The sequence below is a fragment of the Paenibacillus sp. FSL H8-0259 genome (genome assembly GCF_037963255.1).
GTDB classification, from domain to species: Bacteria; Bacillota; Bacilli; order Paenibacillales; family Paenibacillaceae; genus Paenibacillus_AQ; species Paenibacillus_AQ phytohabitans.
This window is the reverse complement of sequence record NZ_CP150147.1, coordinates 1,326,445-1,384,115: the sequence shown is the minus strand read 5'-3', so window position 1 is coordinate 1,384,115 and position 57,671 is coordinate 1,326,445. Positions and strand designations below refer to the sequence as shown.

The following is a 57,671-nucleotide window of genomic DNA, read 5'->3' as shown; positions in this document are numbered from 1 at the left end:
CCGCCGCAGCGCCTCCGTCAGCAGCTGCCCCTGATCATTGCGCACTCCGGCAAGATCACCCCGGCTGAGCTTGCCCGCTACCGCCCGGCTGCCAAACGTGGAGAGTCCGAACGGATTAGGTTCTTCCGCGCTGAAGGAGACCAGCTCCAGCGGATGCCGGGTGCTGATCTTGTTCTCTTCCATTACATTCATGACCTCCAGAGCCAGCAGAACCCCAAGCGCACCGTCATATTTCCCGCCGTTTGGAACCGTATCGATGTGGGAGCCAAATGCGATCACCGGAAGGCTCTCCCGTGCTCTGCCGGAAGCACAGGAACCGCCGGCAGCTGCGGAATTTCCTGACGGATCTGAAATCCTCTGCCCATCGGGAACTCCTGAAACCTCTAAGTCTTCCGGAGCCTCTGGACACTCCATAACATCCGAATCTCCGGATATAGTCCCCTGTCCCGTTCCCCTCCGGGTGGCCCAGATATTCGCCGCTTCATCTACCCTGACCCTAAGCTGCAGATCCAGCAGCTTACTCTTGAGCCACTGCCGTGCTGCCAGTTCGGCCTCAGTGAAGGTCGTCCGGTCCAGGCCTCCGGTCTGCACATTCAGGCCGAACTTGGCCAGCTCCCGGATGTTATTTTGCAGACGTTCCGCATTAATCCGCAAGGATCTCATCACCATACCCTCCGTCCGTTCTGAATGACTGCCTCACCCTTCTTGAACACGGTATCCACCAGATTCACTGCGTAATGGTACTGGAGGTAGAGAACATTCGGCGCATCGAACATTACCAGATCTGCCTGTTTGCCAACCTCAATGCTGCCGATCACATCCGCACGGCAGATCGCATGTGCCGCGTTGATTGTACAGGCCGTCAGCACCTCCGCCGGAGTCATGCCCATCGTCAGGCAGGCCAGATTCATAATAAACGGCTGCGATTCCGTCGGGGAGGAGCCGGGATTGCGGTCGGTCGACAGCGCAACAGGCACACCGGCATTAATCATCGCCCGCGCATCCGCAGGCTTCGCCATCAGGAAAAAGGCTGTACCCGGAAGCAATACGGCGATTACTCCGCTCTCCGCCATCGCCTGTATGCCAGCTTCGGAAGCATGCAGCAGATGATCCGCTGTCACTGCCCCCAGCTCGGCGGCCAGCTCCGCCCCTCCGCAGGAGACAATCTCATCGGCATGGAGCTTGGGCTTCAGCCCCCAGCTCCGGCCCGCCTCCAGAATGTCCCTGGACTGCTCCACCGTGAATACTCCCTCTTCGCAGAACACATCACAGAACTCCGCCAGCCCCTCCCGGGCCACAGCCGGAATCATCTCTTCAATGACACTGCGGACATATCCATCCGCATCGCCGCGATATTCCACCGGCACGGCATGGGCGCCCATGAATGTGGACACCACATCCACCGGATGGGAAGCACCCAGTCTGCGGGCTGCGCGCAGCTGCTTCAGCTCATCCTCCAGCCGCAATCCGTATCCGCTCTTGGCTTCGATGGTCGTTACTCCATGCGCCAGGAAACGGTCCAGCCGCTTCACGGTTTCGGCGATCAGCTGCTCCTCCGTAGCTTCCCGGGTCCGTTCGGTGGAATACAGAATTCCACCTCCGGCATTTAGAATGTCCATATATTTAGCGCCCTGCAGCCGCAGATTCAGCTCAAACTCCCGGGAGCCGGCAAAAACGGCATGGGTATGGGGATCGACCAGCCCCGGCGTGACGGTCTTCCCTTCAGCTGAGAACACCGTCACCTGCTTATCTCCGGCATGCTGCTCCACATAGCTGCGCGCATCCTCATCACTGCCGACGAAGGTGAAGATACCGTCTTCAATCACGATCCCCCCGTGCCCGATTAGCCCAAGCTCCTCCATGTCCTTGCCCGTCTTCGGCTTACTACTGGCACCGCCAAGCGTCGCGATTTGCGCAGCGTTCTGAATATAGATCATCACTTGACTCCTTTCGGGTCAATCAGCATGGGCATCACAATGCCTTGAGCCTTGGCTGTCTCCACAGCCAGGGGATACCCCGCATCCGCATGGCGGACTACGCCCATCCCCGGATCTGAGGTCAGCACCCGTTCAAGCCGTGCTTCCGCTTCCTTCGTTCCATCCGCCACCACGACCATTCCGGCATGCTGCGAATAGCCCATGCCGACGCCTCCGCCGTGGTGCAGCGATACCCAGCTGGCACCGGCAGCGGTATTGACCAGCGCATTCAGCAGCGGCCAATCCGATACCGCATCACTGCCGTCACGCATCGCTTCCGTCTCCCGGTTGGGGGAAGCGACAGAGCCTGCGTCGAGATGATCCCTGCCGATAACAATCGGCGCAGACAGCTCTCCGGCTGCCACCATATCATTGATAATCCGCCCGAACTTCGCCCGTTCACCGTAGCCGAGCCAGCAAATCCGTGCAGGCAGCCCCTGAAAGGAGATCTTCTCCTGCGCCAGAGTAATCCAGCGCTGCAGCCCTTCGTTATCCGGGAATGCCTTCAGAATAGCCGCATCCGTCTTATAGATATCTTCAGGATCGCCCGACAGGGCGACCCAGCGGAACGGTCCTTTGCCTTCGCAGAATTGCGGGCGGATGTAGGCCGGGACGAAGCCCGGGAAGTCAAAAGCCTGCTTCACGCCTTCATCATAGGCGACCTGGCGGATATTATTGCCGTAGTCGAAGGTAACCGCCCCCCTCCGCTTAAGCTCCAGCATCGCTTCGACGTGGCGGGCGATACTCTTTCGCGCCAATTGTATATATCCCTGCGGGTCCTCAATTCTTAGCTGCTTAGCCGTATCCACCGTGAAGCCTTCCGGCACATAGCCGTTCAGCGGATCATGGGCCGAGGTCTGGTCGGTCAGAATATCCGGGACATAGCCCCGGGATATCATCACCGGCAGTACTTCTGCCGCATTGCCGAGCAGGCCCACCGAAAGCGCCCGCCCGGTGTCCCGGGCTGCTTCAGCCAGCGACAGCGCCTCATCCAGCGTTTCGGCCAGCACATCGCAGTAGCGGGACTGGATTCTTTTCTCAATCCGCATCCGGTCTACATCGATGCCGATGAATACCCCGCCGTTCATGGTGACGGCCAGCGGCTGCGCGCCTCCCATGCCGCCGAGTCCCGCGCTAAGCGTGATCGTCCCCCGAAGTGAACCGCCGAAATGCTGCCTCGCACACTCCGCGAACGTCTCATATGTCCCCTGCACAATCCCCTGTGTGCCGATATAAATCCAGCTGCCCGCCGTCATCTGCCCGTACATCATCAGCCCTTTCTGGTCCAGCTCATGGAAGGTACTCCAGTTGGCCCAGGCCGGCACCAGATTGGAATTGGCCAGCAGCACACGCGGGGCATCACGATGGGTGCGGAAGACAGTAACCGGCTTGCCGGACTGTATCAGCAGAGTTTCGTTGTCCTCGAGCATCTTAAGGGAGCGCACAATAGCATCATAGCTCTCCCAGTTGCGCGCGGCCTTGCCGATCCCACCATAGACAACCAATTGCTCCGGGTGCTCTGCCACCTCGGGATCGAGATTATTCATCAGCATACGCAGAGCCGCTTCCTGCACCCAGCCCTTGGTGTTCAGCACGCTGCCTCTTGGCGCGCGGCAGACTCTTGGTTCGTCCATACTCATATTCTTAACTCCCCTTCCTCCATTGAACATGCTGATCATGCCGGGAATCCTGTGACTGCTTAAGCTGCAGATAACTCCCCTTCCAGCGGGAAACTTTCATACGTGGTTGAATGCAGCGTTATCCCGCAAGGTAGCGAATTACATTTTCGATTAAAAATCCTGCACAAAATACAATATTCCCTTCATCAAATCGGCCGTAACCGGAAATTGTTGTAGAAAATACAGCATTCCGCCTCCTCCAGCCGGCTTAGCGGAAGAATTGTTGTATCCCATACAACAATCCCCCTGAACACCCGGGTATCCAGGTATCAAAATTGCAAAATTTACAACAATTATGCCAATAGCGGCTGAACTAAAGTTCTCAGCCGGCTTCCAGACATGAACTCCGAGCAAACTGTTACATTACCGCCCCATTGCCTCGTTTAAAACTCGCCAAAAGGCTTGATCGGCCGAACCCCGTCCTCCAGTAACTAACCGGTTAGCGGAATCGAATGTTTCTGCTTGCCCTTGATCAGGAATGAAACGGAACCAGTGCGAACAGCTCCTCCAGCACATCCGCTTCCTTCATCCACTCGGCGATGGTGGCGAAATCACCGGACAGGACCCGGTCCCCGTCTACGAACGGGACCAGCTCCCGGCAGCGGTCATACAGCCATTTCGTGCCCGCCCCGAGCAGCTGAGGCCCCCGAAAATCGGCAGCCTGCGCCCCGCAGAGCAGCTCGATCGCCAGCACCGCATAGGCATTGTCGACGATCTGCTTCGCCTTCCGGGCGGCGATCGTGCCCATGCTTACATGATCCTCCTGATTGCCGGAGGAGGGGATCGAATCCACACTGGCCGGATGAGCCAGTGATTTATTCTCGGACACCACAGACGCCGCCGCATACTGGGCGATCATGAACCCGGACTGCAGCCCCCCGTTCTTCGTCAGGAACGGGGGCAGCCCCTCGTTCAGCTGCGGATTAACCATCCGCTCGATCCGCCGCTCGGCAATATCCGCCAGCTCCGCCGCGCTGATGGACAGATGATCCATCGGCAGCGCAACCGGCTGCCCGTGGAAGTTCCCGCCCGAGATTACCTTGTCTTCATCCGCGAAGATCAGCGGATTGTCTGTGGCCGAGTTGATCTCAATCTCCAGCTTCTCTGCGATGTAAGCCAGCGCATCACGGCTTGCACCGTGAACCTGCGGCGCGCAGCGCAGCGAATAGGCATCCTGCACCCGCACTTCCCCCTGATTAGTCATCAGCTTACTGCCTGCTGTCAGATTGCGGATATTATCGGCCGCCTGGCGCTGGCCTTGATGCGGACGAACCGCATGCGTCGCCGGGTCGAACGCATCCCGGACCGCCCGCAGCGCCTCACAGCTGAGCGCGGCCGTGCAGTCGGCCCAGTTGGCCAGATTCAGCGCATCCCGGCAGGCCAGCGTGCCGACAGCGGTCATCACCTGTGTTCCGTTGATCAGGGCCAGCCCCTCCTTGGCCGCAAGGACAATTGGCGCTAGCCCCGCCTTGGACAGCGCCTGAGCACCAGGCATCCGTATACTCTGATAATAGGCTTCGCCTTCGCCGATCAGAACCAGTACCATATGCGACAAGGGAGCAAGGTCACCGCTTGCGCCCAGGGAGCCTTTCTCCGGAATCACCGGAACTACGCCCCGGTTAAGCATCTCCACCATCAGCCGGATCACCTCCAGACGGATGCCGGAATAACCAAGGGATAAGGCGTTTATCCGCAGCAGCAATATTGCGCGCACAACCTCCTCCGGGAACGGCTCGCCAATTCCGCAGCAGTGGCTGCGGATCAGATTAAGCTGCAGCTGCTTCGTATCCTCCGGCGAGATGTACGTATCACTGAATTTGCCGAAGCCGGTCGTGAGGCCGTACACCACTTTTTTCTCCAGCAGGAGCTTCTCTACATATTGGCGGGTACGGTCCACCTTGCGGCAGCTCTCCTCGCTCAGGTCCACCATCCGATAATACCGGGCCACCTTAACAACTTCCTCAATGGTTAATGTATTGCCGCGGATCATGACGGTTTGATTGTCTATCTCGGGCATATGCCTCACCTGCTTCCCGGGTAATAGAAAAAGAAAAAGCCCATACCCTAATAGAGGTACCGGCTTCTATATCACTAATCGCTAAATTACGGCTTATAATTCCTAGATATGATTGAATCCAAATCCTACCGCTTCATGCTCCACGCTGCCGGACATCTTCCCCCATACTGAAGCCGATGCTTCTCCCATGCCGGAGATCTCCTCTTTTCTTGACGTTATATAATATGCCTTACACTCGCTAATCATGAATAATCCCCATTAAAAACAAGTTAGGGCAGTCCCCCAGATCCGGAAGCCTGCCCTAATACATATGATATTCCGTCCTGAAGTCAGCCTTCATCCGGAGTTAACCTCGGCTCTCCCGCTCAAACTGCTCTAAATACCGCCCAAGCCCTTTCTCCGCAAGCTCATTCTTCGGAATAAAACGCAGTGCGGCGGAATTCACCCGGTAATGCAGCTTCGCCGGCTCCGGGCCATCGTAGGATAAATCCCCCAGATAAGCCCCGCTCAGCCTGCTGCGCAGCACCGTCCGTACTTCACCGCTGCCGTAGTCCGCTTCTCGGCGGATCAGCCCCTCTTCCACCGGCTTGGTGAATCCGGGCCAGCCGGTGCCGGCATCGAATTTGTCCGTGGAGCTGAATAGCGGATCACCGCTGATCATATCGGCGTAGATCCCTTCCCCGAAGTGGTTCCAATACTCGTTCTGATACGGCGGCTCCATAGCCTTCTTCTGGGTGACCTCATATTGCAGCTCTGTCAGCTGCTTCAGCAGCTGCTTCTTGTCTTCGCGGCTGTTCCAGTGCAGCTCCGTGAAATCATCACGGCCTGAACCCTTCTGGTACAGCTTGTAGTCCAGCGGATGGGTTCTATAATAATGCTGATGCTCCGCTTCCGCCGGATAGAAGGCTGCTGCCGGCAGAATTTCCGTCACAATCGGTGCTTTGAACCGCTTGCTGGCCTGAAGCGCCGCCTTCGACAGCTCCGCCTTCTGCCGCTGCTCTTCACTGTGTACAAAAATCGCCGCCTCGTAAGCACGCCCCCGGTCCATAAATTGCCCGCCGCCGTCTGTCGGATCAATCAGCTGCCAATAAATGTCCAGCAGACGTTCATAAGAAAAACGTTCCGGGTCAAAGGTGATCTGCACCGCCTCCCTATGCCCTGTAGCTTCTCTTCCTAATGCCTCGTAGGTAGGATTCTCCGTATGTCCTCCCGTGTAACCGGATACCACCGAGACTATACCCGGCAGCTCGTCGAACGGCTTGACCATACACCAAAAGCAGCCGCCGGCGAAGGTGGCCACCTGGAGTGTATTGTTAGTAGTCAACCAGACCGCCTCCTTGTACTCTTTTCCCCTATTATATATGAATATCCTTTTTCACGAGAGCGGAATACGCTGTGAATGCTCCATACTTCCCCGGGAGATCCCTTCCGTTGGCCAGCTCGTCCAGCACAAGAATAGCTATGATGTGAATCAGCGTCTCTCTGGGCTTATTTAGGCCTATTTGAGTCTGTTTGATTGGTTTGAACGGGCCCGGTTCTTTTCTTCACGCCGGTTGGAATCCCATAGCTCCTTATGCATCCAGCCTGCGAATACGAGCATTACGAGGGTCAGAATCAGGACATACTCCCTCATGATGCCCGATAGGCTGCCGTCCGTATTATATCCGAGAATGATGTTCAGCCGCCCCCACAACAGATTGAGGCATAGCAGTGCTACAGCCCCGTAGGTAACCCATACACTCCGGAGATACAAATTATACGTCCGCAAGGGGCCTCGTCCCATAAAATACCTGCGGTAACGGATAACATAAGCAGTAAAAGCAATAAAGGCTATCGTTTCCAGTGTGATCAGTGTCAAGTCAACAATTTCCATGCAGATCATCTCCCCTTCTACCTAAGCCGGTACGGTGCAGATCAATGAGTCTCTCCAGATCATTGGATTCATACGCTTCCTGAATTTCGCCCAAGGTATCTATTTCATGCTTGACCCGGCTGGGCTTCATCTCGTGTTTTCTGAATATATCGAGGAGCTTCACTTGTTGACGACCTCCTCATCTTTAGGTTTCTTCTCCGCAGTGCCTCTCTCGATTAGCAGCTTGACGAGCGTACGGTTATATTCATTCAGCTGCTTTTCGTTCTCTTCATCACGTTTCTGGTAATTCTGAATCACTTTCTCTTTGTTCGCAATTTGCTTAATACTCCAGATTAATGCAGTAGATAACAGGACATTTAACACGACCGAACCATTGTTATTCACAAAAAGGCCAGTCAATGCACTGAAATCCATGGGTAGTCCCCCCGTTCCTATAATGTAATCTAGATTCTGTCATCAGAAATGAATGCGCCCTTACCCCCTGTCCACTTTTTCGCCGCCAGCCATTACTACCGCTCCAATCACAACACCCTCATAGTAATCTACTCTTTCAAAAGCATATCTGATTGGGTGCAGCAGTATATTGTTAGAGCGGGGGCGGGTGGGTGTGCGGATAGATGTCCGAACAATGAAATTGTCTCTTCAGTGAGTATCCATAACAAAAAAAACCTTGCCCGACCTGGCAAGGTTTTGAAAAAGCGAATAATTAACATAAATACAACACTTATTCGTTTGTAATTCTGGATGAAGTTCACTTTCACCCAATTTATAACTTCAGCATTGAAAAGTAAGGAGCTTTGCCTAACGTAAGATTAATCAATTTTCAAATCTAAGATATATTCTACTCATGATTTAGCGGCATTCTGCTATGTGCATTGAACTCTTTCTTTATTCCTGATATTTGCACGTCAGCAGTAGTCATATTACCTTGTTTCTGTAAAACGATTTCGGCAATTCGCCACCTGTAGATAACAAGGACTTTTCCAAGGGACCCACCAACAACGATACTACTCCCAAACTGTTCAGCCAATGCTCTGCGGACCAGCTTTCTTCGGGGTGGAATGCCCCCTTCCCCTTCCCCTTCCCCATTTCTACTGTCCCGAGCGTCAACCAATCCGCAAACTTCTCCGGTGAATCCAACATATGATCCGCCCGCTCTTTCGCTTACCTGTATATCCCTGCGGAAGATCGCCTGCTATGCCTAACGTTATCCAGTTGACAAAGTCATAAGGGGAATCTGTGGCTTTATCCGCACGGATTCTTAACGTATCCATGAAACCCGTCCCAATCTCTTTGAAACTGTCCAGCGATTTTAAGAAAGCATTTTTCGACTTCTCTGGCGCTTCCGCTTGTTCATCCGGCGCTTTGCTTTTAAACAGGTTATAGCTTTCTAATTGCGCAAATGAGGAAGTTAACCGGGCGACGTCTCCCCAAGCTTCTGCACCTTGGTTCGTCATCATATGTACGCCTAAATTGACCCCTGTAGCTATCATTTGCTTCATTGTAGCATGAATGCCTTCCAGCTACCCCTTCGCCCAATTGCCCTGAACTCCATCTTCCATCCCCATCCGCAGCAGCAGTAGATACGCTTCATTCTGTACCAGAGGTACGTTACCAGACGTAATGGACGGATCATACATACATGCCTTGACTGCAGGCTGCTTGAAGTAGACACTCAGATCCTTCCCCGCCTGGTACTGGACCTCATCCACTCCAAACGATTTCAGCTTCGCCCGTGCCTCTTCCGCTAACTGGTGCACCCTATCCATCTGCGCCTGGTTTCCAAATGCCTGGTACACGCCAAAAGCCGTCTGCGCCTTGGATTTTTCACTGTTGCTGCGTGTTTTTCTCTAGGGTCTACATCATTCGCTTCCAGCACTACTTCTTCAGTTCCCGATTCCTCACTTACCAAAAACCAAGTCGCTACTTCCGGAAAATATTACCAGTCTATTATTAATCTTAAAGTCGGAGATGGTATGTGGGTATCAGGATCCAACTTTTACTATGTCCATACAGATGGAAGTATTGAAGTTAGGCAAGACGGAATGATTACAGCACTATCACCAGGGGCAAGTACTGTAGCAGCAGATTTTGGAAATGGAAATACTATGTATTATATAATTCTTGTTAAATAACAACTAAAACAAAGCCTCTCTTTTATCAAAGGGAGGCTTTGTTTGATTCCGGCGTGTATCCCTCCACTATTCCTCCATAATCCATGAGGTGACCTATAGGATCTGGATCTTCCCGGTACCAGACGGATACTTTGGATTGCGCCAGGGCTGCCGTGAAGAAGTCTTTGTCTCTCTCCAAAAATTTGTATGCAGTATTCATATTTTCACTTCACCTGCTGCTCAGCTAAGATTCGCTTCTCAGCTTTGTAGTCCTTTTTGATTACTTTATCCCCATTCATGTAGTTATCCCAGGAATCAAAAATCATATGTGCATCTGCTTCTATGATATCCTTCACCTTCTCAATCTGTCCCGCTTTAAATAAATCCATAATTGCAATAAGATCATTTCTATTATGTAGTTTTACACCGTTATACCCAGCAAGTTCTTCGCATGCAACAGTATATTGATTTGATGCGATCACCATAGACTTCTTGGCTCGGTAATACCTCATTGAGCTATAGATCTCTTGTACAGCACCTAATCCCACGGGATATGAATAACGTTTTGCTTGAACTACATTCCGATACCCGTCCCGATCCGTAAAAACTAAATCAGTTCCGAAATCTCTACTTCTTGGAGTCTTATAAGCATCTTTATATCCCAAGGCTAAAAATAGTCGATATAGGTATTCCTCAAACTCCGATCCGTCTTCCATACGGTCTACATCCTGAATTGAAATTTTGAGTGGATCAATAACTTCATGATGAGAGTACCGCGGTTTCTTCTTAGACAAAACAAAAAACACAATACCGGCAACAATGATTACGATAAGTATTGCTGCATTAAAAATTCCAAGCAATTTTAATCCCCCTATACAACAATTTAACGACTGAAATCTCCTTCCAATATAAATCTTTTGGAACATTATGTATATGTGGGGGGAATTTTCCTGAACGCATAAAAACACCCCACCATTGCTGGCAGGGTGAACTAAGAGAAGATACTATTCTGCAGAATATTCATCCACGCTGAAGGTTAAGATTTTATCGAAAATCACGTAATCCTTCCGGTTGGTGAATGGCCCTTTATTGTTATCATGCTTATCAATGGCGTATGAGACTGTGCCTGAACCGGACTGCTTATTTTCGTACCAAGCAATGAAAGCATTCACTTCAGTCATACTCAGGTCAAATTCTTTTTCAAGTCCGGTGTTCATAGTTACCACCAGGATAGCCCGGTCGCCTGCCGGCTGTTCTGGCGTAGGAGTTGTTGTTGGTACAGGAGTAGCCGTCGGCTCCGGTGAAAGTGTTGGTGTAGCAGTGGGTGTCGGAGTTGCAATAGTTATAGATTCCACTGAGCCGATACTCTTGTTTGCAGTAGTGCTTGCGCTTCCCCCAATGACAAATATTTGATCTTTGTACACAATGGCACTAGTCCCGCTTCTAGCCTCATTTAAATTACTATGGGACTCCCATTTGTTAAGCAAAGGATTATAGAATTCTGTTGTGTTAGTTTCCTGAGTGGGGCTTACCCCTCCCATAACATAAATTTGATCATTAACCACGCCAACAGCCGGACCTCCACGAGTATAACTCATGCTGGCCTTATTGCTCCAAGTGTCATTCACTGGATTATACTCACGCATTGTTTCATAAGTATAAATTTGTCCGCCACTAAATGCTCTTCCACCTACCAAGTAAATATTGTTGTTATACGTTACTGCAGTAGCCACATGCACATTTCTATCCATTTGTTTTTTTGGCGTCCAGGAGTCACTAACAGGATCATATTCGTATACATAGTTATAGGAAATATATCTGTCTGTGAATGACAATCCACCAAAAAGATATATCTTTCCATTGTAACTTGCAGCTGTTTGGCCCGTGAGAGATACCGGCATAGTAGACTTCTTTGTCCAAGTATCTGATGCTGGATCGTAAACTTCTACAGCATTGCTAAAGATCCCTTTACTAACAGTATAATAATTTCCTGTATATCCACCAAAAACATATATCTTTCCATCAACCACTGAAAATGCAGAACCTGCTCTTGGAGTAGGCATGTTTGCTTTTGTTTCCCAAGTTTTAGTTTCAATATTGTATTTTTGAACGTAATTAAAGGACATATCCCCGCTAGACCCACCAATGACATAGATGCTTCCATTCACTTGGGCCGTAGCTGCACCAGCTACAGGATGAGGTAGATTGGCAACAATCGACCAGTTTCCGCTACTTTCGGCTGCAGTTGCTTTTGGGAATGAGATAGATAGCACTACCAATATAGCGCATAATAACAGCATTCCCATTTTTAAAACTCTTTTCATATTATACTCTCCCTCTATTTTTGCGTTTCTTCGTAAGCCTACACTAAATAGAGGCGAACAAACAGTCTGTTTATCGACAGGAATTTACAATACACTTAAGGGTTATTGAGGAAATATGTGGATTTAAGTTACTGTACAAAAAAACCCGCCGAACAGTTAAGATTGATGGGCTTTTTTCTCCGTGTTTTTCAGTGCGTTTATACCGGAGGTATATGCCGTGTCCATTCCTTCTACTCCCAAATAGGTTAGAGAGTAGGACAAATAATTAGGAGGAATGACATATGGCAGACGAAGGATGTAATCAAAATGCTTCTGGGCCTTGCTCAGATGCGGAAGGGAACTCAACCACAGCGAGTGGGTTTGCTGCACATGCAGAAGGTTATGAAACTACGGCCAGCGCTTCGGCATCTCATGCAGAAGGACACCAAAGCTTTGCTAGTATGGACATGGCTCATGCCGAAGGAAATTACACCAGTGCATCGGGCGCAGCCTCACATGCAGAGGGCTTCATGACGTTGGCGACAATAGATGCTGCTCACGCCGAGGGAGCATATACAACAGCCTCAGGATTGGAATCGCACGCTGAAGGCTATTTCACACTTGCATCTGGTGAGGCTTCACATGCCGAAGGATCCAGAACCAACGCCTCAGGCTACGGATCGCATACAGAAGGCGCGGCTACGAATGCCAGCGGAATTGCATCACATGCTGAGGGTGTAGGCGCTGCAGCGATTGGAGAAGCATCCCATGCGGAAGGAACGAATACTAGCGCGGTAGCAAGAAATTCGCATGCGGAGGGACAATTCACTGTGGCTAGTGGTGAAAATTCGCATGCAGAAGGGCTAAGTAATACTGCATCTGGAAATGATTCACATGTCGAGGGTCTATGGACTCTGGCTTCCGGCATTTCTTCTCATGCGGAAGGAGCGTACACTGTAGCTAGCGGAAGCTCTGCACATGCCCAAGGACAGAACACTATAGCTAGCGGGGTAGCTTCGCATGCAGAAGGAGTTGCCACGGAAAGCTTCGGATACTGTTCACATGCAGCTGGACGTCGTACTGTTGCTATGCATCAACAATCGTATATCATGGGTTTCAACGGAGTGACTCGATACGTTAATTCATGGCATTTAGCCAATGGGGACAGTTTTACTCCTTCGTTATCTGCTATAATCGAAGGCCTTACCGGCAATATTTATATTAATGGCACCGTAATGTCTCCTGCAGCCGACTACGCCGAATTATTTGAAACCGTCGATGGGCTGCCAATAGAACCAGGATATTTCGTGACTACGAAAGGTGAAAAAGTCAGAAAAGCAACGCCAGAAGATAATTACATTCTTGGGGTCATAAGCGCAAGACCTTCAATTATAGGGGATGCAAATCATTTGAACTGGAAAGGGAAATATATGTTAGATGAGTGGGAACGGATAAAGTATGAGGTTATAGAAATTCCTGCTTCGAAAGACGAAGAGGGAAATATTATTACACCATCGCACTCTATGAAATCGGGAATAATAAGTTCTGAATATGATCCCACCCAGGAGTATATCTCCCGGATTGACCGTCCCGAATGGGTGGCTGTAGGAACAATGGGAAAACTTCTTGTTCGGGATGATGGAACATGCCGAGAAGACGAATTTTGCCTTCCTAATTCGGACGGGGTAGCAACGGCAGCTTCCGAGGGCTACCGCGTCTTGGCTAGAACAGGACCAAATCAAATTAGAATTTTTGTCAAATAACTACAGCATCTAAAAAAGCCCATCGACCCGTTAAGGTTGACGGGCTTTTTTTGAATGCTTTCGGACTGCACGCTCGGTGCTTCCGATCCGAGAAAATGAAATTTTGATACCGAAATATCTCGAAAAGGAAGAGCTTCACCTGTTTCTGGAAACAGCAAGAGTACACGGTCTAGATCGAGATTACGAAATATTCCATACTCTTGCATACACCGGTATACGAGTAGGCGAGTTGTGTGCCTTGATGGATAGCGCAGCAAACGCAAAAGAGTCCACCATAAAGATTAACAAAACATTATACAATCCAAATAACAATTCCACTCAATACGTACTTAACACACCTAAGACAAAAAGTTCAATTCGAGAAATAATTGTTGACGAAGAAGTGATCAATAATATAACCAATCTACAAAAATATAATGAGATGGAAAAGGCGATAAAGAAAGAGGCTTATCATGATCACGGATTTATTTTCTGTAAGAGAGGGCAATTCGCGGGGTATCCAGAAGTAATAAAAATGATTCAACTAAGAATGGCAAGATTACTGAGAATTGCCGGATTGAGTTTAGAGTTAACACCCCACTCCTTAAGACATACACATACATCTTTATGTGCCGAGGCCGGCGTATCTTTGGAGCAAATTATGGAACGCCTTGGACATAAGGACGACAAAATAACGAAAACCATTTACTTACACATCACCAAACCTAAAAAGAAAGAGGCCTCACAAAAGTTCACAGAACTAATGAGAGGCCTAAAAAATGACTCCAATGTTAACAAATCGTTAACAACAGAATGATATTTAAAGAAAAACCCTTGTTACAGCAAGGGTTTTTCCGTTTCTTACATCATGCCGCCCATACCGCCCATACCGCCCATATCAGGCATTCCGCCCTTTTCAGGTTCTGGCTTGTCAGCGATAACAGCTTCAGTAGTCAGGAACATTGCAGCTACGGAAGCCGCGTTCTGCAGAGCATAACGGGTTACTTTCGCAGGGTCAACGATACCCGCTTCGAACATGTTTACCCACTCATCGGTAGCAGCGTTATAGCCGATACCTACAGCTTCTTTTTTCAGACGGTCCACGATAACGGAACCTTCCTGGCCTGCGTTAGCAGCGATGGTGCGAACAGGTTCTTCCAGTGCGCGCAGCACGAGGTTAACGCCGGTTCTTTCGTCGCCTTCAGCTACTACAGCAGCAACAGCAGCATATACGTTCACAAGAGCAGTACCCCCACCGGATACGATACCTTCTTCAACCGCAGCGCGGGTTGCGTTCAGGGCATCTTCGATGCGGAGCTTGCGCTCTTTAAGTTCAGTTTCAGTAGCAGCACCGACTTTGACAACGGCTACGCCGCCAGCCAATTTAGCCAGACGCTCCTGCAGTTTTTCTTTGTCGAACTCGGAAGTCGTTTCTTCCAGCTGGGAGCGGATTTGGCTTACACGTGCATTGATATCCGCCTTGTCGCCGCTTCCGTCTACGATTGTAGTGTTTTCTTTGGTTACGCGCACTTGGCGTGCGTTACCCAGTTGCTCGATGGAAGTGCTTTTCAGATCAAGTCCAAGCTTCTCAGTGATCACTTGGCCGCCTGTCAGAGCAGCGATATCCTGCAGCATAGCTTCGCGGCGGTCGCCGAATCCAGGAGCTTTAACAGCTACTGCATTGAACGTTCCGCGCAGTTTGTTCACGATCAGCATTGCCTGAGCTTCGCCTTCGATATCTTCAGCGATGATAACCAGCGGACGCGCCTGTTGAACGATCTTCTCAAGCAAAGGAAGAATTTCCTGAGTGCTGCTGATTTTTTTGTCAGTGATCAGGATGTACGGGTTCTCCAGAACAGCTTCCATTTTGTCCGTATCAGTAATCATGTACGGGGAAATGTAACCACGGTCGAACTGCATACCTTCTACCACTTCAAGCTCAGTCAGGAATCCGCGGGATTCTTCAACGGTGATAACACCGTCTTTGCCGACTTTTTCCATAGCTTCAGCAATCAGTTGGCCTACTTCTTCGTCAGCAGCAGAGATAGCAGCTACTTGTGCGATGGACTGGGAATCTTCGATAGGCTTGGAAATTCTCTGCAGTTCAAGAACAGCAGCTTTAACCGCTTTGTCGATCCCTTTACGCATAACCATAGGGTTAGCGCCTGCAGTAACGTTCTTCAGACCTTCACGGATCATGGCTTGAGCCAGAACTGTTGCAGTTGTAGTACCGTCACCGGCTACATCGTTAGTTTTGGTAGCAACTTCTTTAACAAGCTGCGCGCCCATGTTCTCGAATGCATCTTCAAGCTCGATTTCTTTGGCGATGGTAACACCATCATTAGTGATCAGCGGGCTGCCGAATTTCTTCTCAAGCACCACGTTACGGCCTTTAGGTCCGAGTGTAACTTTAACCGCATTTGCCAAAGCATCAACCCCGCGCAGCATAGCGCGGCGGGCATCTTCACTGAATTTAATTTCTTTTGCCATTGTGTTGTTAACCTCCTAAAAGTTTTGTGTAGCATTCGCTTCATTAATTTCACTTCGTACAAAACTCGCTTCGAAAGCATAAACTTAAGTTTTGTGTATATAAGTAATCGGGGTCTAACTTATGAAAGGCTCTAACAGACTAGTCAAGAATCGCGTGAATGTCGCTTTCTTTCATAATCAGATATTCTTTGCCTTCGTATTTGATTTCAGTTCCGGCATATTTCGAGAAAAGCACACGGTCGCCTTCTTTAACTTCCAGCGCTACACGTACTCCGTCTTTCAAAGCTCCGCTGCCTACAGCGATAATTGTGCCTTCTTGCGGTTTCTCCTTGGAAGAGTCCGGAAGCACGATCCCGAAAGAAGTGGTTTGCTCTTGCTCGCTTGGTTCTACCAATACGCGTTCACCTAGTGGTTTAATCATGAAAAAATAGCCTCCTTTGAAATTATGTTGTTTACCTTGAAAACATAGATTGAACTGCCGGGAATCTTAGCGGTCCTTATGGCACTGTTGAGAATCAGCATACTTAAATGCTGTTTCGCCGGCCCATTCCCTATTTTCCACAGCGTTAGCACTCAACTGCTTGCAGTGCTAACAACAATTTTTATGATACTCAACTTGAAGACGGATTTCAAGTCCTTTTACGTAAAATCGTATTTGTTTTGGGGAAAATTATGGTTTCAGGGGTTGTCCGGCACATACTCTCTTACATTCTATCCACCAGGGGGCAAAATATGCCCCCTCCATTACTCCGCCTTAATATAACGTGCTTCCCGCTGCGCATCCTCCGCCAACTGCCTCCGGTAAACGAACGCAGACAGAAATACACTGAATTCATACAGCACCAGAAGCGGAATTGTCACCAGAAAATCCGAGATGAAATCGGGCGGTGTGATCACCACAGCAATAAATACAAGCGCAAAATAGGCATACCGCCGCATCCGGCGCAGGCGCAGCGGATTGAGCACTCTCAGCTTGGTCAGGAACATGACAATCAGCGGCAGCTCGAAGAGCAAGGCCAGCGGGATCACCAGACTGAACAGGAAATTGAAATATTCGGCTATGCCGTATGTCTCCTCAAGTCCCATGCTGCGCGTAATCGAGATCGTAAAGGACAAGGCCATAGGAAATACGATGTAATAGGCAAAGGCTATGCCCAGAATAAACAGAACGAACACATACGGCACATAACGCAGCGCTGCGCTGCGTTCAACGGGCCGAAGGCCCGGGCTGATGAAGGCCCACAGCTGAAAGACAATAAACGGCACGGAGAACGCCAGTGACACGGCCATGGCAATCTTCATGTACATGCCGATCCCGTCCCAGAAAGAGAAGGCATGCAGCACGAATCCCTGGGCAGGGTCAGCACTGATAAGATACAAATAGATCGGTTTGGCAACGAACAACCCGAGTACAAGTCCGGCTGCAAATACGATCAGCACGTAGATAAGCCGTCTGCGCAGTTCCGTCAGATGATCGACCAAAGACATTTCTTCCGCTTCCAGAGACATGACTGACACCACCCGAAATAAACTATGAAAATGGCTATATCGATTAGAGAAAAAAGAGGCGCCACCCCAGTCTGAAGCAGACCTGGGTAAGACGCCCCTGCGTAAGTGGATGGAAATTATTCCGGCAGACGGCGGTCCTGCGGAAGTTCTGCTGCTACAGTCTGCGGAGCCGGAGGAGCAGGCACTTCACTCTTCCGGGCCGGTTCCGGTTCATTAATGATCTCCCGCGCCCCGTCCTTGAATTCACGGAAGGTACGTCCGACTGCCCGCCCAAGCTCAGGAAGCTTATTCGGGCCAAAGAGCAGGAGCGCCAAGATAACCAATAGAATAATTCCGGGTGCACCAATACCATTTAGCATTACTGTTTCCTCCCATCACTCTATCCGTTCATGATATCGTTAACGATAAATTAATAATACCATAACTTATATCACACATCCATCGTCTAGAGTGACGAATCATGCTGAAGTTACCGGAGCATGTGCACTTATTGCCGGTATTGTCCGGTAACCATCAGCAAGGCTTCAGGCAGCTGATCCATAATAGCCGCCAGGTTCTCATGCACACCCTTAGGATTGCCGGGCAGATTGACAATCAATGTCCGGCCGCGGATGCCGCAGATTCCCCGGAACAGCATCACCGCCCGGTTCTTCTGCATCACTGTGCTGCGCATCGCCTCGGAGAGTCCAGGGACTTCACGTTCAATGACACGCCGTGTAGCCTCCGGTGTAACGTCGCGGATCGCCAGATCGGTTCCTCCGGTAGTCAGCACCAGATCCGCCTGGAAATAATCCGTCAGTTCAATCAATGCAGCAATAATCTCATCCTGCTCATCGGGTACGATCCGGTATTCTACAATCTCGCCTCCAAGCTCTTCTTCCACCAGTTCCCGAATAACCTGGGCGCTCGTGTCTTCCCGTTCGCCTCTGGCCCCTTTATCGCTGGCCGTCAGGATTGCTGTTTTCCACGCCATAGGTTGTCCCTCCCTCTCTATGTACTATGTAAGTCCGGCTGCTTGATACAGCCGCTGCCCGCACCTTCAGCGTAATTCTCATGCTGTTAGCTATTCTTCCTCCAGCGCGTAATCGCCATTCTTGCCGCCGCTCTTGGACACCAGCAGGGTAGGTCCGATAATCATATCCTTCTGCAGCGCCTTGCACATGTCGTATACGGTCAACGCCGCTGCTGAAACTGCAGTCAGCGCCTCCATCTCCACACCGGTTTTGCCGGTAGTCTTGACGGTTGCTTCTATATATAGTTCATCTTTGCTGTTATCCGAGAAGCTGATATCCACCCCGGTAAGCGGCAAAGGATGGCACATCGGAATCCAGGCGGAGGTCTGCTTGGCAGCCATAATTCCCGCAACCTGGGCTACGGCGAGCACATCTCCCTTGCTGATTCTGCCCGCTTTAATGGCGGTAAGCGTCTCCGGGGCCATCTGCACCCGGCTTCGCGCCGCCGCTGTCCGGCTGGTGACTTCCTTCTCGCTCACATCCACCATGCGGGCTCTGCCCTGTTCATTGAAATGAGTTAACTTCATGTCTTCCTCTCCTTCCGGCAGTCCCAAATGCCGTTCTCCGTAATCAGCACATCCATTAAGGCATCATGCTCTTCCAGCGGCACTTCAGGTACCAGCTGCAGGCTAAAAGCCAGTCCCACCCACAGGGGCCTGGCGGCAGATTCAGGAAGCTCTGCTTCCCACGCTGCCCGCAGGCGGTCATAGTAGCCCTGCCCATAGCCGAGCCGCCCGCCGCGCAAGTCGAAGGCCAGGCCGGGTACGAATACGGCATCCGGCAGGCCGGATCTCTCACTCTTGCCGGCGTAAGCGCCGTGACCTGCTATTTCGATTACGGGCTCCGGTATACCGTAAGCTCCCGGAGCAAGCTCTTCCCAGGACCGGACCGGATGGATGCCCAGGACTCCGCTCTCCCGGACGACCCTCGGAAGCAGCACTTCATGTCCTCTGGCCCAAGCTTCAGCCAGCAGTGGGCGGCAATCCAGCTCAGAGCGGAACGGGGCATAGGCCAGCAGTGAATCCCCTTGCTCCTGAGAGAACCAGGTCAAGGCATGACTGCATACCAGAGCAGACAACCGGCCTCTCTGTTCCATGGATAGTCCGTCCCGGAGAGCGGCCTTCCCGGCACGCAGCTCACGCTTCCGGAGAGCAAGCCGCATGCTGCTGTCCTGCATAGGCAGCCGCCTCCTCTTCAACATGTTCCTAGCTTATCATAGTTTGTAAGCTCAGTTTACCACTCTTCTCCCCGGTTCGCCAAGGCTATGGCATTTACATTGTTAGAAGAATGTTCTGCGCACTGTCTTTGACCGTCCCGCCGTGAAATGCCGGGAGCCCGGACAGCTGATCTGCCGCCGTCAGGGCCCTCAGGAATGATGCAGCCCCCTCGCGCGGCAAACCTTTTTCATGTAAACTATAGAATAAGATTATTACAAGCCGGGCGTAATGAGCCAAGGCGAATATGCAAGGGCGGAGGTTTCATCAGAATGCTTCTTCAAGCGACAGGAATTTCGAAATCATATGGAATACAAAGCGTGCTGGACGGCATCAGCCTGATGGTCAATGAGAAGGAAAGAGTCGGTCTGGTAGGCGTCAACGGGGCCGGCAAGTCCACCTTCCTGCAGATTCTCGCAGGTGAGATGTCGTATGACAGCGGGCAAATTCATAAATCCAAAGAAACCACAATAGGGTATCTGGCCCAGAACAGCGGCCTGCAATCCGATAAAACCATTCAGGAAGAGATGCTCGCTGTTTTTGCTCCGCTGCTTGAGGCGGAGGCGGAGCTGCGGCAGCTGGAAACGGATATCGCTGATCCGGCGCTCGCGGAAGATCCGAAGCGTTATGAGGATCTGCTCGAGCGCTACGCCAGACGTTCAGACTGGTTCAAGGATCATGGCGGCTACGAGATGAACACACGGATTCGCAGCGTCCTGCATGGTATGGGCTTCGGGGAATTTGCACCCGAGACCCCGATCGCTACGCTCAGCGGCGGTCAGAAGACACGCCTGGCACTGGCGCGCATTCTGCTGCAGGCTCCTGATCTGCTTATGCTTGATGAGCCGACCAACCATCTGGACATTGAGACGCTCACCTGGCTGGAGGATTATCTGCGCGGATATCCCGGCGGTATCCTGGTGGTCTCCCATGACCGGTATTTCCTCGACCGTCTGGTCACGACCATAGTGGAAATTGAGCGGCACCAGTCCCGCAGATATACAGGCAATTACAGCCGCTATATGGAGCTGAAGGCAGCGGAATATGAGATCCGCATGAAGCAATATGAGAAGCAGCAGGACGAGATTTCGCGGATGGAGGATTTCGTACAACGCAATATTGTGCGGGCTTCCACCACCAAGCGGGCGCAGAGCCGGCGTAAGGCACTCGACAAAATGGAGCGCATCGACCGGCCGCTGGGCGATCTGAAGAAGGCAAGCTTCTCCTTCGAGCCTGACTTCATGTCCGGCAAGGAAGTGCTGCAGGTCCGCGAGGTCGCGGTAGCTTTTAACGAAGGGGCTGCCCCGTTGTTCCGCAATGCTTCCTTTGAGCTTAGACGCGGCGAGACAGCGGCGCTGATCGGTCCGAACGGTATCGGCAAGTCCACGCTCCTGCAGTGCATGACCGGCACCCGTGAACCATCCACCGGAACGGTCAACTGGGGAACCAAGGTGAAGATCGCTTACTATGATCAGGAGCAGACGAGGCTGAATCCGCGCAACACCGTTCTGGAAGAGCTGTGGAGCGAGTACCCCATGCTGGAGGAAGCACGGATCCGCACCATTCTCGGCAATTTCCTGTTTAGCGGCGAAGATGTCCTGAAGAGGGTAGCCGCGCTCAGCGGCGGTGAGAAAGCACGTGTCGCCCTGTCCAAGCTGATGCTGCGCGGGGCCAACATGCTGATTCTCGATGAGCCTACCAACCATCTGGATCTGGTCAGCCGTGAGGTGCTGGAAGCGGCACTGATTGATTTTGAAGGCACATTGCTGTTCATTTCCCATGACCGTTATTTCCTGAACAAAATGGCTGAGCGGGTGCTCGAGCTGCATCCTGGCGGTATTGATCAATATCTCGGTAACTATGACGACTATGTCGAGAAAAAAAGTGAACTTGAAGCCATTGCCGAGGAGGAAGCGGAGCTTGCCGCCGCCAAGTCCTCCCGGAATGCGGACAGCGAGGCTGCTGTTGCCGAGAAAGGGACCTCGCTCTCTTATGAAGCAGACAAACAGGCCAAGCGTGAGGAGCGCAACCGCCAGCGGAGGATCTCTGATCTAGAGGAGAATATCGCCAGGCTGGAGGAAGCCATCTCCGGAATTGAGCATGAAATGACCAAACCTGAGGTATATCAGGATTACCTGGCGCTTCAGGAGCATGAAAGTGATCTGAAGGACAAGAAACAGCAGCTGGCAGATTTATTTAGCGAATGGGAGCAACTGGCTGACGAATAATGTAAAGGCAGTAAAAAAATAAAATTCAACTGTTTCCGATTTGTTCATAAATAGTTATCCACAGCTCCATCCACAGTTTTCGTGCATAACTCCTGTTGAAAAATAGCCCTCCGGGGCTTTTTTTATGCGTAAAATCGCTATTTTCCTTGTCAAGGACTTTTTATCCACCGAATTATCCACATTATCCACAGTTTTCGCAAAAATGATTCAAGGTATAACCTTCTGTTTATGGCCTTCGAAAAAAAGGCGTTATTGCTGATTTTACACGGTTTTTACACAACTCGTGCGGAATATGTGGATAACGTTGTCCACAGCTTGACAAATGCCGCAATGGATCAAAATTTGTTGATTAAGGGATACAACCGTTGTTCCCATCGCCGTGCCCTCCAGATTTTTTCTTTCTGTTATCGGTGAAAATCCGGAGACTGCTGATGCTTCCGAAGTGCACTTTCCTGCGGAAAAAATTTCTGGCGGACGTTGCCGCGAGTACAATTCCCCTTACTTTTTGATGGGCCTCCACTCTGCATAATAATTTAGGTGGATAAACGTATCTTAATTTGGCTGTTTTGGAGCGTTTGAGATCATTAAGTGGATAAATGTCATTTAAATTCATGCAGTCTCCTCTAGCCTGGATATTTGCAGCCTATTAAGTGCTGATTATCCAACTGTTTCCCGGCAAGAGCTCCTCAGTTCATAAGCAAGTGGAGAAAATCCACCTGTTTCGGGCCGCCGGCACCAGCCAACCCCATCCCAGCTTCTTGCACCGCTTCTTCGGAGTTATCCGCTAAAAAAACGCGCCCCGCCGTGTCTGAGTGACATCGGCAAGACGCGTCCATGAAGTGTCTAATGCTGCATGCAGGGTAATGCTTAGCTGTTCACCGCAGTTTCCGTTTCCGGAGAATCCGCAGCCGATTCTGACAGCAGTGCTGCATTGCAGGCGGCAATGTAAGCAATTCCCGCTGCCATTACGATATCGTGATGGATGGCCGTCCCCCGGAACTTGGTGTCCTTCCATTCCACCATAACGGCAGCCTCAGCCTGGGCATCCCCGCCGCTGCCCAGGGAGTGCAGCTCCAGACCGTCGAAGCGGATATCCTCAGCAATCCCTTGCCCGATGGCGGCAATGATCGCTTCCAGCGGACCGTCTCCGGTGCTGGTGTGCGTGGTTTCTGCGCCGCTCTGCAGATGGCGCACCGATACGGCGGCTACGCGGCGCGGCGCGCTGCCTGCCAGTACCTGCACCTCGCCGAGCGCATAGACCTGCGCCTGCTGCCCGGTGGTGCTGCTGACCATCCGCAGCAGCTCATCATCGCTGACGGCCTTCTGGCGGTCAGCGGTTTCCTTGAAGGATTCATAGAGCGCGTCCAGCTCCGCTGAATCCAGGGCAATCCCGTACTTCGCCGCGCGGTCCTTCAGGGCATGCCTGCCGGAATGCTTGCCGAGGATGATCATGCTGCGCGGGATGCCCAGCCGCTCCGGGTCCATAATCTCATACGTGCTGCGGTCCTTGAGCAAGCCGTCCTGGTGGATGCCGGATTCATGCTGGAACGCATTCCGGCCGACGACCGGCTTGTTGAAGGCGATCGGGAAATGCATCGCCCCGCTGATCATACGCGAGGTATCGTACAGCTTCTCAAGCCGGATGCCCGTCTCAGCACCGATAGAATCCCCCCGTGTTTCCAGCGCCATAACCAGTTCCTCCAGCGCACAATTGCCGGTCCGCTCGCCCACTCCGTTGACAGTGACCTCAATTTGTGTGGCACCGCCGGCAATCGCCGCCAGGCTGTTCGCCACGGCCAGCCCCAGATCGTTATGACAATGGGCGCTATAGATGACCTTGTCGCCTCCCCGCGCACCGAGCCGCACACGCCGGAACATTTCCCCGTATTCCTGCGGCAGCGCATACCCTACCGTGTCGGGCAGATTAATAATGGTTGCACCTTCTTCAATCACCGCCTCGACCATCTCGATCAGATCATCGATTCCCGTCCGTGCAGCGTCCATGGCGGTGAATTCCACCACATCGCTGAACTGGCGGGCATAGGCTGTCATCTCGCGCGCGGCGGCAACTACCTCAGGTCTGCTCTTGCGCAGCTGATGGCGCAGATGAATGTCGGAGGAGGAGATGAACAGATGAATCCGCCGCCGCTCCGCATCCCGGGTTGCCCGCACAGCAGCATCGATATCCCCTTTGACCGCGCGGGCGAAGCCACAGATCTCTACGCCCTGAATCTTGCGGGAGATGGTCTCCACCGCTGCAAAGTCACCCGGACTGGATACGGGGAAGCCCGGTTCCATGACATCCACGCCCAGCTCGGCCAGCTTGCCGGCCAGAATGATCTTCTGCTCCGGGGTAAGGCTAGCCCCCGGGGCCTGCTCTCCGTCACGCAGCGTCGTGTCAAAAATCTGAATTCGTTTCTTTACCGGAATAATCATTGTTCATCCTCCTCAAATTGGGTTCATACATCCAGCCTGCCAGATCAACTTCAAACAACACAAAAAACCGCCGTCTCTAATTAAAGAGACGGCGGGTCACCCCTCCGCGGTACCACTCTTTTTGACGCATAGGCTCCTGAACCTAATTCCATTCAGGCAGCCCAAGCTGCGTCCAGCTCCGCTTCATATCTCCCTGCTCCCGTAAGGGTAGCCCGGGGGATACGAACAGTCCGGTAACGGGGACCTCCGTAACGGCGTACTTGAAGCTCTTTCCGCCGTTCCGCTCACGGGCGAGATTCGCCGGCCTCCGGTGACTGCGTCGCACCACCCGCAGCTCTCTGTTCACCTTGGCCGTCTACTGCTCCCGTTCATTGCGTGTAATTCTATGAATGCCTATACAAGCGCACAAAAAAACCTGCCGTCTCATTCAAGAGACGACAGGTTGTTCACCCTCGCGGTACCACTCTTGTTGATACCCGGATCAGCAACTCTTCTGCTGCGCCTGCGGTATCCACTCAACAACCCTCTTACGGAGGTCAACCGTAACGGTGTACAAAAGGGCCCGGTCTACATTCTGCACCGGCCAGCACTCCCTGTTCAAGGAGTTCCCTGCTTCCACCGCTCCGCTCCCGGACGAGTTCAGGTCTCCTTCGACTGCGTCGCACCCTCCCGCAGCTCTCTTATCCTGGAGTTTCCTTACTGCTTCCAATCATCGCGTTTGTTCAAATATAAGATTCATGAATTGAACTGATTATACCCGGCTTCTCCAAAAGAAGTCAATAGGCAGATACAGACCATTTCTCCAGCGAGAAGCCGGGATCGGCGACCATATCCAGCGGAATCCCGCCTTCATGCTTCCATTTCACATAAGCTGCGGCCCCGATCATCGCTGCGTTATCCGTGCAATACACCGGCGGCGGGATGATCAGCTCGATCCCTTCTGCGGCGCATCTCAAGGTCAGCGCTTCACGGAGGCCCTTGTTCGCAGCCACCCCACCGCAGAGCAAAAGCTGCCCAGCGCTGAACTCACGTACGGCACGCACAGCCTTCTCAACCAGTACCTCAACAACCGATTCCTGGAAGCCGCGGGCAATTCCGGCCACATCCGGCTCCAGCCCCTTCATCTTGCTCTGGTTCACCGCGTTGAGCACCGCAGACTTCAGGCCGCTGAGGCTGAAGTCATACGAACCCGGCTCCAGCCATACACGCGGCAGCGGGAAGGCTTCTTCTGCTTCCCGCGCCAGCCGGTCCACATGTGGACCGCCCGGATAAGGAAAGCCCAGCGCCCGGGCCACTTTGTCGTAAGCTTCGCCGACAGCATCGTCCCGGGTGCGCCCGATGATCTTGAACTCGCCTTCCCGTTCCATCAGGACCAGCTCCGTATGACCACCGGATACCACCAGCGTCATATTGGGATACTGCAGTTCCTTGACCAGCCGGTTGGCATAGATATGGCCGGCAATATGATGGGTGCCGATGAGCGGCTTGCCCCAGGCCAGCGCCAGGCTTTTGGCCGCCACGACACCGACCAGCAGCGCCCCGACAAGCCCCGGACCCTGGGTGACCGCCACTGCCGTCAGGTCCTGCGGCGAGATTGCCGCCTCGTTCAAGGCTTCCTCAATAACCAGCGTGATCACCTCTACATGCTTGCGGGAGGCCACTTCAGGCACCACGCCGCCGAATGCCCGGTGGGTCTCAATCTGGCTGGAAATGATGTTTGATAACACTTCACAGCCGTCTTTGACTACAGCTACTGAAGTTTCGTCACAGCTGGTTTCAATTGCGAGTATATATACAGGCTTAAGTACGCCCGTTTCGGTCTTCATTTCAAGTCCACGCTTCCTTCCGTCAACCCTTGCTCCCCGTACTCCGGCAGATCCGCCCACATAATGAGCGCATCCTCGCGGTTGTCCGAATAATAACCCTTGCGGGTACCGGCAGGACGGAAGCCTTTTTTGCGGTATAAATTCTGGGCCACCTCGTTCGAGACCCGCACTTCAAGTGTTATGGATTTCATCCCGAGATACGCCGCCGTCTTCATCAGCTCGTCCAGCAGCCGGTCTCCCCATTTACGTCCCCTATAGGCCTCCAGCAGCGCAATATTCGTTACATGCGCCTCATCGACAATCGCCCACATCCCGGCGTAGCCGATGATATGCCCGGCCAGCTCCATTACCATATATTTGGCAAAATGATTATGGCTCAGCTCGTTGCGGAACGCTTCCTCCGTCCATGGCATCGTGAAGGCTTCGCGTTCAATCACAAGAATCTCAGGTATATCCTCAAGCCGCATCAGGCGGAAAACAAGCTCAGTCCCCTGATCTTTTCCTGGTTCCGATACCGTCATCCTTTATTCAGGCTCCCTTCACTGCTTCGGCGGAGATTAGCCTCCGCTTCGGTAAGCTGCGTATAATTGGGAATCAATACGTGAATATCTGCGCTTTCCTCATAGATGCCCGCTTCGGCCAAGAATCCGGTCCAGCGGCCTTCGAGTTCGTAAGACAGTGCCTGAACAATGCCAGCCCCGGCTAGCGGGGCCAGCGATTCTGCACTTCCATGCAGTGCCGTGTCCCCGGTGAACCATAGGGTGCCCGGCATCACGCCTTCTGCTGCAGCGTCCTTCAGCCGTTCTCCTAGCTCCCGCACCCAGTCTGCCATCAGACGGATGGCATCAGGCGCCAGCCGCTGCGGAGGGTTGCTCCCGTCCGCTGCAAAAAGCGCAGTGTAGGCTTGTCCACGGCGCGCGTCGATCAGCGGGATGATCCAGTCCGGACCCGTTGTCCCGTTCGCGGTCGTCACATCAGCCTGTCCGGCTTCCTGCTGGAGAGCCGCGGCATGATAACCGCCCCACGCCAGCGCATGCAGGCTGGACACCCCGGTGACCGGAACGTTCCAGGCCCAGGCCAGCGTTTTGGCTGCAGTTACAGCAATCCTTGTCCCGGTATACGATCCCGGACCGACACCGACTGCAATGCCGCCGATCATGTCTGCCGCCGTAGCCGAGGCCTGCAGCGCCTGTTCAATGATCGGCAGCAGATGTACCGAGTGATTCCGTTCCCCGGAAGCATTAATCTCATGCAACAGCTCCCTGTTCCCGGTAACTGCCACCCCCAGCACAGCCGTTGATGTATCCAGCGCCAAAAACCGCTTGCGCGGCTCATTATTAAGATTCGTCATGTTTCTTTACCCCACTTCTGGATCAGCACCCGGCACACTCCGCCGTAAGGCTCCCCGATTCCGGTTACCGTAATCTCCCGCTTCTCCGGGCCGGAAGACTTCAGCTCTATATGCAAATGCCGCGGCGGCATCAGGTCCGTAATGATACTGCTCCACTCCACCAGGCTTACTCCCTGGCCGTAGAAATACTCTTCCAGCCCCAGCTCATCCGCTTCCTGGAGGGAAATCCGGTATACATCCATATGATACAGCGGCAGACGGCCCTCATACTCTTTGATAATTGTAAAAGTAGGGCTGTTCACAATCCCCTCCACACCTAAGTGGCGGGCGTAGCACTGCGAGAACGCGGTTTTGCCCGCGCCCAGATCCCCGTCCAGGCCGATCACCATCCCCGGCTCCGACACGGCTGCGATGGCGGCTGCAAGCGCCTCAGTGTCCTGAAGGCTGGAGGAACGGTAAGTAAACACCGTTTCAATATTATTGTCCAAAACTGCAACTACCACCTTTTAGAAAATATAAGAAAGGATATGTTTTACGCTATACTTTATCCTTCTATTTCTCGCTGAAACGGGTACCGTCCTTCAAGGACGGCGTAGCCGTTTCTACTTGATATCCCTTAACGGTTAACAATACTTTTAATTATATCGGTATGATACTTGCACCGCAACAGGCCGCTGTTATCTGTATATGGAGCCAGTGTACAGAGCTAGCTGCACGGATTCTCATTATGTAACCTTCCTTCCGGCTGCAGGAACTTCAGCTCCTCCGCGCCGCTTCTCTCTGCCGGATGCCGCTTCTCCCGGATACCGGGAGAACAGACTGTGCAGCGCCATGCCGGCAATAATGACCGCAATCCCAACCCATGACAGGAGGGATGGCAGCGGGGAAGCCAGAATCAGCATCTCACCCAGCAGGGCAAACAGCACCTCCAGGGACTGGGTCGCCTCAACTGCCGCCAGGCCGCTCATGCTGCCCCGGACCATATCCGTAGCCCGGAAGAAGAGTACGGTAGCCACTATTCCTGAAGATAGGGCAACGATCACGGACTGTCCCGCTTGCGAGGACGACGGCAGGCCCGCGTCTGCCAGGCCATATAATGCGACTGCCAGCCAGAAGGGCAGGCTGGCCAGCGTCATGCCGAGAATCCGCTGGAACACATCCAGCCGGTCTTCGCAGAGCTCCATCGTCTTGCGGTTGCCGAGCGGATAGGCGAATGAAGCAATAAGTACCGGAATAATGCCCAGCAGCAGCTGGGATGGAGTCAGCTGGCGCGCATGTTCCACTTGCAGCAGCGCTACTCCGGCCAGAATGATCAGGGACAGGAGCAGCCCGCGGAGCGGGATTTTACCTCTTATGTATACAGAACCGGAAGGACCGTTTACCCATTGTCCGAAGAATGGGGCGAGCAGCGAACCCGAGATAATCGTGATCTGCCAGGTCCCCGCTGTCAGCCAGCCGGGTGCATACGCAGCCGCGAAGCATATAGGCGCATAAAACAGGCCGAAGCCGACCGTCCCCCATAACAGCCAGGCCCCCGGACGTTCTCTCATCGCAGCCAGCAGCGGCCTCAGCCGCCCTCTTCCGGCCACAAGGGCCAGCAGAAACGGCAGGGTAAAGAAATAACGCAGCGAGGCGCTCCAGGCCCAGCTTCCTCCCGCAAGCTCCATCCTACGGTTAAGCACAAAGGTTACCGCAAAAAACAGCGCCGAACATACGCCAAGCAAAATGGGACGCACGCCTATCATCTCTTTTCGTCAAAATTCTTCCCCCAAATATAGGGGGTTATGGCGTCCGCCGTCAACCTTTGTGTCAGCTCTAATATGATCTTTTTGCCGGATGACGCTCTGGCCAATTTCTGACGGATTTAAAGAGACATCCCCCTTTATGTTCACCAACCAGCCCCCTCCAGCACATTGTATTCGGTTTTTCACATACATTTGGCTCGGTTACCCTCGCAGTCGCACATTGTATTCGGTTTTTCACATACATTTGGCTCGGTTACCTTCTCAGTGACACATTGTACTCGGTTTTTCGCATACATTTGGCTTTCTTACCTTCACAGTGACACATTGTATTCGGTTTTTCGCATACATTTGGCTCTCTTACCCTCGCAGTCGCACATTGTATTCGGTTTTTCGCATACATTTGGCTCGGTTACCCTCGCAGTCGCACATTGTACTCGGTTTTTCGCATACATTTGGCTTTCTTACCTTCACAGTGACACATTGTATTCGGTTTTTCGCATACATTTGGTTCGGTTACCCTCGCAGTCGCACATTGTATTCAGTTTTTCGCATACATTTGGCTCGTTTCCCCTCACAGTGACACATTGTATTCGGTTTTTCACATACACTTGGCTTTCTTACCCTCACAGTGACACATTGTACTCGGTTTTTCGCATACATTTGGCTTTCTTACCTTCACAGTGACACATTGCTCCGATTGTATTCGGTTTTTCACATACATTGGCTCGGTTACCTTCGCATTAGCACATTGTATTCGGTTTTTCGCATACATTTGGCTCTCTTACCCTCGCAGTCGCAAATTGTATTCGGTTTTTCGCATACATTTGGCTCGGTTTGCCGTAGCAACTTGCTCATCACTTAATTTCTAAACTACAAAAAACCGGCTGATCGGATACCTCCTCAACCGGTTTTATATACTCTTATTATCTGCCTTATCCGTTCTTGTTCGTTTCGTTCCTATCCGTCCTTTTCTCTACCTCATCCGGCCACTGCCTAAGGAGGCATCAGCCTATCTAACTTCCCTGCTCCTCCAGCCGGTCTACACCAACGGTTCGTGTATTATCCGGCCGGGAGCCTACTTGTACAGTGGCCATGCCGTTATCAGCATCCACATGCTCAATCCATACCGGTTCACCATCGAGATGGACAGCAATCCTATCCTTGGAGGCGTAAATATCCCCCGCACGTTTCACATCCATTTTGTCGCCTCCCTATTCATCCTCATCTTCTGCAGAAAGATCACCTATGGTCGCATCAGCATCAAGCAGTCCGGCTTCGCCGTACAGCTCCTCTTCCCCGGGCTCCGCAATAATGCTCTCCCAATCGACAGCCTCCACCGGGATATCCTGCTCGGACAGGACGTCGCTCCAGTTGTTCCGCTCTTTTTCCATAACGGCCTCCCTTGGCATGACTATCCAGCAATGACCAGCAATGAATGTCTCATTCACTGTGCAATGCGTATGCTGAACGGCTTTATTTTTTCCCATGAATCGCAAATAATGCATCCGGCTAGAAAAAGCCCCATCGCGTCATACTAAGCCATATTGATCGTGAACTCATGATACAGCAATTATAAACAGCACTTATACTCAGGAGGCGATTCTCATGCATACCGTTTGGAAAGGAGCCATCAGTTTCGGGCTTGTGCATGTTCCGGTCAAAATGTTCTCCGCTACGGAAGACAAGGATATCTCGCTGCGTTACATCCATAAAGAATGCGGAAGCCCGCTATCCTACGTGCGTAAATGCCCCGTGTGCGAGAAGGAAGTGGCCTGGGAGGAGATCGGCAAGGGTTACGAATATGAGAAGGGCAAGTTTGTCTTGTTCGATAAGGAAGAGCTGGATCAGTTAACCGAGGAGAGCAGCAAGAGCATTACGATTCTGGATTTTGTGGATTTGACGGAGATCGACCCGATTTATTTCCAAAAGACCTATTACCTGTCTCCCGATCAGGCCGGTGCCAACGCCTACCGTCTGCTCATGGAGGCGATGCGCCAGACCGGCAAAATCGGGATCGCCAAAATCTCCATCCGCTCCAAAAGCAGTCTGGCTGCGATCCGCGTCCTCGCCGACTGCCTGGCGATTGAAACCATTTATTACCCGGACGAGGTCCGTCCGGTATCGCAGGTCCCCGGTCTGCCGGAGCCGGGGATCGTGAACGACAAAGAGCTGGATATGGCCAAGCTGCTGATCTCCCAGCTGTCCACACCGTTTGAACCCGCTAAATACACGGACGATTACCGCCAGCGGATGCTTGACCTGATCACGCACAAGATCGCCGGTGAGGAATTCCATATTGCTCCGGCACGCCAGGAGAACAATGTCATCGATTTGATGGCTGCCCTGCAGGCCAGTATCGAAGCTGTACAGCATATTCCGTCCGACCCCGGACCTTCACTGTCCGGCACAGAAACCGGTACAGGCAAAAAGCCGCGGGCGGCTGCGGCCGGTAAGAAAAAAACGGCACAGGCCAAAGCCTCCGGAACCCCTGCCCCTGAACCGGAAGTGCCGGCAGTTAACGAGGCAACTGGCCCGATTCCGGTCATCGCTCCGAAGCCGAAACGCCGGACGGCCAAGAGCAAGGTAACCGGTGCCTAGGAGCAGGTCATCCGCACCTCCCGTTATTGGCGGTCCGCTTACGCTGCAGCCGGTTATTCCATTCGAGCCCGTGCTGGCCTCCAGGCTCCCGGAGGGCGAGGAGTGGATCGCCCAGATCAAATGGGATGGCGTGCGGATGCTCTCCTATTACGATGGAAGCCATGCCGAGCTGATCAACCGGCGGGGCAACCGGCGCACGCTGCAGTATCCTGAGCTTGCCAGACCGGAGGCGTATTGCCGGGCCGGTTCCGTCATTCTCGATGGTGAGATTATTGCGCTCAGCGGCGGCAAGCCCTCCTTCCATGAGGTGATGCGGCGGGATAGCCTGAAGAATGAAGCAGCGATCCGGGCGGTAAGCCCGCAGGTGCCGGTGCTCTACATGGTCTTCGATATCCTGTACTGCAATGGCATTTGGCTGCTGGACCAGCCGTTGTCCCGGCGGCAGCAGATGTTAAGTGAAATGCTGCTGCCCCATCCCCATGTGCAGAATGTGCCAAGCTACCATCAGCCCGCACAGCTGTACGCTGCCGCTCTGAAGGGCGGGCTGGAGGGGATTGTATGCAAAGAGCTCACCAGTACCTATGCCCCGGGAGGCAAAGATAAGCGCTGGCAGAAATGCAAAATTATCTCCGATGTCACTGCTGTAGCCGGCGGCGTCACCTTCCGTGACGGTCTGGTCAACGCCCTGCTCTTCGGACTGTATGATGATGAGGGCAAGCTGCACTATATCGGCCATGCAGGAGCGGGCAAAATGACCGTACAGGACTGGCGGAATTTGACCGCACAGATCAGCGGCATGATCACAGAGCAGATGCCTTTTGCAGAGCTGCCCCAGCGCAGTAAAGGCTCGGTCTGGATTAAGCCTGAGCTGGTGTTCAAGCTGCACTATCTGGAATGGAACACTTCCGGAACCTTCCGCCAGCCGGTCATACAGTCACAGGTAGAGCTCCCTCCGCTGTCCTGCCGCATGGACCAGAGAACACAGACGTAGTAACGGGATCACCGGGCCTGAGCCTTACCTGAGCTGCCTAATCTTGCCTGAGCCCTGTCTGAGCCTTGACTATGTCTAGTCTAAGCCTTGCACGAGCCTTGCATTGCCTGAGCCTTGCCTAAAGTCTCACCTGACTACGCCTCAAGCTCGTATAACTATACAAGGAGGATGCCGCATGCCGAAGACGATCAGAGGCTCCATTACCGCAGGGGGACATGAGATCAGCATTACGAACCCGGATAAGCTGCTATGGCCTGAATGCGGCATCACCAAGCAGGTGTATCTGCAGAAGCTGGCTGCGCTCTCCCCTTATCTGCTGCGCTATTGCCAAGGCCGCCTGCTTACGGTAATCCGCTACCCCCACGGTGTACCGGGGATGTCCTTTTATCAGAAGAATGCCCCGGAGCCGCTGCCGGAATTCGTGCATACAGCAACTCATGAGAATATTACCTATATTGTGCTGCAGGGGCTCCCGGAGCTGCTCTGGCTCGGCAATCTAGCCGCGCTCGAATTCCATCCCTCGCTGCATTATGCGGGCAGTGAGCTCCCCTGCGAATGGATGATTGATCTGGACCCCTCGCTTGAGGTCGAGCCGCGTATTATGGAGGCAGCCGCTACGGTGGGCGAGGTACTGAAGTCCCTGGGACTGGCCTCTGTACCCAAGACCTCCGGTGCCACCGGTGTGCAGATCATTGTTCCGGTGGAGCCGGGAGTCACCTTCGACGGCCTGCGCCGGGTAGGCCATTTCGTCGGCCGCTATGTTACGGAGAAGCGTCCCGATCTGTTCACTTTGGAGCGCCTGAAGAAAAACCGCGGGGACAAAATCTATTTCGATTACCTCCAGCATTACGGCGGGAAAACTCTTGCTGCCCCATACACCCCGCGGGCCCGTCCGCTGGCAACCGTCTCAACGCCCCTCCTGTGGGAGGAAGTGCAGCGTAACGTCAAGCCTACCGATTACCATCTGCTGAACATTGAGGAGCGTCTGGCCCGGATGGGCGATCTTATCGCCCAGGTCCCTCCACAGCCGGTGGGTGATATTATTGCCAAGCTGCCCTGAGAATGGCCCTGAAGACAGCAATAAGCCCGCAGTTACCTATACTCTAGGCTGCGGGCTTATTTGGCGTCCAGCATATGGACGGAAGGTATTATATATGAGAATACGGCGCAGCAAGCACAGGCCGCCGCATTGATTACTCTGACGTTCGTAAATATACCTTCCTTCGGAAGCGCTCCGGTTATACCGTACTCGCTAATGGATTGCTTTTTTCTTAAAGCGGCCGCCTTTGACATCATGGATATTGCCGATCGCGATGAATGCGTCGGAATCCCAATCTTCTACAATGGACTTAAGCTTGGCTTCTTCCAAACGGGTAATGACTACAAAGATAACTTTCTTGTTATCGCCGGAGAATCCGCCTTCACCATCCAGATACGTCACTCCGCGTCCCAGACGCTCCGTCAATGCTTCACCGATATCACGGAATTTATCACTGATAATCCATACCGATTTCGACTGATCCAGACCTTCAAGTGTAATATCTATTAATTTAAAAGCAATGTAATAGGCAATCAGCGAGAACATCGCATTATTCCAGCCGAAGACAAAACCCGCGCCGGAAAGAATAAACAGGTTGAAGAACATTACAACTTCCCCTACGGAGAACGGAAGCCTCTTGGACACAAGGATGGCCACAATCTCAGTACCATCAAGCGATCCTCCATAACGTACCACGAGTCCGACCCCGACCCCGAGGATAACCCCACCGAATACTGCCGCAAGCAGCGGTTCAACCGTAATCGGATTCACAGGATGGAGCAATTGCGTCCCAATGGACATTACAACTACAGCAAATAAAGTAGATAAGGCAAAGGTCTTACCAATCTGCTTATAACCGATCACCAGAAACGGCAGGTTAAGCAGTGTCAATAAAATACCCAGAGGTATATTGAAAATATGGGACAACATAATGGAAATACCGGTTATTCCGCCGTCAATCAACTCATTGGGAACAAGAAAAATCTCAAGCGCAACAGACATCATGGCCGCTCCGATGACAATCATCACAATCCGCTGGGCCAGCTTCGCTGTCTTGAAGGCTCCTGATTTCTGAGGCTTCTTCTGTTCCTCACTCGTAAAGATTTGTTGGCTTACAGTCATAGAACTCCCCCTATAAATAGTATATCTAAGAAGTATACGAAAGCAGACTTCACAGCTGTGCTTTCTCCCCTTTGCTTCTTATATTCCTATTATATCATAAAGGAAGCTCAAATAACGCATGGAACATGATATAACCTTCGATAAACGATGCTTACTTCACCTTTTATGTCATAAAAGCGGCGATAAGAGCTGACAGAGCCCCTCAATCAGTTTGACATTATGCGCTCTCTCCCTAAACTTCTTGGGATCGATGAATTCGCTGTGCTTCAGGTCCTGGCTGAAGTCCTCTGCCAGTTCCGCAATAATCGCCGGACGGAGTAGAACAGCCGTCAGTTCAAAGTTGGAATAGAAGCTGCGCATGTCCAGATTCGCACTGCCTACCGTTGCCAGCACGTCATCAATAATCATCACTTTGGCGTGCATGAAGCCTCTTGTATAGCGGTAGAACTTCACTCCGGCATCCTGCAGATTCTCAAGGTAAGACAGGGTTGCCTTATACACCAGCTTGTTGTCCGGCTTCGCCGGGATAATGATCCTCACATCCACTCCGCTGAGCACCGCATTCTTGAGTGCCCGGCAAATGGCCGGGTCCGGAATGAAATACGGGGAGGTCATCCAGATGCGCTCCTTCGCCGCACAGAGTGAAGCGAAAAACATCTCCTGTGTGGCATCAACCGCCCCATCGGGCCCGCTGGCTACAATCTGTACAGCATCCGGCCCGCTGCAGGCATGAACAGGAAAAAACCGCGGATGGCTCATAGTGTCACCGGCTGCCAGTCTCCAGTCTTTGAGAAACACATATTGCAGATGATACACTGCATCCCCTTCAACACGAAGATGCGTATCTCGCCAATAGCCCATCTTGGGGTCTTTTCCCAGATAATCATCACCTACATTCATTCCCCCGGTGAAGCCCGTCAGCCCGTCAACCACGAGTATCTTGCGGTGATTGCGGTAATTGAAGCGGCGGTCCAGCAGCGAAGTAAGCGGCGGCAGAAAAAAGTGAACCTGCACTCCTGCGTTCTTGAGCGTATTCACGAATCTCCGGCTCAGCTGATGACTCCCAAGCCCATCACATAGCAGACGCACCCTAACCCCCTGACGCGCCTTGCGGATCATAATCTCCTGAAACTGCCTGCCAATATCATCATCCCGGAAAATATAAAACTCCATGTGGATATGCTCTTGCGCATTCTCCATCACATCCAGCATCGCCTTATAGGCGTCCCCGGCATTATTGAGCACCTGACATTGATTATGGCTTGTAATGTGGCTTTCTGACAGGCCTGAGAGCAAATGCAGCAGTTCTTTACGGTTCTCAAACCCCGGATTCCCGGTATCTGCCGTGCTTTTGACGATATGGATTTTGCCGGCAACATGGGCGCGGATCTCCCTCAGCAGGGACACACACCGTTTGCCAAGCTTCCGGCTCTGCCAATAATCCCGCCCGAGGAAATAATAGAACAGCAGCCCCAGCGGCGGACAGCAGAAGGTAATGCATATCCAGGCCAGTGCCCTCTGCGGACGGCGGAACTCCGATATAACGATAATGGCAATCTGTATGATAAAAAGACTTAAGATAACTGCGAATATCCTCATCCCGGACCTCCTAAAAGTTATGTTATTGAAGATGATCTACTACAGGTCTTGCCGTAACTCTCCTTCTTTATTCAAGCAAACCGTTGTCATGTTCGCCAGAGGAATGGAATACATAGAGTAGTAGGACGAATCGGATGAGCCCCGCTCTATAGCAATGTTGGATTCACTCAGTTCATACCACGCGGCTGCTAAAGGCCGCAGGAAGGAGATGTTATGAAGAGTCAGCCCGATCATAAAAAGATTACGCTGCTCGTCGTCCGTGAGGCCGGACGGCCTGTCAGACAGCTGCAGCTGTCCAAGCCGCTTGCCTTCGCCCTGCCTGCTGCGGCTGCCCTGTCTCTCTCCAGTCTGGTCACCTCCATGCATATTCATGCCTCCCGGTCCATTTCCGAGCTGGAAGCCGAAGCTGCGGCACTATCGCTGACGAATATCCGGATGGAGCTCAAGGTCGCCGACAAGGACCAGGCGTTGCTGCAGCTCCGCAGCCAGGTGACCGAGCTCTCGGAGGAAGCCCAGAGCATTAAAGACAAGCTGAAGAGTGTCTCTGAACTGGAGCAGCAACTGCAGTCGCTGATTGAGAAAGAGACGACCTCTTCTTCCGGTACAGACAATGAACCCACTGCCTCTGCAGCTTCTGCCGCAAGCAGCCAGCCGTTCATTGCCGCATCAGCCAAAGTTGCTGCAAGCGGAACTAAGGGAGACGTCAAGGGAACCATAAGCCGTTCAAGTACGGCTCCGTTCCTTGCAGAGCATCCATCAGACACCTCTTCCGGCACTTTGTCTGCAGTTGATTTCCGTTTCGGGGTAGTTACCGCTGCATTAGGAAGTACAGTGCCCCCCCAGGTCGGCGGAGAGTACATCGCTGTATATGCCAATGACCCGCTGGAGCTGGTTCAGGAAACAAGAGACGACTACGAAGAAATAAAAACGATGCTGGAGGAAATGGTCAGCCGTATCTCCACTACAATTACAGAGGCCGAAAAAGCCAACACCCTGGAGGCTAACCTGCAGGCCAAGAAGGCAAGTGAAGAAAAAGCGAGACTGGCCCCGGCTGTCCTCTGGCCCACAGGCTCGAAGGTGATCACCTCCAGCTTCGGTTATCGTTCCGATCCCTTCAAGGGGGTCTCTGCCTACCACTCCGGAATCGATATTGCCGGCCGCATCGGTGACCCTGTATACGCAGCGATGGAAGGTGTGGTCACTTCTGCCGACCAGCTGGGCGCCAGAGGCAAATATATCATTATCAAGCATGCGAACGGGCTGGAAACCTGGTATATGCATTTGAACGGCATGGTGGTCTCGCCCGGTGACAAGGTCAGCAAAGGGGAGCAAATTGGTATGCTCGGCAATACCGGACGCAGCACAGGTCCCCATCTCCATTTCCAGGTTGTGAAGCAGAATAAGCCGGTGAATCCGCTGAATTATGTTAAACCTTAAGAATACAAGGAGGAATGCAGGCATGTGGAACAAACGCAAACAAAGTGCTCCATATAAATCGACCGATTCACTTATCGGACATGGAGGCACACTTGAAGGTAAAGTCCATTGCGATACCAATCTGCGGATTGAAGGGAATTTCAGCGGGGAAATCCTGTGCCAGGGGACAGTTACGGTCGGCGAACAGGGAACGGTCCACTCCAGCATTAAGGCGCAGGAGGTTATTATTGCCGGCAAGGTCTACGGCGACGTGACCGCCAACCAGAAGCTGATCATGACCGAAACCGGACAGCTGCACGGTAATATCGCAGCCGGCGCACTGAGTATTATGGAAGGCAGCGTGCTGAACGGGTCCGTAGCCATGGCCGAACAGCCCGCCACAGAGACAGCGGGCGGGCTTCAGGCAGATGGTTCTACGGACAAGGCAGGTAAGCGGGGTTCCCATAAACAGAACAAACTGGAAGCAGGCTGAGCGGGCATAACCCCGCATATGCTTGCTTCCAGTCCTTGTAGAGCCTTTTACCACATTAAGCTGCGACATCTCTTTTACGGAATACAACCCAAGAGACGAGCATGAAAATAACGTAATACACCGCGAGGACAGCAATTGCGAATCCTAACGTAGCGCCTCCAGGGCCGGTGTCCGACAGCAGATAGCCGCTTAGATTCATATGGGCAAAAATCAGATAGTTAGCCCACTCATACCGTTCCGGGCTGAAGATGGCGATAAAGATATCTTTGGTGAACATGATGGACAGCGACAGTACAATCGCAAGGCCGCTGGAACGAAATACGCTGGAGATCATAAAGGCAATGGCTGCTGTGAGAAACAGCTCAATGTAGGCGCACATAATCGTCAGAAAAACGTATTCCCCCTGGCTCCAGGCCATCGTCGGCCCCCCTATCGAATCCACGGCCGAGGACGAGAAAATCAGGGCTGAGCCATAACCAAACACGATCAGCAGCAGAGTGCTAAACAAGCTGAAGAGCACCATCGATATATATTTCGAGAGCAGGATTTTGGAGCGGCTCCAAGGGCGGATCAGCAGCAGCTTAATCGTTCCCCAGGTGAATTCGCCCGCAACGGAGTCAGCAGCCACCAGGGCTGTGAAGATGGTGTTCAGGAAAAAAGCGATCGCTACGGTAGTCTGGAAGCTGTCCCATAACCCGATCGTTACCTCATTGCCTCCACTGGTGAAATGGATTAGCGCCGGAAACAGCGCACTCATAACCGCCAGAATGAACAGCATAATCCATGTCCGCAGACGTCTGTAAATTTTGATATTCTCATTATGTATGAGAGCAGCGAACTCACCCAATGCCTTCACCTCCTGTAATCTCCAAGAATTGATCTTCCAGTGACCGGAACAGCGGCTTGATGCTGTACACTTTAATTCCGCCGGCCACCAGCTTCGCGTTGAGCTCGGCAATTTCCTCCCGCACCGCCTCTACAGCAATGCCCCCGTCCTTCACCACTCCACGGCCCATCAGTTCCAGCGCAGCTTCAGGCTGATCCACTTCGAACAGGGTCTCACCCACCGGCACCAGCACATTGCCTACAGCTTTAAGCTGTTTCACTTCGATCAGGCGGCCGTTCTGGATAATCGCCACACTATCACACATGAGTTCCATTTCAGCAAGCAAATGGCTGGAGACAAAAACAGTAGTACCTTCCTTCTGGCACAGCAGGCGCAGATAATCGCGCAGCTCACGGATGCCCTGCGGGTCCAGCCCGTTGGTCGGCTCATCGAGAATCAGCAGCTTCGGCCGGTGCAGCAGTGCCTGGGCCACACCCAGCCGCTGGCGCATCCCCAGAGAATAGGTCTTAACCTTGTCGTTGATTCTCTGGCCGAGACCTACCAGCTCTACTACTTCACTAATCCGCTCCTTGGTCACACCGGGGACCATGCGGGCATACTGGCGCAGGTTCTGGTATCCGGTAAGGAACTTGTACATTTCCGGATTCTCCACAATAGCCCCTACATTCGCTATCGCCTCTTCAAAATGGTCTTTAATACTGCGTCCGCAGATGAGAATATCCCCGCGGCTAATGGAAATAAGCCCTACCATCATGCGGATGGTAGTTGTTTTACCGGCACCGTTCGGACCCAGGAATCCGAAGATTTGCCCGGGCGGAATATCGAGGGTCAAGTCATTGATCAGCGTTTTGGAGCCGATCTTTTTGGTAACCCCCATCAGGCTGGCCACAGGTTTCACAACTTCTGCCGTATTCGGCATAACTTCACTTCCTTTCGTCGGTTTGGATGAAACGGACTTGCGCTTTCGGATAAGGTGACTAATAGAAGAACTGAAGAGGCTCCAATGCAGATGTTAGCCGTAACTGCGGTGAATGTTTGGACTTCCGGCCGCTGTTGTCTGCAGATTTCTTGATTCATACCGCTTTTGCGGTGGAAATCCGCAGACTGCTTATGCTTCCGATGCTAGCTTTCCTACGGAAAGCTTTCAGGCGGACGCTACCGCTCCTACAGTTCCAAACTTCCCCTCCGCTACTCCCATCTTAATATTGTCTCTTTCAGTTCAAGCTATATTAACCTTATCGCTGTATCAGCAACCCGTTTCATACATTTTTATATTCTACCATAGCTTTCCTTTTTCCTGAAATTAGGAAAGAAATGCAGTAATAGTAAAAGGGACAGTATCTTCCCCGTCTGATACGGGTAAGAATACTGTCCCTTGATCGTATAGTGCACACCGGCAATACCGGATGCATTTAAAAGTTGAAACCTTAAACCTTAGCCGCCGACACGGGCAAGCTCACGCATATTCGCTTCAAAAGCAGCCATCAGGGCAGCTTCGCCGGTCAGGCCATTCTGCTCCACCTTGCGGATCTGCTCCATCATCCGTTTGTAATCCTTCGGAATGACACGGGCAAACTTCGGCAGGGCCTGATCCCATGAATCGAGAATCGCTCTGCCCGCATTGCTGTCTGTAAGCTCGGTATGACGGGTAATCAGGCTATGCAGCTCAGCGATCTCATCCGCCTCCTCCACACGCTCCAGCAATACCATTTCCAGGTTACAGCGTTTGATGAACGTGCTGTCCGGATCATATACGTAGGCGATACCGCCTGACATCCCTGCCGCAAAGTTGCGGCCGGTTTCACCCAGAACAACCACACGGCCGCCAGTCATGTATTCGCAGCCGTGGTCGCCCACGCCTTCAACGACTACATTCGCCCCGGAGTTGCGGACTGCGAAACGTTCACCCGCAATCCCGCTGACATAAGCTTCGCCGCCAGTCGCTCCATACAGCGCCGTATTCCCGATGATGATATTATCTTCAGCGGCAAAGGTTGCCTTACGGGACGGTCTGATAATCAGCTTGCCCCCGGACAGCCCTTTACCGACATAGTCATTGGAGTCGCCTTCGACCGTAATCGTGATGCCCTTCGGTACGAATGCGCCCAGACTTTGTCCGGCCGAGCCTGTGAAATACAGCTTGATGGTGTCATCCGGCAGACCTGCTGCGCCATATTTGCGCGTCAGCTCGCTGCCCAGAATCGTACCCACTGCACGGTTGACGTTCGTGATCGGCAGGGATGCTTCAACTGCTGTGCCGGATTCCAGTGCAGGAGCGGCAATATCGAGCAGGTGAGTCATATCCAGCGTTTCTTCCAGGCCATGATTCTGGTGTTTGCTGCGGAAGCGTGTGCTTCCTTCCGGCATAGCCGGTGTATGCAGCAGGCTGTTCAGATCGACACCCTTCTTCTTCCAGTGGGTCGAAGCCTGAACCGCATCCAGGCAATCCGTGCGGCCGACCATTTCTTCAATGGTGCGGAAGCCGAGCTCAGCCATAATCTCGCGCAGATCCTGTGCTACAAAGGTCATGAAGTTAACGACATGCTGCGGATCTCCCATGAAGTTCTTGCGGAGCTCCGGATTCTGCGTAGCAACGCCGACCGGGCAGGTATCCATCTGACACACACGCATCATGATACAGCCTACAGCTACCAGCGGTGCAGTAGCGAAGCCGTATTCTTCAGCGCCAAGCAGAACAGCTACTGCCAGATCACGCCCGCTGAGCATCTTGCCGTCTGTTTCCAGTACAACACGGTCGCGCAGATTGTTCAGCATCAGTGTCTGGTGTGTCTCAGCCAGACCCAGCTCCCAAGGCAGTCCGGCATGACGGATGGAGTTCATCGGTGAAGCACCGGTGCCGCCGTCATAGCCGCTGATCAGGATAATATCGGCACGGCCTTTGGCCACACCGGCAGCAATGGTGCCTACGCCGACTTCGGATACAAGCTTAACGTTAATATTGGCACGAGGATTGGCATTCTTCAGATCATAGATCAGCTCTGCCAAATCCTCGATCGAGTAAATATCATGATGCGGCGGCGGTGAGATCAGACCTACACCTGCTGTAGAGCCGCGGACTTCGGCAACCCAAGGATATACCTTGCGGCCCGGAAGCTGTCCGCCTTCACCCGGCTTAGCGCCTTGTGCCATCTTGATCTGGATCTCGTCGGCATTCACCAGATAGTTCGAGGTTACGCCGAACCGTCCCGATGCCACCTGCTTGATCGCACTGCGGCGGGAATCGCCGTTAGCGTCCGGAATGAAGCGCGCCGGATCTTCCCCGCCTTCGCCGGTATTGCTCTTGCCGCCGATACGGTTCATCGCAATGGCCAATGTCTCATGGGCTTCCTTGCTGATCGAGCCGAAGGACATGGCGCCGGTCTTGAAGCGTTTCATGATCGATTCCGCCGGTTCTACCTCATCAAGCGAAACGGGTGCATTAGTCGATTTGAACTGCAGCATCGAGCGCAGAGTCTGGTGTTTCTCGCTTTCGCCCTGAACAAGTGCCGCATATTTCTTGTACATCTCGTAATCTCCGCTGCGTACGGAATGCTGCAGCAGATGAATCGTCTGCGGGTTGAACAGATGCTCTTCCCCGTCACTCCGCCACTGGTATTCACCGCCGGAATCCAGCACCTTGTCGTTGCCGTCTTTGTCGGTGAAGGCTCGGTTATGGCTGGCAAGTGCTTCTAGAGCCACTTCCTCCAGGCCAATTCCCCCGATACGGGATGGTGTCCAGGTGAAGTAACGGTCTACGAACTCCGAGTTCAGGCCTACAGCTTCAAAAATCTGTGCGCCGCGGTAAGATTGAATTGTGGATATCCCCATTTTGGACAGGATTTTTACAACACTCTTCGTAGCTGCCTTGATATAGTTCTTCACAGCCTTCTCATGCGAGATTCCGCGGAGCAGGCCTTGGCCGATCATATCATCCAGACTCTCAAAGGCCAGATAAGGGTTGACCGCACTGACACCATAACCAAGCAGAAGCGCATAATGATGAACTTCACGCGGTTCACCGGATTCCAGCAGGATACTGACCTTGGTCCGTGTTCCCGAGCGGATCAGATGGTGATGCAGGCTGGAGACAGCCAGCAGCGCCGGAATAGCAGCATTGTCGCGGTCTACCCCGCGGTCTGACAGAATAAGAATATTATGTCCTTTGGCCATAACACGGTCTGCCGCCTCATTCATACGCTCCAGAGCGATACGCAGCCCTTCCGCCCCCAGCTCTGCCGGGAAGAGAATCGGAATGGACATCGATTTGAAGCCGGCACGGCGTACATGACGCAGCTTGGCGAAATCCTCGTTCGAGAGAATCGGAGAATCCAGCGAGATCTGACGACAGCTCTCCGGTTCTGCTTTGAGCAGATTGCGTTCAGGCCCGATCGTTGTTGCCGTGGACGTTACCAGTTCTTCACGGATCGCATCAATCGGCGGGTTGGTTACCTGGGCAAACATTTGTTTGAAGTAGTTGTAGAGCCGCTGCGGACGGTCAGACAGTACCGCCAGCGGTGAATCATAACCCATGGACCCGACAGCTTCGGCACCTGTGGATGCCATAGGCTCCAGCACCTTGCGCAGATCTTCAAAGGTATAACCGAACGACTGCTGAAGTTGCTGCACGTTATCATGCTTCGGATTCGGCAGCTCCGGTGCTTCCGGAAGCTCATCGAGGCTGATCAGGTGCTCATCCAGCCAATCCTGATAAGGCTGCTGCGAAGCAATTTCAGCCTTGACCTCTTCATCAGAGATAATACGGCCCTGCTTCGTATCCACAAGCAGCATACGGCCCGGTCTCAGGCGGTCTTTGTATAGTACATCCTCTGCCGGGATGTCTAGGACTCCCGCTTCGGAGGACAGAATGATCAGATCATCTTTGGTGACATAATAACGCGCAGGACGAAGACCGTTACGGTCGAGGATCGCCCCGATTTGCACGCCGTCGGTGAAGCCCATTGCGGCAGGCCCGTCCCATGGCTCCATCAGGGTGCTGTGGAATTCATAGAAGGCTTTCTTCTTCTCGTCCATGCTGTCATGATTGCTCCAAGGCTCAGGAACCATCATCATCGCAACATGCGGCAGGGAGCGTCCGCTCAGGTACAGGAACTCGAACGTATTATCGAACATCGCAGTATCGGAGCCGTCGGGGTTAACCACCGGCTTGATCTTGCCGAGATCCTCGCCGAACACTTCGCTCTTGAACAGCGACTGGCGGGCATGCATCCAGTTCACATTGCCGCGAAGGGTGTTGATTTCGCCATTGTGAATCATGAAGCGGTAAGGGTGGGCACGTTCCCAGCTTGGGAAGGTATTGGTACTGAACCGGGAGTGGACAAGCGCAATCGCCGACTCCAGCTTCTCATCCTGCAGATCCAGGTAGAACTGTCCAACCTGTACAGTAGTCAGCATGCCCTTGTATACGATCTTCTTGCAGGATAAACTCGGTACGTAGAAGGATTCCCCCTCTTCTGCTCCGCCGTAGCGGATCGACAGCTCCGCACGTTTGCGGATCACGTACAGCTTGCGTTCAAAAGAAAGATCATCCTTAATTCCTTCAGAGCGGCCGATAAATACCTGCCGCACATAAGGCTTGGCAGCCTTGGCCGTCTTGCCGAGCATTTCGTCAAAGGTAGGCACATCGCGGTAGCCGAGCACCTGCTGGCCCTCTTCAGCGATAATCTCGCTCAGGAGCGCCTCATGGCGGGTCCGGATCTCCTCGTTATGAGACAGAAAGATCATGCCCACGCCGTAATGGCCCTGTTCCGGCAGCTCAAAGCCAAGCTTCGCTGCTTCGCCGGCAAAGAAACGGTGCGGAATCTGCAGCATAATGCCGGCTCCGTCACCAGAGTTCGGCTCGCTTCCCTGGCCTCCCCGATGCTCCATATTAAAGAGCATAGTCAGAGCATTGCTAACAATATCATGGGACGGTTTGCCTTTAATATGGGCAACAAATCCCATGCCGCAAGCGTCTTTTTCGAACTGAGGATCATAAAGGCCCTGTTTGCCGGGCAGTTCAGTGTGTCTCATCATACGCAACCTTTCTATTATAAAGTAGACGGAATTCCAGGAAAATTTTTCAGAGGAAAATCTTAATAATTATTCAAGCCAGATTGGTTATATTATTTTATCATCGACCTGACATGAGCGCAATTTAAACTTTTTTATGAGCTTGATTAACAAATGCTTTTGCAGCGCAGCTTTAGCGGATAAAAGCGTAAAAAATCTTCTCAGTGCATAATTATGCATAAAAGACGAATAAGTTCTTATGCATTGAAAGCGTTTCATTTATTTTCCTGCCATCGGTATGGCACTTTTTTTACCCATTTAGTTTTCTGTATAAGCCAAAAACGCCCCCTCAGGGGCGTTTTTGTGTCCTCATATTTACAAGAAAATGTGTTCCATTATACAGTCAAAACTTGTTCACTTTTCAGCAGAGCTTCATTACCGCGGTCACGGGTCATGAAGTAGGTGAAGGTAAGCGCCAGGAATACTATGCCGTAAGCGGCCAGCAGTCCGGCATCATTCCACATCGAGCTGAAGTCGCCAGTGGAGATGACTGCCTTGAAGCCTTTGACACTATAAGTCATCGGCAGCAGCGGATTGAAGATCTTCATCCAGTTAGGAATCAGCTCCAGCGGGAACGTACCCGCACTCGTAGTCAATTGGAAGATCAGAATCAGGATGACTACGAAACGGCCCGGCTGGTCAAGCCAGGTTACGATCGCCTGGATCATCCACATGAAGGCAAGACTGGTGATGAAGGAGAAGGCGTAGAACAAGCCTACACTCTGCACTTCAAGGCCCAAGCCGTACAGAACAATCAGGATGGCGAGAAGTGCCTGGAGCAAGCTCATCATGGAGAACGTAAGAGTACGGCTCATGAACCGGTTGAACCGGCTGGCTCCGATCACTTCAGATTCACGCATCGGAATAACAATCGTACAGATCAGTGCGCCTACGAACAAACCGAGAGACAGGAAGTAAGGGGCGAATCCTGTTCCATAGTTCGGTACCTTGCTGACTTTCACTTCTTCAATCTGTACCGGCTGGGCAAACATGGATACCAGCGCATCGCTCTTGTTCACAGCATTAGTCTGCGTTGCAGCATCGCCCAGCTTGCTGGCCAGCTCACCGGAGCCTGCTTTCAGCTCATCCAGACCGTCCTTGAGCTGGCCTGCTCCGTCACTCAGCTGCTTCGAGCCGTCAGCTACAGAGCTGAGGCCGCTGCCAAGCTGTCCTGCGCCGCTCAGCAGCTTCGCTGTACCGGCTTCAAGCGCCTTGCCGCCGTCTGCCAGCTTCGCACCGCCTGCGGCCGCTTCGTCCAGCTTCGCGCCGAACTGCTGCATGCCTGCCGACAGCTTAGCACCGCCTGCTGCAAGTGTGCCCGCGCCAGCCGCCAGCTGCTGCTGGCCTTCCAGCAGCTGTGCGCTGCCGGCGTTCAGCTGCTGCGCTCCGGCATGCAGCTGCGTTACACCTGCATCAAGCTGCTGGGAACCGCTGTGCAGCTGATTCGCTCCCTGCACCAGCTGCTCCTGGCCGCTGTGCAGTGCCGTTGCTCCTGCCAGCAGCTGCTCCTGGCTCTGGTCCAGCTGTGCAGTGCCGGTCGCCACTGCTGTACTTGCCGCCAGCAGCTTCTGTACATCCGGGCTTGCCGCAAGCTGCGGGTTCGATTTCGCCAGTGCCTGCAGACCGTCTGCTACCGCCTTGGCTCCGGCTGCCGCTTTCGCGCTGCCTTCCTTCGAAGCCGTAAGACCGGCTTCGAGCTTCGCGCTGCCTTCTGCGGAAGAGGTCAGACCCGCTTCCAGCTTCGCGCTGCCGTCCACCACCGACTTCGTGCCAGCCTGCAGCTTGGCGGTTCCGTCTACGGCCGACTGTGTGCCGTCCTTGAGCGAAGCCGCTCCGGCTGCAGTCTTCTGCAGCCCTGCATCAAGCTGCTTGCTGCCTGCTGCCGACTGGGTTACACCATCCTGCAGCTGCTTATGTGCTGCGGACAACTGCTGAAGCCCTCCGGCCAGCGTGCTGCTGCCGGCTTCCAGAGCCGCTGCTCCGGTATTCAGATCCGTCACACCCTGGGTAAGCGGCGCTACACCATCGAGCAGCTTGCCGGTGCCTTCAGTCAGGACAAGCAGATTGTCCTTCAGCTTAAGCGCTCCGTCATCCAGCTTGGTGGCACCGTCAGCAAGCTTGGTGGCGCCGTCCCCGGCTTCGCCAAGCCCGCTGGCGATATCCGTGATTTTATCAAATACAGATTCGGTATACGCTTCTGTGATCTTGGCAGACACTTTAGTCTTGATATCCTTCACTGCCGTGCCGCCGATCTGGCCAGCCAGGAAGTTGTAGCCTTCATTCGGCTCGTAGATGATTTTGGCCGGCTGCGGATCTGCATCCAGCAGGGTAGTAGCTTTGGCCGAGAAGTCTTCCGGAACAATAATCGCCATATAATAGGTATTGTCCGCAAGTCCGGCTTCCGCTGCTTCACGGCTGACGAAATTCCACTTGAACCCGTCCGTCTTCTTCAGCTCCGCCACCAGGTCTGATCCGGCGCTCAGCTTGGAGCCTTCATAATCAGCACCTTTATCTTCATTTACGACAGCGACCGGAAGCTCGTTCATTTTACCGTAAGGGTCCCAGAATGCCTTCAGGAATAATCCGCTGTACAGTACAGGAATGAACAGAATGGCAAACATGGAAATACGCATCTTGGGATTCTTAAAAACCGCGCCAAGGTCCTTGATAAACACGGATAAAGATTTCATTCTGGTTCTCTCCTTCTAATCATATGCTCTCTTTAAAATGCTATAAATTCCTCTGAAATGATATTTTCGTGAATGTTACAGTAACACTGGTTGACCATTTTCCCCATTCAGTCAGTCAAGAGCAAAAAAAATTTGCCTGTTCACATCAGGGAAAGCGCAGGTTCACAGACGCCGTCCCTATACCGGACTTAAATTCTACTGTGACAGGCCTTCTGCCAAAAATAAATGAAAGTAGCATTTAATCTGCTCTTTGGTCAAAGGCACATGCACCTTGCTCAGTTCAGCAGTAAGTACGATATAAAGCCTGAACATTACTACCGAGACAATCTGGGGATCGCAGGGTTTGATCTCCCCTTGACGGATTGCCTGTTCCACCTCCCGTTCCAAATATTCAAGTACGACACTCTCGATCTTGTCGAGCCCATCACCGGCCTGCGGCGTTCCGAAATCACGACTTTCCTGGGACAGCTTGATGAATAGCTCATGTTCGCTCCGAAATTCCAGCAGGGCGTCCAGCACGCGGTGCAGATTATCAAAAAACGGCTTGTCGCGTTTAATCTCCCGCTCGGCGATTCTTTTCATCTCAATAATGACATCTCGCAGAATCTCGTCAAATAATTGTTCCTTGTTCGTAAAAAAGGTATAAATCGTCCCTTTGCCGACATTGGCAATCTTGGCGACCTGATCCATTGTAGTTGCCTTATAGCCGAATAATGAAAAAGATTTCGTCGCCGCCTGAAGCACCTGCTGCCTTCGATCTACCACAGCCACCCGTGCACTCCCTTTCGTCAGGAAATATCATTGCGTCCGCGTTCTGACCAATTTACTAATCCGGTCACTCGGTCAAGACCAACTTTATCACGATGCTCCTGCCAATGCAATACTTGTGCCCAACTTTTTTTATTTTATTGCAGTGTTTTAACTTTCTATTTACGTCTTATTTGTATAATGTGAGAAAAGAAGCAAAAACCCTAGTATAATATAATAGAACATGAACATGGGATCTCGAATGAACCGATGAAGAGAACTCGTAATTCTACCCATGATGGAAAGTAGCAGGTGAACTTATGCGAAAGAAAAGAGTACTGCTGTTTTCGGAAGGCTTCGGCACGGGCCATACAGGGGCAGCCTATGCTCTGGCCGAAGGAATAAGACTGCTGAGTCCGGATGTGCAGTGCCGGGTCATTGAGCTTGGAAAATTCCTCAATCCTACGGTCGCACCATGGATTCTTTCCGCTTACCGCAAAACAGTCAGCAGCCAGCCAAAGCTGGTCGGCATGATGTATAAGACCCAATATCATAAATCACTGAACCGGTTGACTAAGCTGGCTCTTCACCGGATTTTTTATACACATGCCTCACAGGTCATAGAGCAGCTTAAACCCGATTTGATTATCTGCACTCATCCGATTCCGGCCGCAGTCATCTCCAGATTGAAGCAGCAGGGGCTGGATGTCCCGCTCTACACGCTGATTACAGATTATGATGCTCACGGCAGCTGGGTGAACGCCGAAGCCGACCGCTATCTCGTCTCTACTTCACGCGTCAAATCGATTCTTACCGGACGGGGCGTATCTCCTGAGCTGGTGACGGTTACCGGCATCCCGGTGCATCCGAAGTTCTGGGAGCGCCATAGCAAGACTCAGCTCCGCAAGGAGCTGGGGCTCGCCGACATTCCTACCGTGCTCATTATGGGCGGCGGCTGGGGGCTGATGTTCGGGAAGGACATCATGAATTCGCTCACGGCCCGGATGGATGAGATCCAGCTTATATTCTGTATGGGCAGCAATGACAAGCTGGTAGCCAAAATGAAAGCCAACCCGCTGCTGGACCATCCCAATGTAAAGATTCTCGGCTACAGCAGCGAGATCAACAAATTAATGGATGCTTCCGATCTGCTGATTACGAAGCCGGGCGGAATGACCTGTACTGAAGGTCAGGCCAAAGGCATTCCGATGCTGTTCTACAGCGCCATCCCGGGGCAGGAAGAGAAGAACAGCCAGTATTTTGTAGAGCTGGGGCTGGCCGAGGTACTTGATTCGGAAGTGGTGAACAAATGGTTCTCCATGCTGCTGCATGAATATGCCGGACTTGAATTACAGCGGAAACGCCGGACTTCCCCTGAACGCCAGCAGCCTCAGCATTGTGCAGCTACTGTGCTCCAGCTGCTGGGCAAGCCCGCCAGCCAAGCTGTTGCCGAATCCGAGTCGTGGAGCTCCCCCTCACAGGTGCGCAATGAAGAGGCCGTCTATGTCACCCCGTAGACGGACCCCGGTGAACAACAACATAAAGAACCTCCAGCCACTGGTAAGCGTGGATTTGGAGGTTCTTTTGCATTACATAAGATGAGAATGCAGCGGAAACCTTCTCCGCGCGCAACCAGCGTGAATTCGGATGGCAAGAATGTAACAGTGATTATTTGTAGAAGGTATGATTGCCGATGGTCTTAAGGAGTGTCCGTGAATGATGCACAGTAAGATCCTGCGCGAGCGTCAGCGATAAGAAGAAGTACGTGTCATCCGTAACTTCCTTAACTCCCATAAGTGCAGCATTAACAGCCTTGATACTGTCTGCGTTGGGCTTCACACGCTTTAGACGGCCGTTGGCGACAGGACTGAATTGGCTTTTTTGATAGATTACATCATGAATGGTATCGGGAAAATTGGCTGACCGCAGCCGGTTCAGAACAACGTTGGCAACTGCCACCTTGCCCTGGTACGGTTCGCCTTCTGCTTCTGCCATGACGATTTTTTGCAGCAGTAGCAGGTCTTCTTCGGATACGGCGTAGCTCCAGGTAGCTTCAGCTTGCTGCTCCTGGCTTAGTAGCTTGGTCCGAGAGAAGAACAATGTTGCGGGGGGATGTTGCTGAGTTGCCGCTTTGACTTTATTTACGCTCGTTGTCCCCTTGGCCGCTTTCTTCAGCGCTTGCGCCGCTGACGGCGTTGCTTTCACCACAGTTACCTTAGCCTTAGGCTTAGGCTGAACGGCGCCCGTCTTCGCAGCCTCTTGACGCTGCAGCTTCTCGGGGCTTAACCATCCGGCGCTTACCATGCGGGCCCAGGTGTGGACCGGTTCGGCAGCTGTGGTGTAAAGCATGGGAATCATTGTGCTGGATGAAGGGCTTGTCCTATATACAGCAGATGCAGCTTTTGGAACACGGGGCTCCAGAGACTCATGGCCGGCAGACTTCAATTTACCCATTTCTATTACATTCTCCCCGGTAGCAGCAGATCCTTCGGGGTTCATCAAACTTATCGCTGAGAAAGACACTAAAATTACGCTAACCAGCAGCGCAATACAGCGGCTCTGTTTAAATATTAACATTATTTACCTCCTATTTTACGGCACACTCCTATTGTATGTAACCGAAAATGGAAGCTTTGAAAACTTTCTTGTCGATTTATGTTGAGAAAAATGTAAATTTTTCGGTCATTTCATACATAGGAATGGCATGCATCCTGGTAGCATACACCACAAAAGCATCCACCGTCCAGCCTAAGTCTGGAAGTAAATTGCCTGCGGGACGTCCCTTTACCCGTAAATTTTCCAGCCGCTCCAGCGTAAACGGCTGCTCCTCACGGTATTTGCGGGCCACTGTCAAATGGGGATTATACGTTCGCGTTTCCGCCGTGAATCCTAACGGAAGTGTCGCCGAAACCACCTTTTTCTGCAGCTCCCTGAGCGGCTCAAGCTCCCCGGAAACCCCCGTCCAGAGCACTCTTGGCGAGTCCGGGAGGCCGAATGTGCCCCATTCTCCGAGCTTCAGCTGAAAGCCTTTGCTTGACAAGGAAACTTTCCGGAGCGCCGCGAACAGGGCCGGGATATCCTCCTTCGGAGTGTCGCCAAGAAATTGCAGCGTAATATGGAAATCTTCAAAATGTGTCCATCTGGCAAATTTAAGTCCGGAAGACACGCGGGCAGACTCATTTTTAAGATAATAGCGCAATGCTTCCGGCAAAGGTATAGCGATAAACAGACGCTCAAATTCTTGCTCCGGCTCCTTATGTTCCATTCTAATTTCACCTTTCCAGGCAGATTTGTTATGCTTATTCTATACTTATCGTCCATTTCTCTACTGAAATGTAGAATAGGAGGGAACCAACATGACTAAATCCATCGTTTGTATGCAGCATTTATCAGATGGGCAGCAGGAGCTGATCCGCGCCGCTGCACCAGATTATACCCTTACCCTCGGAGATTCCAGGAATCCGGACCTTGAGCTGCTCTCCGGTGCGGAAATTATCATCGGCTGGGGAAAAGGCGCCAGTGATACCCTTCTGCGCCAGGGTTCACCGCTGCGCTGGGTCCAGGCCTGGTCTGCCGGTGTGGAGAAACTTCCGCTTGAAGCCATGCATGAACGCGGGATTCTGCTGACGAATGCCAGCGGTGTTCATGCCGAACCGATTACTGCCGTTATCTTCAGCTTCATGCTGATGTTCACCCGGAACATGCATACCGCTATCCGCAACCAGCAGAACCGCCGCTGGCATTCGGATGGACAAGAGAGTGAATTGACCGGCAAGACGGCAGTGATTGCCGGAACTGGCTCCATCGGCAGTGAAACCGCCAGAATTGCCAAGGCTTTCCGTATGAAGACGATCGGTGTGAGCCGTTCCGGCCGGCCGGTTGACGGCTTCGATGAGGTCTTCACGACCGGACAGCTGAAGGATTCCGTGAGCGACGCCGATTTTATTATCAACACTTTGCCGATCACCGACGAGACGCAGGGAATATTCGATGCAGACATCTTCTCCGCTGCCAAGCAGGGGGCTTATTACATTAATATTGGCCGCGGAGCGACTACCAATACGGACGATCTAATCTCAGCGCTGCACAGCGGACAGCTTGCCGGTGCCGGACTCGATGTCTTCGAGAAAGAGCCGCTGCCGGAGGATCACCCTCTGTGGGGGATGGAGCAGGTCATCATGACCCCTCACTGTGCCGGGGTAACCGACCGTTACGCGGACCGGGTAGTGGATATTTTCGTTGAGAACATGAAGGCCTATCTGGAGTCCGGAACGCCTTCACTCAATCTGGTCGACTACAGCCGCCAATATTAAGCCTCCGCCGCCTGGGCTGGCGGGGTTGCTGTGGGATATGCGGACCTGTTTGTAACTTGCGGGTTTAAAGGTGCCTCCTGCGGCTAAATGTTGTACATATTACAACATTGGATGTTAGATAAAAGGGTTTTCTAGAGAATTGTTGTATGAAATACAACAATTCTCTCGTTAATCTGCCGGATGGAGGCGAAATGATGCCTTTTGTACAACAATTTTCCGTTAACGTCGATCTTTTGAGGAAAATGTTGTATTTTGTGCAGGATTTCAACTATATAGACTATAGATTGTGCTGGAAAGTACCTTGCTCCGTAGAACCCTGCACTGGCAAGACTCCTGCGCGGACAAGTCTATTGTGAACTAGCTAGTGCGGAGTGCATTGCAATTACTTTAATTGTATTTCCTGCAGTTAAATAACGGCGAAAAAACGGATTTGCCCGGTTAACTGTATTCTGTACAACTAAAATAGCAGTACGTCTTTTTTCCCGGAGTATGGGGGATTTTAACTGCAGAGAATGCAATTAAAGTCCTCGCAGCACAATAACCGATCGCTTTAGTTGCACAAAATACAGTTAGTTAGTACTTAGGCAGCGCGAATTTCGTCATCAATTAGCCAAGGAGTTCGAGCCTGCAGTTCGAGCTAGGAGCCGGGGCCATCTGAAAAATCACCCGTTCAAGCTGAAAAGCAATATAGCTTTGCTCCCCCTGCTTTATCCCCAAGACAAAAAAAACAGCCTCTGCTAACCTAAGCAGAGGCTGTTTTTATATTCCCACATCACTATATAGTTTGAACTTGAGATTTACAACTAGGGAGAAGTGGCGGAAGAGAAGTTTGGAACTGTAGGAGCGCTAGCGTCCGCCTTTGTTCACGGATTTCCACCGCTACTAGCGGTATAAATCAAGAAATCCGGGAACAACAGCGGCCGGAAGTCCAAACATTCTCTGCAGTCACGGCGTATCCCTAAGTATTAGAATTTCACTGCTTCAGCCTATATAGCCCCCCTCACACTTGAAACCGAGTGACCGACTCCTTAAGCTCAGTAAGCAGCAGCTTCAGATGCTCGATGCCGTTGGCCACTTCCGTAGTCGCGCTGAGCTGCTCGTGAGCCGAAGCTGAAGTCTCTTCTACACCGGCCGCAGATTGCTGGGCGAGTGCCGAGATATGCTGGCTGAACTCGTTCATGGTTTCACTGGCTCCGGTCATCTGCTCCAGATCCTTGGCCATTCCTTCCACCGTGAGCGCCATTACCCCCACCGAGCCGTTGATATCGGCCAGGGCTTCGCCCGTCTCGACAATCTGCCGGCTGCCCTCTTCCGTCTTCGCCACGCCGCCGCGCAACTGCTCAACCATCGCTCTGGAGTCATGCTGGATTCCCTGTGTAATTCCGGTAATCTCCGCTACGGTCCGCTGCACATCCTCCGACAGCTTGCGCACCTCCTGTGCTACTACCGCGAAGCCCCGGCCGCTGTCACCGGCTCTCGCCGCTTCAATGGCCGCATTAATCGCCAGCAGATGCGTCTGCTCGGAGATGCTGCGGATGGAGCCCACAAGCCGGAAGATCCCCTCGTTCTTGCGGTTCAGCTCCTCCACCGTGTCCATAGACTGCGATACAGCGTCCGCAATCTGGTTCATTTGCGCCACCGAGCTTTCCATGAGCGCTTTGCCTTTTTCACCCTTCTGCCGCACCTGCTCCGAATGAAGCGAGAGGTCAATTCCCCTGCCGGCAAAATTCTCAATTATAGCGTTTAACTCCTCCACCGCCTTAGAAGCATCTACCGCTGCTTCGGCCTGGCTTCCGGAGGCTTTGGCCAGCTCTTCCATGGTCAAGGCAATCTGGCTGCTGCCCTCCTTGGTATCGGAAATCGTATGCATCAGCTCATCGCCCTGTTCCGAAATCACCTCGGAGACATTTCTGATCCGGTTCACCATTTCCAGCAAGGTACGGTTAGTTTCGTTAACGGTCTTGGCAAGCTGGCCGATTTCATCCATATTGCCGATCAGGGTATCCTCTGCGGTCAGATCACCGCCGGAGATCCGTTGCAGGTGTACGGTTACCTTTTTAAGCGGATTGATCATGGTCTTACGGATCACCATGTTAATCATTCCGATGACTACCAGGACAATCAGCACAGTTACAATACTCAACGTCAGGGAAGTGTGGAAAATCTTCTCGGAAACTTTGCCCTCACTCGCTGCTTCATCCTGAGTGTGTGCAACAAGCGCGTCCAGATCAATCTGCATCGAATTAAACGCCTCAATCCCCTTGTGGGATACCTCCAATGCTAATTCCTCGTCATTCGAGCTGCTGAGCAGGATCGCCTGATTGTTGACGGTCAGGAACTCTCCCCATTTCCCGACGAGCGACTGTAATTGCCCCAGCTCCTGCTCTCCCCGCAAGGTGAGCTTGTATTCCTTCAATGTATCTGACACTTTGCGGATGAATTCAGCCCGCTCTTCCGCAAGTGTGTTTTTCTCTGCGCTATCCGTGCTCAGAATATGCTGCATGCTGATCGCCATAACATGCTCTGTCAGGTAATTTACATTGTGGATTTTATCCAGTGCGGGAATGCTCTGATCAATAATATTGCCTGTGTTCTTCTGCATACCGTTCATTTGATAGAGCGAGACCCCGCCGGTAACCAGAACCAGTACTGCCAAAGCCGCATAACCGGAGGCAATCTTGAATCCAATACTTTTACTTCCTTTAGCTACTGCGGTCTGGCGCATTTTTTTAGTTCCACTCACCCATTTTTTAACTGCACTTTTCAGTTGTTGACCCTTGCCCATCTACGTGCGCCTCCTCAAACATTTTCCGAAAACATGACCGGAATTCCATTCTATTACATTCCATTTTCATAAAAGAACAAAAAAAAATAGGTTGCTAGTACTATTTCGGCAAAACACCCAAAAAATTTTATATGTATATCCAGAACTATAAAAAAAGTACCCGCCAGCCAAACCGGCTGACAGGTACTATTGGCGCAGAGCTATGCCTAATCCAGATCGTAAATCGAGCCTACCTTTAGTCCATACAGCTCATTGTAGATTTTCTCGGCAAACGCATCGGTCATCCCGGCGATATAATCTGTCACCATATGCTCCCAGGTCCAGATGGGCCTGGCCGACCTCTGATCCTTCTCATACCGCTGCAGCCAGTCGCTCGGAATAATACTCCGCGAGGTCTCGGGATCCAGGAAGGCCTCCCACAGCCGCCGGAGGATCCATTCACTCCGTTTCTGCAGGCGCTGCACACGCAAATCGCGGATCATCGTTACCCAGGCGAAGCTTTTGAGCACACTGACCGTCCGCAGCATATCCTCATCCTCCTGGCCTTCCTTGATGAATGTAACCTTCTTCCAGTCCCCGTCCTCGATGACGCCGAGACTGGCGACGAAAGTACTGACCCAATAAGCTTTAACTTCACGGCGCGTGCGGGAGTAGTCATTCTCACAGGTTGGCATTTTCTCCATCCATACCCGAAGGAATGAGCTAAGCACTTCCTCCACCTTGGCGCTGATCGCCTCGGCCTGCCAGCCTGACCAGAAGGCATCCTCCAGCGTCGTGATCTTCTCAACAATCAGCCGCTGAATGTATTCGTCGTGCATGAAATGCTCGTGTACCTCTATCTTGCCGGCCTTGATGCCGTCTTCGAGGTCATGGGCCGAATAGGCTATGTCATCGCATAAGTCCATAAGCTGTGCTTCCAGTGTCTTCTTGCCTGCCGGAACCCCCCACTGGGTGCGGATCTCGTTGATGTATTCCCATTCATGCAGGTACATGCCCTTCTTCAGCACAGTACCGGGAAACGGATATTTGTTAATGCCCAGCAGCACCGCATCCGAGAGGTTCAGTCCATCGATATTCTCCCGTTTCTCCAGAAACATGATCAGGCGGAAGTTATGGGCATTGCCTTCAAAATGTTCATATTTACGCTTCATGCTCTCATGGATCGTCTGCTTCTGTACCGGACCGGCCCCGGACTTCGCGGCAGCCTCCGCTGTTTTCTTGGCAATAAGCCCTTCCAGCAGGCTGTCCAGCACCTCTTCCCCCTTATGCCCAAACGGCGGATGGCCGAAATCATGCGCAATGGCCGCACATTCCACGACCTCCGGATCGATGACCAATCCCGGATTCTCAGCTGCCCCCGTCTCTACCTCAGGATAAGAACGCAGCAGACTCTTGGCCGCTTCGCGGGCAATCTGCGCCACCTCCAGCGAGTGGGTCAGCCGTGTG

50 protein-coding genes and 1 other annotated feature (2 of these 51 only partly in view) are annotated in these 57,671 nt (G+C 52.4%); of the genes, 10 read left to right on the top strand and 40 right to left on the bottom strand.

Annotated features, from left to right (window positions below):
* The 14 genes from NSU01_RS05890 to NSU01_RS05825 all read right to left on the bottom strand — a co-directional run.
* Positions 1-663, bottom strand: partial view of a Zn-dependent hydrolase gene (locus NSU01_RS05890; RefSeq protein WP_083705098.1) — the 5' end (the start) only. It extends 750 nt beyond the left edge of the window; 663 of the gene's 1,413 nt are visible here — the first part of the coding sequence; it begins with the start codon at positions 661-663; its stop codon lies beyond the left edge, outside the window.
* Positions 663-1,937, bottom strand: a complete 1,275-nt coding sequence (gene hutI / locus NSU01_RS05885; protein ID WP_076242295.1) for an imidazolonepropionase — start codon at positions 1,935-1,937, stop codon at positions 663-665. The genes NSU01_RS05890 and hutI overlap by 1 nt, the downstream gene beginning before the upstream one ends.
* The gene (gene hutU, locus NSU01_RS05880) at positions 1,937-3,616 is read right to left on the bottom strand and encodes a urocanate hydratase (RefSeq protein ID WP_144025946.1); all 1,680 of its coding nucleotides are present in this window, start codon (positions 3,614-3,616) and stop codon (positions 1,937-1,939) included. Before hutU ends, hutI begins: the two co-directional genes overlap by 1 nt.
* A gap of 511 nt (positions 3,617-4,127) precedes the next feature.
* On the bottom strand, positions 4,128-5,672 hold the full coding sequence (gene hutH, locus NSU01_RS05875; protein WP_076242294.1) for a histidine ammonia-lyase: 1,545 nt from the start codon (positions 5,670-5,672) through the stop codon (positions 4,128-4,130).
* A 102-nt stretch (positions 5,673-5,774) separates the two neighbouring features.
* Complete coding sequence (locus NSU01_RS05870; protein ID WP_179093393.1) at positions 5,775-5,918, bottom strand: hypothetical protein; 144 nt, start codon at positions 5,916-5,918, stop codon at positions 5,775-5,777.
* Positions 5,919-6,018: 100 nt separating this feature from the next.
* Complete coding sequence (msrA, locus tag NSU01_RS05865) at positions 6,019-6,996, bottom strand: peptide-methionine (S)-S-oxide reductase MsrA (RefSeq protein ID WP_076242293.1); 978 nt, start codon at positions 6,994-6,996, stop codon at positions 6,019-6,021.
* A 174-nt stretch (positions 6,997-7,170) separates the two neighbouring features.
* On the bottom strand, positions 7,171-7,545 hold the full coding sequence (locus NSU01_RS05860; RefSeq protein ID WP_042134071.1) for a hypothetical protein: 375 nt from the start codon (positions 7,543-7,545) through the stop codon (positions 7,171-7,173).
* Positions 7,532-7,708, bottom strand: a complete 177-nt coding sequence (locus NSU01_RS05855; RefSeq protein WP_156118540.1) for a hypothetical protein — start codon at positions 7,706-7,708, stop codon at positions 7,532-7,534. The genes NSU01_RS05860 and NSU01_RS05855 overlap by 14 nt, the downstream gene beginning before the upstream one ends.
* Positions 7,705-7,959, bottom strand: a complete 255-nt coding sequence (locus tag NSU01_RS05850; RefSeq protein WP_039302090.1) for a hypothetical protein — start codon at positions 7,957-7,959, stop codon at positions 7,705-7,707. Before NSU01_RS05850 ends, NSU01_RS05855 begins: the two co-directional genes overlap by 4 nt.
* Positions 7,960-8,651: 692 nt before the next feature.
* Positions 8,652-9,047: a hypothetical protein gene (locus NSU01_RS05845; protein WP_256703722.1), complete on the bottom strand. Its 396-nt coding sequence runs from the start codon at positions 9,045-9,047 to the stop codon at positions 8,652-8,654.
* Between the two features lie 21 nt (positions 9,048-9,068).
* Positions 9,069-9,344, bottom strand: a complete 276-nt coding sequence (locus NSU01_RS05840) for a hypothetical protein (protein ID WP_339302724.1) — start codon at positions 9,342-9,344, stop codon at positions 9,069-9,071.
* 361 nt (positions 9,345-9,705) lie between these two features.
* Positions 9,706-9,879 carry a hypothetical protein gene (locus NSU01_RS05835; RefSeq protein ID WP_197074335.1) on the bottom strand — a complete coding sequence of 58 codons (174 nt, stop codon included), beginning with the start codon at positions 9,877-9,879 and terminating at the stop codon, positions 9,706-9,708.
* A 4-nt stretch (positions 9,880-9,883) separates the two neighbouring features.
* Complete coding sequence (locus NSU01_RS05830; RefSeq protein WP_042134062.1) at positions 9,884-10,519, bottom strand: restriction endonuclease; 636 nt, start codon at positions 10,517-10,519, stop codon at positions 9,884-9,886.
* A gap of 144 nt (positions 10,520-10,663) precedes the next feature.
* On the bottom strand, positions 10,664-11,983 hold the full coding sequence (locus NSU01_RS05825) for a kelch repeat-containing protein (RefSeq protein ID WP_076242292.1): 1,320 nt from the start codon (positions 11,981-11,983) through the stop codon (positions 10,664-10,666).
* A gap of 281 nt (positions 11,984-12,264) precedes the next feature.
* Here NSU01_RS05825 and NSU01_RS05820 point away from each other — a divergent pair, with 281 nt between their 5' ends.
* The gene (locus tag NSU01_RS05820; RefSeq protein WP_076242291.1) at positions 12,265-13,725 is read left to right on the top strand and encodes a peptidase G2 autoproteolytic cleavage domain-containing protein; all 1,461 of its coding nucleotides are present in this window, start codon (positions 12,265-12,267) and stop codon (positions 13,723-13,725) included.
* Between the two features lie 103 nt (positions 13,726-13,828).
* Positions 13,829-14,521, top strand: coding sequence for a site-specific integrase (locus NSU01_RS05815; RefSeq protein ID WP_052421687.1), 693 nt, complete (start codon positions 13,829-13,831; stop codon positions 14,519-14,521).
* A 44-nt stretch (positions 14,522-14,565) separates the two neighbouring features.
* Here NSU01_RS05815 and groL read toward each other — a convergent pair whose 3' ends face one another.
* The 7 genes from groL to NSU01_RS05780 all read right to left on the bottom strand — a co-directional run bounded on the left by groL (position 14,566) and on the right by NSU01_RS05780 (position 19,893).
* Entirely contained in the window at positions 14,566-16,194 is a 1,629-nt protein-coding gene (gene groL, locus NSU01_RS05810; RefSeq protein WP_039302101.1) for a chaperonin GroEL, read from the bottom strand.
* Between the two features lie 139 nt (positions 16,195-16,333).
* On the bottom strand, positions 16,334-16,615 hold the full coding sequence (groES, locus tag NSU01_RS05805) for a co-chaperone GroES (RefSeq protein ID WP_039302104.1): 282 nt from the start codon (positions 16,613-16,615) through the stop codon (positions 16,334-16,336).
* Positions 16,616-16,938: 323 nt separating this feature from the next.
* Complete coding sequence (gene tatC, locus NSU01_RS05800) at positions 16,939-17,703, bottom strand: twin-arginine translocase subunit TatC (RefSeq protein WP_039302107.1); 765 nt, start codon at positions 17,701-17,703, stop codon at positions 16,939-16,941.
* Positions 17,704-17,819: 116 nt separating this feature from the next.
* Positions 17,820-18,062, bottom strand: coding sequence for a twin-arginine translocase TatA/TatE family subunit (gene tatA, locus NSU01_RS05795; RefSeq protein ID WP_039302110.1), 243 nt, complete (start codon positions 18,060-18,062; stop codon positions 17,820-17,822).
* Positions 18,063-18,190: 128 nt separating this feature from the next.
* Positions 18,191-18,676, bottom strand: coding sequence for a MogA/MoaB family molybdenum cofactor biosynthesis protein (locus tag NSU01_RS05790; RefSeq protein ID WP_039302112.1), 486 nt, complete (start codon positions 18,674-18,676; stop codon positions 18,191-18,193).
* Positions 18,677-18,766: 90 nt separating this feature from the next.
* A complete protein-coding gene (moaC, locus tag NSU01_RS05785; RefSeq protein ID WP_076242290.1) occupies positions 18,767-19,243 on the bottom strand; it encodes a cyclic pyranopterin monophosphate synthase MoaC in 477 nt (158 codons plus the stop codon).
* Entirely contained in the window at positions 19,240-19,893 is a 654-nt protein-coding gene (locus tag NSU01_RS05780; protein ID WP_076242289.1) for a 5-formyltetrahydrofolate cyclo-ligase, read from the bottom strand. The genes moaC and NSU01_RS05780 overlap by 4 nt, the downstream gene beginning before the upstream one ends.
* 309 nt (positions 19,894-20,202) lie before the next feature.
* Between NSU01_RS05780 and NSU01_RS05775 the strand changes: the two genes are divergently transcribed.
* A complete protein-coding gene (locus NSU01_RS05775; RefSeq protein ID WP_076242288.1) occupies positions 20,203-22,158 on the top strand; it encodes an ABC-F family ATP-binding cassette domain-containing protein in 1,956 nt (651 codons plus the stop codon).
* A gap of 867 nt (positions 22,159-23,025) precedes the next feature.
* Here the strand turns inward: NSU01_RS05775 and NSU01_RS05770 are convergent.
* From NSU01_RS05770 to NSU01_RS05735, 8 genes are all read right to left on the bottom strand, one after another.
* Positions 23,026-24,594, bottom strand: coding sequence for a 2-isopropylmalate synthase (locus tag NSU01_RS05770; protein WP_042134054.1), 1,569 nt, complete (start codon positions 24,592-24,594; stop codon positions 23,026-23,028).
* Between the two features lie 81 nt (positions 24,595-24,675).
* Positions 24,676-24,975 (bottom strand) — a binding site (T-box leader).
* A 395-nt stretch (positions 24,976-25,370) separates the two neighbouring features.
* Positions 25,371-26,420 (bottom strand): tRNA (adenosine(37)-N6)-threonylcarbamoyltransferase complex transferase subunit TsaD, encoded by a 1,050-nt coding sequence (gene tsaD, locus NSU01_RS05765; RefSeq protein WP_042134052.1) that lies wholly within the window; start codon positions 26,418-26,420, stop codon positions 25,371-25,373.
* Positions 26,417-26,941 (bottom strand): ribosomal protein S18-alanine N-acetyltransferase, encoded by a 525-nt coding sequence (gene rimI / locus NSU01_RS05760; RefSeq protein WP_042134051.1) that lies wholly within the window; start codon positions 26,939-26,941, stop codon positions 26,417-26,419. The genes tsaD and rimI overlap by 4 nt, the downstream gene beginning before the upstream one ends.
* Complete coding sequence (gene tsaB / locus NSU01_RS05755) at positions 26,938-27,771, bottom strand: tRNA (adenosine(37)-N6)-threonylcarbamoyltransferase complex dimerization subunit type 1 TsaB (RefSeq protein WP_042134049.1); 834 nt, start codon at positions 27,769-27,771, stop codon at positions 26,938-26,940. The genes rimI and tsaB overlap by 4 nt, the downstream gene beginning before the upstream one ends.
* Positions 27,768-28,259: a tRNA (adenosine(37)-N6)-threonylcarbamoyltransferase complex ATPase subunit type 1 TsaE gene (tsaE, locus tag NSU01_RS05750; RefSeq protein WP_083705095.1), complete on the bottom strand. Its 492-nt coding sequence runs from the start codon at positions 28,257-28,259 to the stop codon at positions 27,768-27,770. The genes tsaB and tsaE overlap by 4 nt, the downstream gene beginning before the upstream one ends.
* 237 nt (positions 28,260-28,496) lie before the next feature.
* Entirely contained in the window at positions 28,497-29,507 is a 1,011-nt protein-coding gene (locus NSU01_RS05745; protein ID WP_083705094.1) for a multidrug resistance efflux transporter family protein, read from the bottom strand.
* A gap of 1,022 nt (positions 29,508-30,529) precedes the next feature.
* Positions 30,530-30,715, bottom strand: a complete 186-nt coding sequence (locus tag NSU01_RS05740; protein ID WP_039302140.1) for an H-type small acid-soluble spore protein — start codon at positions 30,713-30,715, stop codon at positions 30,530-30,532.
* A 12-nt stretch (positions 30,716-30,727) separates the two neighbouring features.
* Positions 30,728-30,907, bottom strand: a complete 180-nt coding sequence (locus NSU01_RS05735) for a hypothetical protein (RefSeq protein WP_076242284.1) — start codon at positions 30,905-30,907, stop codon at positions 30,728-30,730.
* A gap of 214 nt (positions 30,908-31,121) precedes the next feature.
* On the opposite strand from NSU01_RS05735, the gene NSU01_RS05730 reads away from it, so the two are divergent.
* The 3 genes from NSU01_RS05730 (at position 31,122) to ligD (ending at position 34,165) form a co-directional block, all read left to right on the top strand.
* A complete protein-coding gene (locus NSU01_RS05730; RefSeq protein WP_076242283.1) occupies positions 31,122-32,114 on the top strand; it encodes a Ku protein in 993 nt (330 codons plus the stop codon).
* On the top strand, positions 32,107-33,105 hold the full coding sequence (locus tag NSU01_RS05725) for an RNA ligase family protein (protein WP_256703720.1): 999 nt from the start codon (positions 32,107-32,109) through the stop codon (positions 33,103-33,105). Before NSU01_RS05730 ends, NSU01_RS05725 begins: the two co-directional genes overlap by 8 nt.
* 175 nt (positions 33,106-33,280) lie before the next feature.
* Positions 33,281-34,165, top strand: coding sequence for a non-homologous end-joining DNA ligase (gene ligD, locus NSU01_RS05720; RefSeq protein WP_076242282.1), 885 nt, complete (start codon positions 33,281-33,283; stop codon positions 34,163-34,165).
* 192 nt (positions 34,166-34,357) lie between these two features.
* Here the strand turns inward: ligD and NSU01_RS05715 are convergent, their stop codons facing one another.
* Together NSU01_RS05715 and cls are read right to left on the bottom strand one after the other, a co-directional pair.
* A complete protein-coding gene (locus NSU01_RS05715; protein WP_039302151.1) occupies positions 34,358-35,266 on the bottom strand; it encodes a YitT family protein in 909 nt (302 codons plus the stop codon).
* A 168-nt stretch (positions 35,267-35,434) separates the two neighbouring features.
* Positions 35,435-36,865, bottom strand: coding sequence for a cardiolipin synthase (gene cls / locus NSU01_RS05710; protein ID WP_076242281.1), 1,431 nt, complete (start codon positions 36,863-36,865; stop codon positions 35,435-35,437).
* A gap of 213 nt (positions 36,866-37,078) precedes the next feature.
* Between cls and NSU01_RS05705 the strand changes: the two genes are divergently transcribed.
* Positions 37,079-38,302, top strand: a complete 1,224-nt coding sequence (locus NSU01_RS05705) for a M23 family metallopeptidase (protein WP_076242280.1) — start codon at positions 37,079-37,081, stop codon at positions 38,300-38,302.
* A 22-nt stretch (positions 38,303-38,324) separates the two neighbouring features.
* Positions 38,325-38,774 (top strand): polymer-forming cytoskeletal protein, encoded by a 450-nt coding sequence (locus NSU01_RS05700; RefSeq protein WP_042134037.1) that lies wholly within the window; start codon positions 38,325-38,327, stop codon positions 38,772-38,774.
* 55 nt (positions 38,775-38,829) lie between these two features.
* Here the strand turns inward: NSU01_RS05700 and NSU01_RS05695 are convergent, their stop codons facing one another.
* The 5 genes from NSU01_RS05695 to NSU01_RS05675 all read right to left on the bottom strand — a co-directional run bounded on the left by NSU01_RS05695 (position 38,830) and on the right by NSU01_RS05675 (position 49,151).
* On the bottom strand, positions 38,830-39,621 hold the full coding sequence (locus NSU01_RS05695; RefSeq protein ID WP_042134035.1) for an ABC transporter permease subunit: 792 nt from the start codon (positions 39,619-39,621) through the stop codon (positions 38,830-38,832).
* The gene (locus tag NSU01_RS05690) at positions 39,614-40,540 is read right to left on the bottom strand and encodes an ABC transporter ATP-binding protein (RefSeq protein ID WP_042134033.1); all 927 of its coding nucleotides are present in this window, start codon (positions 40,538-40,540) and stop codon (positions 39,614-39,616) included. Before NSU01_RS05690 ends, NSU01_RS05695 begins: the two co-directional genes overlap by 8 nt.
* A gap of 515 nt (positions 40,541-41,055) precedes the next feature.
* Positions 41,056-45,651, bottom strand: a complete 4,596-nt coding sequence (gltB, locus tag NSU01_RS05685; protein WP_042140782.1) for a glutamate synthase large subunit — start codon at positions 45,649-45,651, stop codon at positions 41,056-41,058.
* A gap of 374 nt (positions 45,652-46,025) precedes the next feature.
* Entirely contained in the window at positions 46,026-48,380 is a 2,355-nt protein-coding gene (locus NSU01_RS05680) for a YhgE/Pip domain-containing protein (protein ID WP_076242279.1), read from the bottom strand.
* 195 nt (positions 48,381-48,575) lie between these two features.
* On the bottom strand, positions 48,576-49,151 hold the full coding sequence (locus NSU01_RS05675; RefSeq protein WP_039302173.1) for a TetR/AcrR family transcriptional regulator: 576 nt from the start codon (positions 49,149-49,151) through the stop codon (positions 48,576-48,578).
* A 296-nt stretch (positions 49,152-49,447) separates the two neighbouring features.
* Between NSU01_RS05675 and NSU01_RS05670 the strand changes: the two genes are divergently transcribed.
* Positions 49,448-50,644, top strand: coding sequence for a UDP-N-acetylglucosamine--LPS N-acetylglucosamine transferase (locus tag NSU01_RS05670; RefSeq protein WP_042134030.1), 1,197 nt, complete (start codon positions 49,448-49,450; stop codon positions 50,642-50,644).
* A gap of 151 nt (positions 50,645-50,795) precedes the next feature.
* On the opposite strand, the gene NSU01_RS05665 is transcribed toward NSU01_RS05670, so the two are convergent.
* Together NSU01_RS05665 and thpR are read right to left on the bottom strand one after the other, a co-directional pair.
* Positions 50,796-51,704, bottom strand: coding sequence for a cell wall hydrolase (locus tag NSU01_RS05665; protein ID WP_042134028.1), 909 nt, complete (start codon positions 51,702-51,704; stop codon positions 50,796-50,798).
* A gap of 76 nt (positions 51,705-51,780) precedes the next feature.
* Positions 51,781-52,392 carry an RNA 2',3'-cyclic phosphodiesterase gene (gene thpR, locus NSU01_RS05660; RefSeq protein ID WP_076242278.1) on the bottom strand — a complete coding sequence of 204 codons (612 nt, stop codon included), beginning with the start codon at positions 52,390-52,392 and terminating at the stop codon, positions 51,781-51,783.
* A 91-nt stretch (positions 52,393-52,483) separates the two neighbouring features.
* Between thpR and NSU01_RS05655 the strand changes: the two genes are divergently transcribed.
* Positions 52,484-53,440: a D-2-hydroxyacid dehydrogenase gene (locus NSU01_RS05655; RefSeq protein WP_042134025.1), complete on the top strand. Its 957-nt coding sequence runs from the start codon at positions 52,484-52,486 to the stop codon at positions 53,438-53,440.
* 1,000 nt (positions 53,441-54,440) lie between these two features.
* Here the strand turns inward: NSU01_RS05655 and NSU01_RS05650 are convergent.
* Together NSU01_RS05650 and dgt are read right to left on the bottom strand one after the other, a co-directional pair.
* Positions 54,441-56,225: a methyl-accepting chemotaxis protein gene (locus tag NSU01_RS05650; RefSeq protein ID WP_076242277.1), complete on the bottom strand. Its 1,785-nt coding sequence runs from the start codon at positions 56,223-56,225 to the stop codon at positions 54,441-54,443.
* Positions 56,226-56,431: 206 nt separating this feature from the next.
* On the bottom strand, positions 56,432-57,671 hold the 3' portion of the coding sequence (gene dgt / locus NSU01_RS05645; protein ID WP_042134021.1) for a dGTP triphosphohydrolase. 170 nt of this gene lie beyond the right edge of the window; 1,240 of the gene's 1,410 nt are visible here — the last part of the coding sequence; its start codon lies off the right edge, out of view; its stop codon occupies positions 56,432-56,434.

What these genes read in the sequence shown, in the direction of transcription:
- hutI (WP_076242295.1), bottom strand. Translation starts at nt 1,937, where the DNA reads ATGATCTATATTCAGAACGCTGCGCAAATCGCGACGCTTGGCGGTGCC.
- hutU (WP_144025946.1), bottom strand. Translation starts at nt 3,616, where the DNA reads ATGAGTATGGACGAACCAAGAGTCTGCCGCGCGCCAAGAGGCAGCGTG.
- hutH (WP_076242294.1), bottom strand. Translation starts at nt 5,672, where the DNA reads ATGCCCGAGATAGACAATCAAACCGTCATGATCCGCGGCAATACATTA.
- NSU01_RS05870 (WP_179093393.1), bottom strand. Translation starts at nt 5,918, where the DNA reads ATGATTAGCGAGTGTAAGGCATATTATATAACGTCAAGAAAAGAGGAG.
- NSU01_RS05860 (WP_042134071.1), bottom strand. Translation starts at nt 7,545, where the DNA reads ATGGAAATTGTTGACTTGACACTGATCACACTGGAAACGATAGCCTTT.
- NSU01_RS05850 (WP_039302090.1), bottom strand. Translation starts at nt 7,959, where the DNA reads ATGGATTTCAGTGCATTGACTGGCCTTTTTGTGAATAACAATGGTTCG.
- NSU01_RS05845 (WP_256703722.1), bottom strand. Translation starts at nt 9,047, where the DNA reads ATGAAGCAAATGATAGCTACAGGGGTCAATTTAGGCGTACATATGATG.
- NSU01_RS05835 (WP_197074335.1), bottom strand. Translation starts at nt 9,879, where the DNA reads ATGAATACTGCATACAAATTTTTGGAGAGAGACAAAGACTTCTTCACG.
- NSU01_RS05825 (WP_076242292.1), bottom strand. Translation starts at nt 11,983, where the DNA reads ATGAAAAGAGTTTTAAAAATGGGAATGCTGTTATTATGCGCTATATTG.
- NSU01_RS05820 (WP_076242291.1), top strand. Translation starts at nt 12,265, where the DNA reads ATGGCAGACGAAGGATGTAATCAAAATGCTTCTGGGCCTTGCTCAGAT.
- groL (WP_039302101.1), bottom strand. Translation starts at nt 16,194, where the DNA reads ATGGCAAAAGAAATTAAATTCAGTGAAGATGCCCGCCGCGCTATGCTG.
- groES (WP_039302104.1), bottom strand. Translation starts at nt 16,615, where the DNA reads ATGATTAAACCACTAGGTGAACGCGTATTGGTAGAACCAAGCGAGCAA.
- tatC (WP_039302107.1), bottom strand. Translation starts at nt 17,703, where the DNA reads ATGTCTCTGGAAGCGGAAGAAATGTCTTTGGTCGATCATCTGACGGAA.
- tatA (WP_039302110.1), bottom strand. Translation starts at nt 18,062, where the DNA reads ATGCTAAATGGTATTGGTGCACCCGGAATTATTCTATTGGTTATCTTG.
- NSU01_RS05790 (WP_039302112.1), bottom strand. Translation starts at nt 18,676, where the DNA reads ATGGCGTGGAAAACAGCAATCCTGACGGCCAGCGATAAAGGGGCCAGA.
- moaC (WP_076242290.1), bottom strand. Translation starts at nt 19,243, where the DNA reads ATGAAGTTAACTCATTTCAATGAACAGGGCAGAGCCCGCATGGTGGAT.
- NSU01_RS05780 (WP_076242289.1), bottom strand. Translation starts at nt 19,893, where the DNA reads ATGCAGGACAGCAGCATGCGGCTTGCTCTCCGGAAGCGTGAGCTGCGT.
- NSU01_RS05775 (WP_076242288.1), top strand. Translation starts at nt 20,203, where the DNA reads ATGCTTCTTCAAGCGACAGGAATTTCGAAATCATATGGAATACAAAGC.
- NSU01_RS05770 (WP_042134054.1), bottom strand. Translation starts at nt 24,594, where the DNA reads ATGATTATTCCGGTAAAGAAACGAATTCAGATTTTTGACACGACGCTG.
- tsaD (WP_042134052.1), bottom strand. Translation starts at nt 26,420, where the DNA reads ATGAAGACCGAAACGGGCGTACTTAAGCCTGTATATATACTCGCAATT.
- rimI (WP_042134051.1), bottom strand. Translation starts at nt 26,941, where the DNA reads ATGACGGTATCGGAACCAGGAAAAGATCAGGGGACTGAGCTTGTTTTC.
- tsaB (WP_042134049.1), bottom strand. Translation starts at nt 27,771, where the DNA reads ATGACGAATCTTAATAATGAGCCGCGCAAGCGGTTTTTGGCGCTGGAT.
- NSU01_RS05740 (WP_039302140.1), bottom strand. Translation starts at nt 30,715, where the DNA reads ATGGATGTGAAACGTGCGGGGGATATTTACGCCTCCAAGGATAGGATT.
- NSU01_RS05735 (WP_076242284.1), bottom strand. Translation starts at nt 30,907, where the DNA reads ATGGAAAAAGAGCGGAACAACTGGAGCGACGTCCTGTCCGAGCAGGAT.
- NSU01_RS05730 (WP_076242283.1), top strand. Translation starts at nt 31,122, where the DNA reads ATGCATACCGTTTGGAAAGGAGCCATCAGTTTCGGGCTTGTGCATGTT.
- ligD (WP_076242282.1), top strand. Translation starts at nt 33,281, where the DNA reads ATGCCGAAGACGATCAGAGGCTCCATTACCGCAGGGGGACATGAGATC.
- NSU01_RS05715 (WP_039302151.1), bottom strand. Translation starts at nt 35,266, where the DNA reads ATGACTGTAAGCCAACAAATCTTTACGAGTGAGGAACAGAAGAAGCCT.
- cls (WP_076242281.1), bottom strand. Translation starts at nt 36,865, where the DNA reads ATGAGGATATTCGCAGTTATCTTAAGTCTTTTTATCATACAGATTGCC.
- NSU01_RS05705 (WP_076242280.1), top strand. Translation starts at nt 37,079, where the DNA reads ATGAAGAGTCAGCCCGATCATAAAAAGATTACGCTGCTCGTCGTCCGT.
- NSU01_RS05700 (WP_042134037.1), top strand. Translation starts at nt 38,325, where the DNA reads ATGTGGAACAAACGCAAACAAAGTGCTCCATATAAATCGACCGATTCA.
- NSU01_RS05690 (WP_042134033.1), bottom strand. Translation starts at nt 40,540, where the DNA reads ATGCCGAATACGGCAGAAGTTGTGAAACCTGTGGCCAGCCTGATGGGG.
- gltB (WP_042140782.1), bottom strand. Translation starts at nt 45,651, where the DNA reads ATGAGACACACTGAACTGCCCGGCAAACAGGGCCTTTATGATCCTCAG.
- NSU01_RS05680 (WP_076242279.1), bottom strand. Translation starts at nt 48,380, where the DNA reads ATGAAATCTTTATCCGTGTTTATCAAGGACCTTGGCGCGGTTTTTAAG.
- NSU01_RS05670 (WP_042134030.1), top strand. Translation starts at nt 49,448, where the DNA reads ATGCGAAAGAAAAGAGTACTGCTGTTTTCGGAAGGCTTCGGCACGGGC.
- NSU01_RS05665 (WP_042134028.1), bottom strand. Translation starts at nt 51,704, where the DNA reads ATGTTAATATTTAAACAGAGCCGCTGTATTGCGCTGCTGGTTAGCGTA.
- thpR (WP_076242278.1), bottom strand. Translation starts at nt 52,392, where the DNA reads ATGGAACATAAGGAGCCGGAGCAAGAATTTGAGCGTCTGTTTATCGCT.
- NSU01_RS05655 (WP_042134025.1), top strand. Translation starts at nt 52,484, where the DNA reads ATGACTAAATCCATCGTTTGTATGCAGCATTTATCAGATGGGCAGCAG.
- NSU01_RS05650 (WP_076242277.1), bottom strand. Translation starts at nt 56,225, where the DNA reads ATGGGCAAGGGTCAACAACTGAAAAGTGCAGTTAAAAAATGGGTGAGT.